This window comes from Pseudomonas chlororaphis (genome assembly GCF_001921865.1).
Classification (GTDB): domain Bacteria; phylum Pseudomonadota; class Gammaproteobacteria; order Pseudomonadales; family Pseudomonadaceae; genus Aquipseudomonas; species Aquipseudomonas chlororaphis_D.
This window is the reverse complement of sequence record NZ_MSCT01000004.1, coordinates 1-57,671: the sequence shown is the minus strand read 5'-3', so window position 1 is coordinate 57,671 and position 57,671 is coordinate 1. Positions and strand designations below refer to the sequence as shown.

At 64.3% G+C, this 57,671-nt stretch carries 46 protein-coding genes and 2 pseudogenes (1 of these 48 running past the window's edge); 25 read left to right on the top strand and 23 right to left on the bottom strand.

Features of this window, described 5'->3' with window-relative positions; all coding sequences use genetic code 11:
- On the top strand, positions 1 to 54 hold the 3' portion of the coding sequence (locus tag BTN82_RS02200; protein ID WP_075117552.1) for a toluene tolerance protein. It extends 552 nt beyond the left edge of the window; only the last 54 of its 606 coding nucleotides appear in the window; its start codon lies beyond the left edge, outside the window; it ends in the stop codon at positions 52 to 54.
- Here the strand turns inward: BTN82_RS02200 and BTN82_RS02195 are convergent.
- The 15 genes from BTN82_RS02195 to glnE all read right to left on the bottom strand — a co-directional run bounded on the left by BTN82_RS02195 (position 40) and on the right by glnE (position 18,524).
- Complete coding sequence (locus tag BTN82_RS02195; RefSeq protein ID WP_075117551.1) at positions 40 to 1,143, bottom strand: glycosyltransferase; 1,104 nt, start codon at positions 1,141 to 1,143, stop codon at positions 40 to 42. The two genes, BTN82_RS02200 and BTN82_RS02195, sit on opposite strands and share 15 nt — an antisense overlap.
- A 45-nt stretch (positions 1,144 to 1,188) precedes the next feature.
- Positions 1,189 to 1,953, bottom strand: a complete 765-nt coding sequence (locus BTN82_RS02190) for a hypothetical protein (protein ID WP_075117550.1) — start codon at positions 1,951 to 1,953, stop codon at positions 1,189 to 1,191.
- A gap of 54 nt (positions 1,954 to 2,007) precedes the next feature.
- On the bottom strand, positions 2,008 to 2,964 hold the full coding sequence (locus BTN82_RS02185) for a glycosyltransferase (protein WP_075117549.1): 957 nt from the start codon (positions 2,962 to 2,964) through the stop codon (positions 2,008 to 2,010).
- Positions 2,965 to 3,048: 84 nt separating this feature from the next.
- Positions 3,049 to 4,452, bottom strand: a complete 1,404-nt coding sequence (locus BTN82_RS02180) for a PIG-L deacetylase family protein (RefSeq protein ID WP_075117548.1) — start codon at positions 4,450 to 4,452, stop codon at positions 3,049 to 3,051.
- Positions 4,449 to 5,345 carry an antimicrobial resistance protein Mig-14 gene (locus tag BTN82_RS02175; RefSeq protein WP_075117547.1) on the bottom strand — a complete coding sequence of 299 codons (897 nt, stop codon included), beginning with the start codon at positions 5,343 to 5,345 and terminating at the stop codon, positions 4,449 to 4,451. Before BTN82_RS02175 ends, BTN82_RS02180 begins: the two co-directional genes overlap by 4 nt.
- Positions 5,345 to 6,475 carry a glycosyltransferase gene (locus BTN82_RS02170; RefSeq protein ID WP_075117546.1) on the bottom strand — a complete coding sequence of 377 codons (1,131 nt, stop codon included), beginning with the start codon at positions 6,473 to 6,475 and terminating at the stop codon, positions 5,345 to 5,347. The genes BTN82_RS02175 and BTN82_RS02170 overlap by 1 nt, the downstream gene beginning before the upstream one ends.
- Positions 6,459 to 8,216: a carbamoyltransferase gene (locus BTN82_RS02165; RefSeq protein WP_075117545.1), complete on the bottom strand. Its 1,758-nt coding sequence runs from the start codon at positions 8,214 to 8,216 to the stop codon at positions 6,459 to 6,461. Before BTN82_RS02165 ends, BTN82_RS02170 begins: the two co-directional genes overlap by 17 nt.
- Before the next feature lie 280 nt (positions 8,217 to 8,496).
- A complete protein-coding gene (locus BTN82_RS02160) occupies positions 8,497 to 9,951 on the bottom strand; it encodes a lipopolysaccharide kinase InaA family protein (RefSeq protein WP_075117544.1) in 1,455 nt (484 codons plus the stop codon).
- Entirely contained in the window at positions 9,951 to 10,703 is a 753-nt protein-coding gene (locus BTN82_RS02155) for a lipopolysaccharide kinase InaA family protein (protein ID WP_075117543.1), read from the bottom strand. The genes BTN82_RS02160 and BTN82_RS02155 overlap by 1 nt, the downstream gene beginning before the upstream one ends.
- Positions 10,700 to 11,434, bottom strand: a complete 735-nt coding sequence (locus BTN82_RS02150; RefSeq protein ID WP_075117542.1) for a lipopolysaccharide kinase InaA family protein — start codon at positions 11,432 to 11,434, stop codon at positions 10,700 to 10,702. Before BTN82_RS02150 ends, BTN82_RS02155 begins: the two co-directional genes overlap by 4 nt.
- A complete protein-coding gene (gene rfaP / locus BTN82_RS02145; protein ID WP_075117541.1) occupies positions 11,434 to 12,240 on the bottom strand; it encodes a lipopolysaccharide core heptose(I) kinase RfaP in 807 nt (268 codons plus the stop codon). Before rfaP ends, BTN82_RS02150 begins: the two co-directional genes overlap by 1 nt.
- Positions 12,240 to 13,361 (bottom strand): glycosyltransferase family 4 protein, encoded by a 1,122-nt coding sequence (locus BTN82_RS02140; protein ID WP_075117540.1) that lies wholly within the window; start codon positions 13,359 to 13,361, stop codon positions 12,240 to 12,242. Before BTN82_RS02140 ends, rfaP begins: the two co-directional genes overlap by 1 nt.
- The gene (gene waaC, locus BTN82_RS02135; protein ID WP_075117539.1) at positions 13,361 to 14,422 is read right to left on the bottom strand and encodes a lipopolysaccharide heptosyltransferase I; all 1,062 of its coding nucleotides are present in this window, start codon (positions 14,420 to 14,422) and stop codon (positions 13,361 to 13,363) included. The genes BTN82_RS02140 and waaC overlap by 1 nt, the downstream gene beginning before the upstream one ends.
- Entirely contained in the window at positions 14,423 to 15,457 is a 1,035-nt protein-coding gene (gene waaF / locus BTN82_RS02130) for a lipopolysaccharide heptosyltransferase II (protein ID WP_075117538.1), read from the bottom strand.
- 127 nt (positions 15,458 to 15,584) lie between these two features.
- On the bottom strand, positions 15,585 to 18,524 hold the full coding sequence (gene glnE, locus BTN82_RS02125; RefSeq protein ID WP_075117537.1) for a bifunctional [glutamate--ammonia ligase]-adenylyl-L-tyrosine phosphorylase/[glutamate--ammonia-ligase] adenylyltransferase: 2,940 nt from the start codon (positions 18,522 to 18,524) through the stop codon (positions 15,585 to 15,587).
- 381 nt (positions 18,525 to 18,905) lie between these two features.
- Between glnE and aceE the strand changes: the two genes are divergently transcribed.
- From aceE to msrA, 4 genes are all read left to right on the top strand, one after another.
- Complete coding sequence (gene aceE, locus BTN82_RS02120; protein ID WP_075117536.1) at positions 18,906 to 21,551, top strand: pyruvate dehydrogenase (acetyl-transferring), homodimeric type; 2,646 nt, start codon at positions 18,906 to 18,908, stop codon at positions 21,549 to 21,551.
- Positions 21,552 to 21,562: 11 nt separating this feature from the next.
- Positions 21,563 to 23,515 carry a dihydrolipoyllysine-residue acetyltransferase gene (gene aceF / locus BTN82_RS02115; RefSeq protein ID WP_075117535.1) on the top strand — a complete coding sequence of 651 codons (1,953 nt, stop codon included), beginning with the start codon at positions 21,563 to 21,565 and terminating at the stop codon, positions 23,513 to 23,515.
- 309 nt (positions 23,516 to 23,824) lie between these two features.
- Positions 23,825 to 26,518, top strand: coding sequence for a putative bifunctional diguanylate cyclase/phosphodiesterase (locus tag BTN82_RS02110; RefSeq protein WP_075117534.1), 2,694 nt, complete (start codon positions 23,825 to 23,827; stop codon positions 26,516 to 26,518).
- Positions 26,519 to 26,592: 74 nt separating this feature from the next.
- Entirely contained in the window at positions 26,593 to 27,243 is a 651-nt protein-coding gene (gene msrA / locus BTN82_RS02105; protein ID WP_075117533.1) for a peptide-methionine (S)-S-oxide reductase MsrA, read from the top strand.
- 79 nt (positions 27,244 to 27,322) lie between these two features.
- On the opposite strand, the gene BTN82_RS02100 is transcribed toward msrA, so the two are convergent.
- Both BTN82_RS02100 and putP read right to left on the bottom strand, forming a co-directional pair.
- On the bottom strand, positions 27,323 to 28,159 hold the full coding sequence (locus tag BTN82_RS02100; RefSeq protein ID WP_075117532.1) for a 23S rRNA (adenine(2030)-N(6))-methyltransferase RlmJ: 837 nt from the start codon (positions 28,157 to 28,159) through the stop codon (positions 27,323 to 27,325).
- 160 nt (positions 28,160 to 28,319) lie between these two features.
- Positions 28,320 to 29,804, bottom strand: coding sequence for a sodium/proline symporter PutP (gene putP, locus BTN82_RS02095; RefSeq protein WP_075117531.1), 1,485 nt, complete (start codon positions 29,802 to 29,804; stop codon positions 28,320 to 28,322).
- A gap of 461 nt (positions 29,805 to 30,265) precedes the next feature.
- On the opposite strand from putP, the gene putA reads away from it, so the two are divergent.
- The gene (gene putA, locus BTN82_RS02090; RefSeq protein ID WP_075117530.1) at positions 30,266 to 34,219 is read left to right on the top strand and encodes a trifunctional transcriptional regulator/proline dehydrogenase/L-glutamate gamma-semialdehyde dehydrogenase; all 3,954 of its coding nucleotides are present in this window, start codon (positions 30,266 to 30,268) and stop codon (positions 34,217 to 34,219) included.
- 269 nt (positions 34,220 to 34,488) lie between these two features.
- Positions 34,489 to 36,291 (top strand): acyl-CoA dehydrogenase, encoded by a 1,803-nt coding sequence (locus BTN82_RS02085; protein WP_075117529.1) that lies wholly within the window; start codon positions 34,489 to 34,491, stop codon positions 36,289 to 36,291.
- 104 nt (positions 36,292 to 36,395) lie between these two features.
- Here BTN82_RS02085 and BTN82_RS02080 read toward each other — a convergent pair whose 3' ends face one another.
- Positions 36,396 to 36,698: a cell division protein ZapA gene (locus tag BTN82_RS02080; RefSeq protein ID WP_075117528.1), complete on the bottom strand. Its 303-nt coding sequence runs from the start codon at positions 36,696 to 36,698 to the stop codon at positions 36,396 to 36,398.
- Positions 36,695 to 36,925 (bottom strand): hypothetical protein, encoded by a 231-nt coding sequence (locus BTN82_RS02075; protein ID WP_075117527.1) that lies wholly within the window; start codon positions 36,923 to 36,925, stop codon positions 36,695 to 36,697. The genes BTN82_RS02080 and BTN82_RS02075 overlap by 4 nt, the downstream gene beginning before the upstream one ends.
- Positions 36,926 to 37,205: 280 nt before the next feature.
- On the opposite strand from BTN82_RS02075, the pseudogene BTN82_RS31765 reads away from it, so the two are divergent.
- From BTN82_RS31765 to selO, 5 genes and pseudogenes are all read left to right on the top strand, one after another.
- Positions 37,206 to 37,976: pseudogene (locus BTN82_RS31765) on the top strand (MCP four helix bundle domain-containing protein); the annotation flags it as partial.
- Positions 37,959 to 38,831 (top strand): methyl-accepting chemotaxis protein, encoded by an 873-nt coding sequence (locus tag BTN82_RS31760; protein WP_410002780.1) that lies wholly within the window; start codon positions 37,959 to 37,961, stop codon positions 38,829 to 38,831. The pseudogene BTN82_RS31765 and the gene BTN82_RS31760, both read left to right, overlap by 18 nt.
- 197 nt (positions 38,832 to 39,028) lie before the next feature.
- The gene (locus tag BTN82_RS02065; protein ID WP_075117525.1) at positions 39,029 to 40,771 is read left to right on the top strand and encodes a potassium/proton antiporter; all 1,743 of its coding nucleotides are present in this window, start codon (positions 39,029 to 39,031) and stop codon (positions 40,769 to 40,771) included.
- Positions 40,772 to 40,806: 35 nt separating this feature from the next.
- Complete coding sequence (gene mscK, locus BTN82_RS02060; protein ID WP_075117524.1) at positions 40,807 to 44,157, top strand: mechanosensitive channel MscK; 3,351 nt, start codon at positions 40,807 to 40,809, stop codon at positions 44,155 to 44,157.
- Positions 44,158 to 44,205: 48 nt separating this feature from the next.
- Complete coding sequence (selO, locus tag BTN82_RS02055; protein WP_075117523.1) at positions 44,206 to 45,669, top strand: protein adenylyltransferase SelO; 1,464 nt, start codon at positions 44,206 to 44,208, stop codon at positions 45,667 to 45,669.
- Positions 45,670 to 45,673: 4 nt separating this feature from the next.
- Here selO and BTN82_RS02050 read toward each other — a convergent pair whose 3' ends face one another.
- Together BTN82_RS02050 and BTN82_RS02045 are read right to left on the bottom strand one after the other, a co-directional pair.
- The gene (locus BTN82_RS02050) at positions 45,674 to 46,075 is read right to left on the bottom strand and encodes a type II toxin-antitoxin system HigA family antitoxin (protein ID WP_075117522.1); all 402 of its coding nucleotides are present in this window, start codon (positions 46,073 to 46,075) and stop codon (positions 45,674 to 45,676) included.
- Positions 46,072 to 46,368 (bottom strand): type II toxin-antitoxin system HigB family toxin, encoded by a 297-nt coding sequence (locus BTN82_RS02045; RefSeq protein ID WP_075117521.1) that lies wholly within the window; start codon positions 46,366 to 46,368, stop codon positions 46,072 to 46,074. The genes BTN82_RS02050 and BTN82_RS02045 overlap by 4 nt, the downstream gene beginning before the upstream one ends.
- Before the next feature lie 225 nt (positions 46,369 to 46,593).
- Here BTN82_RS02045 and trxC point away from each other — a divergent pair, with 225 nt between their 5' ends.
- Complete coding sequence (gene trxC, locus BTN82_RS02040) at positions 46,594 to 47,028, top strand: thioredoxin TrxC (RefSeq protein ID WP_075117520.1); 435 nt, start codon at positions 46,594 to 46,596, stop codon at positions 47,026 to 47,028.
- Between the two features lie 108 nt (positions 47,029 to 47,136).
- Here trxC and BTN82_RS02035 read toward each other — a convergent pair whose 3' ends face one another.
- Together BTN82_RS02035 and BTN82_RS30830 are read right to left on the bottom strand one after the other, a co-directional pair.
- A complete protein-coding gene (locus BTN82_RS02035; RefSeq protein ID WP_075117519.1) occupies positions 47,137 to 47,907 on the bottom strand; it encodes a ParA family protein in 771 nt (256 codons plus the stop codon).
- A 1-nt stretch (position 47,908) separates the two neighbouring features.
- Positions 47,909 to 48,232: a hypothetical protein gene (locus tag BTN82_RS30830; RefSeq protein ID WP_148169441.1), complete on the bottom strand. Its 324-nt coding sequence runs from the start codon at positions 48,230 to 48,232 to the stop codon at positions 47,909 to 47,911.
- Here BTN82_RS30830 and BTN82_RS02030 point away from each other — a divergent pair.
- From BTN82_RS02030 to BTN82_RS01975, 12 genes and pseudogenes are all read left to right on the top strand, one after another.
- Entirely contained in the window at positions 48,221 to 48,952 is a 732-nt protein-coding gene (locus BTN82_RS02030) for a beta-ketoacyl synthase chain length factor (RefSeq protein ID WP_075117518.1), read from the top strand. The genes BTN82_RS30830 and BTN82_RS02030 overlap by 12 nt on opposite strands.
- Positions 48,928 to 49,743 (top strand): lysophospholipid acyltransferase family protein, encoded by an 816-nt coding sequence (locus tag BTN82_RS02025; RefSeq protein ID WP_075117517.1) that lies wholly within the window; start codon positions 48,928 to 48,930, stop codon positions 49,741 to 49,743. Before BTN82_RS02030 ends, BTN82_RS02025 begins: the two co-directional genes overlap by 25 nt.
- Entirely contained in the window at positions 49,718 to 49,978 is a 261-nt protein-coding gene (locus BTN82_RS02020; RefSeq protein ID WP_075117516.1) for a phosphopantetheine-binding protein, read from the top strand. Before BTN82_RS02025 ends, BTN82_RS02020 begins: the two co-directional genes overlap by 26 nt.
- A 9-nt stretch (positions 49,979 to 49,987) precedes the next feature.
- Entirely contained in the window at positions 49,988 to 50,242 is a 255-nt protein-coding gene (locus tag BTN82_RS02015; protein ID WP_007926835.1) for an acyl carrier protein, read from the top strand.
- The gene (locus BTN82_RS02010; RefSeq protein ID WP_075117515.1) at positions 50,239 to 50,784 is read left to right on the top strand and encodes a hypothetical protein; all 546 of its coding nucleotides are present in this window, start codon (positions 50,239 to 50,241) and stop codon (positions 50,782 to 50,784) included. Before BTN82_RS02015 ends, BTN82_RS02010 begins: the two co-directional genes overlap by 4 nt.
- Complete coding sequence (locus BTN82_RS02005; RefSeq protein ID WP_075117514.1) at positions 50,781 to 52,460, top strand: acyl-CoA synthetase family protein; 1,680 nt, start codon at positions 50,781 to 50,783, stop codon at positions 52,458 to 52,460. The genes BTN82_RS02010 and BTN82_RS02005 overlap by 4 nt, the downstream gene beginning before the upstream one ends.
- A 110-nt stretch (positions 52,461 to 52,570) precedes the next feature.
- A complete protein-coding gene (locus BTN82_RS02000) occupies positions 52,571 to 53,305 on the top strand; it encodes a glycosyltransferase family 2 protein (RefSeq protein WP_075117513.1) in 735 nt (244 codons plus the stop codon).
- 2 nt (positions 53,306 to 53,307) lie between these two features.
- A complete protein-coding gene (locus tag BTN82_RS01995) occupies positions 53,308 to 54,246 on the top strand; it encodes a glycosyl transferase (protein WP_075117512.1) in 939 nt (312 codons plus the stop codon).
- Positions 54,227 to 55,771 carry a histidine ammonia-lyase gene (hutH, locus tag BTN82_RS01990; RefSeq protein WP_075117511.1) on the top strand — a complete coding sequence of 515 codons (1,545 nt, stop codon included), beginning with the start codon at positions 54,227 to 54,229 and terminating at the stop codon, positions 55,769 to 55,771. Before BTN82_RS01995 ends, hutH begins: the two co-directional genes overlap by 20 nt.
- Positions 55,764 to 56,189 carry an acyl-CoA thioesterase gene (locus tag BTN82_RS01985; protein ID WP_075117510.1) on the top strand — a complete coding sequence of 142 codons (426 nt, stop codon included), beginning with the start codon at positions 55,764 to 55,766 and terminating at the stop codon, positions 56,187 to 56,189. The genes hutH and BTN82_RS01985 overlap by 8 nt, the downstream gene beginning before the upstream one ends.
- The gene (locus BTN82_RS01980; RefSeq protein ID WP_075117509.1) at positions 56,186 to 56,878 is read left to right on the top strand and encodes an outer membrane lipoprotein carrier protein LolA; all 693 of its coding nucleotides are present in this window, start codon (positions 56,186 to 56,188) and stop codon (positions 56,876 to 56,878) included. Before BTN82_RS01985 ends, BTN82_RS01980 begins: the two co-directional genes overlap by 4 nt.
- A pseudogene (locus tag BTN82_RS01975) lies at positions 56,862 to 57,671 on the top strand (hypothetical protein); the annotation flags it as partial. The gene BTN82_RS01980 and the pseudogene BTN82_RS01975, both read left to right, overlap by 17 nt.

Genomic DNA, 57,671 nt, shown 5'->3' with positions numbered 1-57,671 from the left:
CTGAACGGTAGCTTTCCAATGCACGCCCTGGAGCAAGCCTTACTCCCGGCATGACAACAGGGCAGCGGCGGCCTGGCTGAAACGTTGCCAGGACAGGTCAGGGGCCAGCGCAACGTATTGATCCGCAGCGATGGTTTGCGCAGGCAAATCGAGGGCCTGAAGAATGGCTTCCCGCCAGGCGTCGATGTCATTCACCGGCGCATAACGCCCGGTATCGGCCAATTGCTCGCGGAATACCGGCAAATCGCTGGTCAACACCGGTACGCCAGACATCACTGCCTCTTGCAGGATCAGCCCCAGGCCTTCGTCCAGCGACGGGATGGCGACCCAGTCGAATGCCTTGTACAGCGTCGCGGCATGTTTCAGATGCCCGGGCAGCGAAACCTTGTCCCGTAGCCCCAACTGATCGATACGCGCCTCAAGCACCGTGCGATTCGAACCTTCGCCGATAATCACCAAGCGCATCTCCGGCCGGCTCGCCAACGCCTTGGCAAAGGCCTCCAGCAGGCAGGCAAACCCCTTATCGTCCACCAGGCGTCCGACCGCGCCCAATACCGGCGTATCGTCCGCGGGCAACCAGAGTTTCGCCCGGGCCTCGGCACGCGACAGCAGCCTGGCGTTGAACGCCCGCGGATCGAACGCACTGCGCAAGGCCGTCACCGGCATCTGCAAATCGTCTTCAAGGCAGGAAGCCAGGGTTTGCGATACCGCCGCGAGGGTCAGTTGCGAAGTAGAAAACTGACGGAACAGCCGTTGATCCTTGCGATGCAGCCGCGTGGAACCGTGGATCACCACCACCGCACGTATGTGCGGCAATGATTTGAGCACCGGCAGCAGGGTACGAGCCACCCCCAAGCCATCGAGCAGCAGCACCTGGGCGTCGCTTTCTTGCAGGGCCTTGCGAAAGCCGGCCCGCAACCAAGGCTTGAGCAAGCGCCAGAAGTGCTTGCCCTTCAGACGTGCCGACGACAGGTTCCACTCCCGGCACTCACCGACGTCGGCACCACATCCGGCGGACGTGCCTTGCAGCAGCCAGGTCTTGATCACAGTGCCTGGCTCGGACTGAGAGAGGATCTGCTGGTGCACTTTGTGAACGGAGGCAAACGCACTGCCTCCCGCCCACATGACGTTGAGAATGCTCATTGGGCACACAGCCCTTTCGCCGTATTCATGACAGTGAAACCGGTACTACCAATTGATAAACCAGCCAATACCGACTCCCAGCAGCAGGACTAAAACCAGCTTGATTTGCTCTCGACGACTGCGTCGGGCCTTGCGCTGACGCTCCACGGATGTTTCCACATGCAGGCCGAAGCCGGTATGCAGCACCGCGTCGCCTTCGAGGCTGACGGCCATCAGGTTCAGTTCAGCATAGCGTTTGGACAGCGCTTTCTCGCCGCCGTGCCCGGCATAGGGCGCGCACAAACGATATTGCTCCATACGCCGCAGCCCCGGGTTCAGGGAAAAGCTTTGCCATTCGGGCTTGTCGGAGATCAGCGGGTAGCACGGCACACCGCCGATCAGCTCGCGCGCCCCCAGATGGATGTACGGACTGTGGACGCGCAAGTCATGGGCATAACTGCGCAACCAGACCTGCAGGATGTCCGGACGCTGCTCGAGAATCGCTTTCGAGTCTTCGACAAAACCCGGGCGGTAGAACTCCCAGTCGTCTTCGCAGTGAAAGATATAGGGGGTCTTGACGTGCCCGTAGGCAAGATCGATAGACGCCAACTGCCCGAGCTTCGGGCGATTGACGAAGAACGTACAGTGGTCCTTCCAATGGACGGGCACAGCCGCGCGCACCCGCTCGTCGCCAGCATCTTCAGTGATGAAGACTTCGCGAATTGGAGCGCTGTTGAAGCGATCGAAACTCTCAAGCGTGAGCTTGAGCAGATCCAGACGGCCGCAACTGGTGACCACCAGGGTGATGTCACTCTCTTGGCTAAACTGCACTTGATTATCACCTGCAACAAAGTGCCATCACTATCAATGGGTTAGGGATAGCTGTCAAACACCAAGCTTTGAGCGAACGCGCTCGATAAAGCTCAAGGGCGCACGTGACCGCAATGCGGGCCGCATCTCGTCGACAATGCGCTGCCCGATACGGGCGAAGCTGAACTGGGAAACCGCCAGATCGCGCCCCTGCTGTGCGATGCCCTGCGCCAATGCCGGATCGGCGCGCAGCATGGCGAGTTTCTCCTGCAGTTGCGGGATGTTCTGATAAAAGACCACGTTGTGCATATCCTGCAAGCCCAGCGCGCGGTTTTCCGCCTCGCCCTGGTCGAATGCCAGCAAGACGCAACCACAGGCCATGGCCTCGAAATTCTTGATCATGTATTCGCCCATGCCGACGTCGGCACTGACGAAGAAACGGATGCGGTTGAGGGTCGCGCAATACTCTTCGCCCGACTTGGTGCGGGTCACCACCAGCGGCTCGACCTGGCCCAGCTCGTCGAGTAGCGCCTTGCGCCCGCTGTACGCCACGCTGTTGGTACTGCCGACGAACGCCAGCTCGATATCCCGCTCGCGGCCCTGGTCCTGGAGCAGGGTCTGGTCGTAGCCCTTGGGCACGAAGATCGCGTCGAAGCCTTCCTCGCGCAGGCGCTCGCTGACCATGAACCCCGAACTGATCACCCGCGCCCACGGCAGGCGGCGGTAATGCGCGCTGAACTTGCCGGTGTACTTGCAGGGGATGTAGTTCTGGTAGGCGTCGTGCTCAAGGATCACCAGATTGGGAATGCTGCGGATGAAGCTCGCCTGGCGGATTTCCTGCTTGAAGCGCAGGAAGAACACGATGCGGTCGTAGCGCGTCACATCCACCTCGCGGCGAAAATAGCCGCGCAGGTTGCGTTGTTCGTCGCTGCTCAACCACCGCAGGTCGCATTCGCAATGGGCGGCAACGCCTTCGTACAGGCGGTCCAGAATGGCCCGCTGTTCTTTCTGCACCAGAAATAGAACCTTCATCATCTTCCTTGCAGCCGTGAGCAACCCGACAAAAGATCGAAACTACCCTGGCCGAGCGGCAAAAGGGTGTCATGCAATATCAATTTACAAACGCCAGAACAGCTCATGCCGACGTACCGCCTTGCGGAAAAATTCGTTCTCGCCATAAGGCGAACCGACGCGACCGGCCAGCACCCGCTGCAACGCCCGACGCAGGCGGCGCTTGAACGGCGCGCGCGGTTGCAGGTCGTGCATCATGCCCAGGGCCATTGCCTTGTCTCGCTGCTGCTCGAGCGACAGCGGCAAGCTGCAGGGCCTGAGCGCCTGTGCCGGGTCGAACACCGGCGGCAGGGCGATGCCCGCTCCCGAATCGCCCATCGGCCAGCGGTCGTTGTCGTGCAGATGGTTGGCATAGCCGAGCAAGGTGGTCGGCTGCCATTCCAGCCCCTGCAACGCCTCCAGGACCGCCTGGTTGGCGCAGATATGGTCCGGGTGCGGATCGAGGGTCGGGTGTGGCAGCACGATCACCTCAGGGCGCGCCTTGAGCAGCAGCGCCCGCAGGTCGGCCAGAAGGTTGTTCCAGGTCGGCGCGCCATCGGCATCCGCCGGCAAGGGGAAAGGGTTGAACTGGCGGAACAGGCGGATATCCGACAGTTCGGCCTCGCGGGACTCGATGGCCCGGCTCGGCGCCGCCTGCATGGCCGGCAGTTGCAGGCAGAAATACCCCAGCTGCACGCAGCGCTCTTGCGCGACCCCGGCCCAGCGCGGCACCGCGACGCTGTCCCAGGCCCGCAGCCGGCCTTTGATCCGCGCCGCCTCCGCAGCGTTCATGCCCATCTGCCGGTAATGCTCGGCCTCGATCTCGCCCGCGGTCAGCGTAACGATCCAGGCTTCGGCGGCCTGGCTATAGAGACCGAAAGCAGCCAGCTCGGCGTCGTCGGCGTGGGGCGCGATGACCATCACCCGCTGGCGGCGATAGTCCGGCTCGCGGAACACCGACAACAGCGGCTCGCCGTGCACCCGGCAGAAACGCCCGCGCAATTGCAGTTCGCCACCGGCCAGAGGCCGCGACAAGCCACTGAGATTGAGATAGCGCAGGCCGTTCACGCCGCGCTCGAAGGTCTGCCGGTCTTCCCCCGCCAAGGAAACCGAGGGGTCGAAAAAACGGCCCAGCCAGCTGCTTTTGACCTGTACCGCCAGGATCAGGGTTTCGTCCCCCGCGAGGTCGATCGCCTGATCCAGCACCAGGCGCTCCTTGTCCAGGTGGACCTTGGGCTGCTCGGTGCCGAACGGGAAGCTGTACTGGTAATCGTCCCGTGGCGAGTAGAACAGGTGATCGGCAAACCAGGCCTCATGGATCACCCAGGCCAGTACCGCCAGCAACAGCGGCAGCCACCAGGCCACCAAGACACCGACGGCGGCCAGCGCCAACAGACCGATCAGCAGGCCGAGGCGCTTCTGCCGGCGATGGCGTTTGAGCAACTGTTGCTTGCGGCTCGGCTGGCTCATACCCGGAACACCGGAACCGGGTTACACCAGCGATCTTTGTACTCACGATCAGCGCGACCGAAGGAGAAACGCAGCGGCTTGTCGACCGCCCGCGCCTGCTCCCAGGCGCTTTGCGTATTGAGGAAACTCAAGACGCTGCCGGGGCTGAACTCACGGGTTTCGGGGTCGACGCCACCGTTGATGTATTCGATACTGATCCACTCCGGCGCTTCAACCCGGTACACCAGTTGAATGGCGATGGGCGCATCGTTGAGGAAAATCACCGAACCGATCAGCAACTCACGCAGCAGCTCGACGACTTCGGCCATGCGCTCGGCACCGGTAGCGGCAAAGCCCCAACGGCGCTGGAACAGGTCGCAGTAGATAGTCGCCAGTTCCTGGCTGGAGAACTCGCCGACCGGGCGTACCACGCCGCCCGCCTCTTCCAGCAGGCGCAGCTCGCGGCGCTGGTTGTAGCGAAATTTCTTCGACAACTCTTCCGGCGTACGGGCCATGGCGAGCTGTTCGACCTGGGGCTTGAGGGTACTGAAACGCCCCTCGTTCAGCGCCGACAGGTAACGCCCGCGATGGCGCAGAGGAGCCTCGGCAGCAGGCGCGGCCGGCAGGATCAGCTCGGCGTTGCCCAGGTCGAACAGGCCTTTCTGGCCGCGGCGCTTGAGCACGTCCTTGGACAGCGCCAGGTCGCGCCCCCAGGTGGGAATCGCCGCTTGCAGCTCGCCGGCCTGCTCCCAGGCCAGGTAGCGCACCGGAATGCCCGCCAGGTTCGCCAGCCGCTCCACCACCAGCGGATGGGTGGCGACGCTGCCGCCAAAACGCTGCCAGGCGGAAGCATAAGTCGAGGCGTCGACAACCGACCAGCCACGCTCGCGCCAGCCTTGGAATCGATTGAGCATCAAGACCTCGCAGTCAGGTCGGTGACTTGCGGCAGACGCCAGAAAGCATCGCGGACGGCGCGGTCGGAGAAACGCTCGCGCAAGCGCTCGAACATCAGCTCAGCGCACAACAGGCGCTGGTTCTCGTCCATCCCGGCCAGGTGTTGCAGGCCCTGGGCCATATGCTCGGCATCGCCCAGCGGAAACAGGATGCCAACGCCCTCGACCACTTCCTTCGCCCCGCCGCAGGCCGTCGCCAACAGCGGCACGCCGGCGGCCATGGCCTCCAGCAGCACCATGCCGAACGGCTCATGGTCGGAGCTCAAGGCAAACGCGTCGAAGGCGCGGAAATAACGCCGGGCTTCAGCCACCTGGCCAAGGAACAGTACGCGGTCGGCAATGCCCAGCTCGCGTGAAAGGTCCTTGAGGTTCTGCTCCAGCCGCCCGCTGCCCAGAATCGCCAGCTGGCTTTCCCGGGGCAGCCCCGGCAACGCCGCGGCAAAGCCGCGCAGCAAGGTGGCCTGGTCCTTGTCCGGGTGCAGGCGCCCGACATTGCCGACGATCCAGGCAGAAGACGAAAGCCCCAGTTCCTGGCGAGCTTCGGCCCTTGGCAACTGGGTCGCCTGCAAGGCTTCGACATCGATCCGGTTGTACAGCGTCTGAATCCGCGCCGCCGGCCACTGCGGCAGGCAGGCGCGCATGTCGTCGCGTACCGCATCGGACACCCCGAGCAGGCTCAGGCGCTTGCGAAACAGATTGGCGAACAGCCGACGGCTGCCGCGGCGGTAATCGCCAAACGCGTGGTGTACGCCGATCACCGGCAACCCGGTGCCCAGCAACGCGATGTAGATCGGCTTGAACCGGTGAGCGATGCAGAAACTGAAATTGCGCGAGGCGACGATCTTGCGCAGGTCGCGGATCGCCCCCAGCTTCAGGCCACGAATGGCCTTGGAGCTGTACTCCATGAACAACACTTCGTCGGAGGCGCAGGCCGCGGCCACCTCGCTATCGGCGGCCCCGGTCAAAAAGACCGTGGTCACCCGATAACCGGTGCCCGCGAACAGGCTGGCGTACTGCCGCGCGCAGTCCAGGAACGGCCCGTCATAGCCGTGGCAGAACTGCAGCACATGGCGTTCAGCCGAGCGTGTCATAAGCGTTTGCGCCCTCTTTGACCACCAGGATGTCTTCCATGATCAGGTACTGCAGATCGGAGCCGAAGAACATGTTCAGGGCGTCGGTCGGCGAGCAGATCATCGGCTCGCCACGACGGTTGAGCGAGGTGTTCAGCGACACGCCGTTGCCGGTCAGATTTTCCAGGGCCTTCATCATGTCGTAGTAGCGCGGGTTGTATTCGCGCTTGAGCACCTGGGCCCGGGAGGTGCCGTCTTCGTGGACCACTTCCGGCACGCGGGTCTTCCACTCTTCGGCGACTTCGAAAGTGAAGGTCATGAACGGCGCCGGATGATCGATCTTGATCATCTGCGGCGCGACGGTGTCGAGCATCGACGGGCAGAAAGGCCTCCAGCGCTCGCGGAACTTGATCTGGTGGTTGATACGGTCGGCCACGCCGGCCACGCTCGGGCAACCGATGATCGAACGACCGCCCAGGGCGCGCGGACCGAACTCCATGCGGCCCTGGAACCAGGCCACCGGGTTGCCGTCGACCATGATCTTGGCGATCTGCTCCGGCATGTTGTCGAGCTTGCGCCAGGTCGGCTTGCTCTCGTGACGGGCGCACGCAGCGATCACGTCTTCGTTGCTGTAGGACGGGCCGAGGTAGACGTGTTCCATCTTCTCCACCGGCACGCCACGGGCGTGGGACACATAGGCCGCCGCGCCGACCGCGGTGCCGGCATCGCCGGACGCCGGTTGCACGAACAGTTCCTTGATGTCGTCGCGGGCGATGATCTTCTGGTTCAGCTTGACGTTCAGCGCACAGCCGCCGGCGAAGGCCAGCTTGCCGGTTTCCTTGAGCACGTCGCCCAGGTAGTGATCGATCATCTGCAACGCCAGCTTCTCGAACAGCGCCTGCATGCTCGCCGCGTAATGGATGTACGGCTCGTCGGCGATGTCGCCTTCGCGCTTCGGACCCAGCCACTCGATCAGTTTCGGCGAGAAGTAGAAACCCTTGCCCTTCTCTTTGTAGCGACGCAGGCCGATGACGTTGGCGTAGTCGGTGTTGATCACCAGTTCGCCGTTTTCAAAGCTGGCCAGACGCGAGAAATCGTATTTGCTGGCATCGCCATAAGGCGCCATGCCCATGACCTTGAACTCGCCGTCGAGCATTTCGAAACCGAGGAACTCGGTGATCGCGCCGTAGAGGCCGCCCAGGGAGTCCGGGTCGAAGAATTCCTTGATCTTGTGGATCTTGCCGTTTTCGCCGTAGCCGAAGAAGGTCGTGGCGTACTCGCCCTTGCCGTCGATCCCGAGGATCGCGGTTTTCTCCTTGAAGCCCGAGCAGTGGTAGGCGCTGGACGCGTGGGCCAGGTGGTGCTCGACCGGCTCGATCTTGATTTTCTTCGGATCGAAGCCCAATTGCTCCAGGCACCAGACGATCTTGTTGCGGTAGCGCTTGTAGCGACGGTTGCCCATCAGGATCGCGTCGAGCGCACGGTCCGGGGCGTACCAGTAACGCTTGGCGTAGTGCCAGCGGGCCTTGCCGAACAAGCTGATCGGGGCGAATGGAATCGCCACTACGTCAACGTCGGAAGGCTTGATGCCGGCCTGTTCCAGACAGAACTTCGCCGACTCGTAGGGCATGCGGTTCTTTGCATGTTTATCGCGTACGAAACGCTCTTCTTCGGCAGCCGCCACCAGCTTGCCGTCGATATACAGCGCGGCGGAAGGATCATGGCTAAGGGCGCCGGACAGGCCAAGAATCGTCAATGCCACAGGGGTCTAGCCTCGTTTAGTCTGCATACGGGCGCGATGCGCCTTGAAAATAATGTGTGCTCGCAAGGGGCGAGAAACAACGAAAGGGCGGGATTATAACGTAAAAGCCGGGGCAAGCCTCTAGCGGCAAGCGCCAGCCTCCAGGCGCTTCGTTACCTGTAGCCGCTGCCGCAGGCTGCGATAAGGCCCGAAGGGCCTTCCGAGGGTCTCAAAAGCAGCGCCTGCTGCGGAGTCGAGCGCAACCTGCGGCAGCGGCTACAGGTCGCAGGCTGCTTACGGGTCAGGCCGCGACAGGCTCGGCGGTTTTCGGCAGGCGCTGGTCGATCACCCGATACAGCGCGCTGTCCTGCGGCCAGTTGCGCATGAAGCGCGCGCGATCGCGGGCGTAGGCCGGGGCAAAGCTGCCGAGGCTGTGGTGCTGGCACATGGAGTCCAGATCGATCAGCGCCCAGCGGTCCTCCTGCCAGAACAGGTTGTGCCCCTTGAAGTCGCCATGGCTGATGCGCTCGCGGATCAACCCGGCGAACAACTGGTCCAGGGCCTTGAGCTCCGCCTCCGGCGCCGCGCCGCTGTCGATGTAGGGCGTGAAGCGCTCGATGATGTCCGGACCCGCCAGGTATTCGGTAATCAGGTAAGCCCGGCTGCGCAACCAGAGGAAACGCTTTTCCAGCAACGCCAGCGGCTTGGGCGTGGCGATGCCGAGGAACGCCAGGCGATTGCCTTCCTGCCACGAATGCCAGGCCCGGCTGGGGCGCCAGAAGCGCTTGAGCCAATGGGCGAAACCCTTGATGTTGTAGCGCTTGACCACCAGGGTTCGACCCTGCGCCTCGACCCGGCCGACGCTGGCGGCGCCACCGGTCTTGTACAGATGCCCCCGATCGAGCAGCGCATCGGCCTGCTCCAGCACCGGCAGCATCGCCGCCTCTTCTTCGCGGCGGATCGCCCGCAAGGCGAAAGGCCCACGCTGCACGCTGAACAGCGTGCACTCGCGACCGACCTTGTTGAGAAAGTCCTTCAGGCGCCAGCCGCGCACCTTGTCCACCTGTTTCTGCAAGGCTTCCAGCGGCAAGGCATGTTCGGCGTTGCTCAGCAGGTAATGCACCAGCAACTCTTCGGTGAAAGGCTCCAGGCTCTTGGGCAACTGGGCGAAAAACACCCCGAGATTCTCCAGCACCTTCTGCCGGGACAGCGGCTTGCCCGCCTCTTCCACGCAGATCCCGGCGCCGTCGATCAGGTACAGCTGGCCCGCATGGCGCAGCAGGTTGTCCAGGTGCAGGTCTTCCTGCCACAAGCCCTGGCCATGCAACTGGGCGATGGCCGCCAGCGCCTCGGCGAGTACCGCCTGCTGCTCATCGGCCAGCACCGGCAACGACTCCACCTGTTTCCAGGCATCGCCCAGGCTCTCGGAACCTTCGAGAAACTCGAACAGCAGCCAGCCGCCCTCGCCTTCCTGGAGACCGTCGGCCAGCAACCGCGGCGTGGTCAGGCCCTGCTGCTCCAACAAGCGCACGCCTTGCAGCTCGCGCTGGAAGTGCCGCGCCGCCTTGGCGCCCACCAGCAACTTGGCCAGTACCGGCCGGCCGCGCCAGACACCCGCGCCGACATAACGCTGCCCCGGCAGCACCCGCAACAGGCTGAGCAATTGCAGGGTGGCCGGGCCGGCGGCGTCGGCCAGTTCCAGGCTCAACGGCAGGCTTGGCGCACGGCCGGCCCGCTGGAGTTCGGACAGGCGCATCAGCGGGTCTCCTTATGGCTGCGACGCGCGCTCAGGCGGTCCAGCCAGGCATCGACCAGCGTGCTGTCCCGCGGCTGTTCAAGGTAAGTGGCGAGCAACGCCCGCACATCGTCCTCGCCCCAGGCCGGGGCGCGGCGCAACAGCGGCTCCAGGTCCTTGACCCGGTCGCGCTGGCCGAACAACAACGGACGGGTCTTTTCCAGGTCGATCAATTGCGCCTGGTAACCGTCGCCGGTGGCCCGCAGGAAAATATGCTTGGGATAGAAACAGCCATGCACCTGGCGCAGCCCGTGCAGTTGCCGCGCCAACAGGCCGCAGGCGCGCAGGATCGCCGCATGCTGGGCCTCGCTGAGCTGGCTCCACTGCTGCAGCAGCGAGTCCAGGTCGTTCCAGCCGTCCAGGGCCCGGGTCAGCAGGATCGCCCGGGTTTCCCCCGCCACCTTGCGCTCACCGAAGAACACCGCCTGCAAGGCCGGGATCCCCAACTGCCGGTAGCGACTGATATTGCGGAACTCACGGGCGAAGGTCGGCTCACCGAAAGGCCGGTGCAGGGTGCGCGTCAGGTAATTGCTCTGGCGCTTGAGGTAATAACCGTGGCCTTCCAGGTCGAGGCGATACACGCTGCTCCAACCCCCGCCCGCGGTGTTGGGTTCGTCCACCGCGTCGAGCTGCTTGGCCCACAGGGCGTCGAAGCTGGCGAGGCCGTGGCGCTCCAGCAGCGCACGGTCCTCGGCCGCCAGATAGTCAGTCATTCGCGTCCCTCGAAAAATCTCACCACATGCCGGATGCGCTGCTTGTCCGCGGCATTCAACCGGTTGCGCTGGCGGTACTGCAAATAGAAGCGCAGGCGCTGGGTAGCCGACAGATGATACTTGGCCACCTTGTCCAGGCACGCCAGGTCCTTGGTGATCCGGTACTTGAGCCAGAAACCGCGCCAGAAATCGCCGTTCGGGCAATCGATCAGGTACAGCCGGGCATCGTCGTCGATCAGCAGGTTGCGCCACTTCAGGTCGTTATGGGTGAAACGGTGGTCATGCATGATCCGCGTGCAGCGCGCCAGCTGTTGGCTGACCCGCTCGACCCAGGCCCGGTCGGCCAGCAACGGGTCGTTGCGCTCGGCCAGGATCGCCAGGTCCTCGGTGTGCGGCAGTTCGCGAGTGATCAGCGCCCCACGGTCGTAAGCCAGGCCGCGGCGCTCCAGCCCCCAGGCCACCACTTCTGCCGTGGGAATGCCCCACTTGGCGAAACGCTTGAGGTTCTGCCACTCGGATTTGACCCGCGGCTTGCCCAGGTAGCGCCGCAGGTTCTTGCCGGCGCCGGTGTAACGCTTGACGTAATAGTTGATGCCATTGCGTTCGACCCGGATGACTTCCGACAGCGGATCGCGGGTCAGGTGTTCACCCTCGAGGGCGAACACCGCCTCCAGGCTGCCGAAGTCCTGCGCCAGCTCCGAATACCCGGGCTCGAGGTTCCAACCCGCCATCAGAGCGCATCTCCGTATCGCTGTTTGCGTGCATAGAGTTTATTGGCCTTGCCCTCCAGCCAGGCCAGCAGGGTCGCCTCGTCGCGCAGGATCTGGCGCAGCGGCTGCTGGAAATAGCCCTTGAGGAAGCGCAATTTGTCGCGCCGCGTCAGGCCGATATCCAGGGCCGAGAAATACAGCGCCGCCAGGTCCTTGTCGCGCCAGCGCCGGGTGATGGCCGGGCGGGTCTGGGCGCGGTGCAGGTCGATCACCGAGAGCTTGAAGTCATCGGCCGTGACCGGTTTGTCGGTGTGCAGCAGGAAATGGCAGATGTAGCAGTCACGATGGTTGACCCCGGCGCGGTGCATCATCCCGGTCATCCGCGCCACTTCGGCGATCAGCGCGCGCTTGAGTGCGGGCTGCGGCGGCTGCTTGACCCAGTCGATGCTGAAGTCTTCAAGGCTGATGGTCGGCGCCAACTCTTCGGTGACGATGAACGAATGCTGGTTGGCCGGGTTGCTGCCCCGCTCGCCGTAAGCCACGGCGGTCATGGTCGGCACGCCGACTTCCTGCAGGCGCTGGATGGCCTGCCATTCCTGGCCCGCGCCGAGCACCGGCAGCTTGGCGGTGAGCAGGTTCTTGAAGATCTCGCCCCAGCCAATGCCACGGTGAATCTTTACGAAGAACCCTTCGCCGGCGACCTCCGTACGCAAGGTACGGCGGGCTTCCAGCTCCCGGTAGACCTGGCCGTCCAGACGCTCGACTTCGGCGAACGCATCGCCTCCGGCCCAGAGGGTCTTGAACGGTTCGGCAAGAATCAGCTTCATCAGTGTTGCTCCGCCAGAATCACATCCGCAGCGTGCTGCGGCATGCTATAGAGGTCGGCCGTCTCGGCGAACGCCAGGCCGTTTCGGCTCCAGGTCGCGCGTGCAGCGTCGTCGGTCAACATGGTGTTCAGATACTGATTGAGCTGTCCCTGCTCCAGTGGTTCGTCCAGCACCAGGCCGCTGTCGGCCTCGGCGATGTAATGGGCATAACCGCAGACCGCGCTGACCAGCACCGGCAAGCCGGCGACCAGCGCTTCCAACAGCACGGTGCCGGTGTTTTCGTTGTACGCCGGGTGAATCAACAGGTCGGCGCCCAACAGGAAACGCGGGATATCGCTGCGCCCCTTGAGGAACTGCACGTTCTCGCCCAGGCCCAATGCCGCGCTCTGCAATTGGAATACTTTGGGGTCGTCCTGGCCAATTACAAATAGCCGGGTGCGTTTGCGCAACTCCGGCGGCAACGCGGCCACCGCCTTGAGGCTGCGATCCACACCCTTGGTCTTGAAGCCCGAACCGATCTGCACCAGCAGCAAGTCGTCGTCCTTCAGGGCGAACTCGCGGCGGAACTCGGCGCGGATCTCGGCGGCGTTGGGCGGCGCGCGACGGTCCTGGGCGATCCCCGGCGGCAACAGATGGAAGCGCTCCACCGGGGTGTCGTAATGCTTGATGAACAGCGGCTGCTGGACCTCGGAAATCATCAACACCTGGGTCTTCGCGTCGCGGGCGAACACCGCCCGCTCATACTCGGCGAAGTGCCGGTAGCGGCCCCAGCGGCGGTACAGCGAATGGCGCAGGTTCTGCGCCTTGTCCTCGAAGCAGCCGTCGGCGGCGTAGTACACGTCCAGCCCGGGCATCTTGTTGAAACCGATCAGGCGGTCCACCGGACGCTTGGCCAGGTCGGCCTCCATCCAGGCGCTGAGCTTCTCGTTACGGTGATGGTTGAAGAACGCCTTGACCGGCGCCACCAGCACCTCGAAGCCCGGCGGCACGTCGCCTTCCCAGATCAACGTGTAGACACGGATCTGATGCCCGCGCTGCTGGCACTCCAGGGCAATACGCATGAAGTCCCGTTGCAGGCCGCCGAACGGGAAGTATTTATAAAGTACAAAAGCCAATTGCATCAGCGCAGCTCCTCAGCCAGTAACAACCTGCTCAGCCGGCTGGCGACACGTTCAGGGTTCAGGCGCGTGAAGCACAGCGGCCACTCGCGTTTCAGGTCAAACCGCCGCTGATCTTCGGCAGTCGGTTGATAGGTGCATTTTTTCTGCAGGCACGGGGCGCAGGGGAAATCGCTGCCCACATGGATCTGCACCTTGCCGTAGGCACCGGTCAGGCCCGGGTTGGTCGGGCCGAACAGGGAAATGGTCGGCACGTCCAGCGCCGCGGCGAGATGCCCCAGCCCGGTATCCACGGCGACACAGGCCTGGGCTTGCGCCAGCACCTTGGCGACGCCCGCCAGGTTCAACTTGGGCAGCACCGTGGCGTTGCCCAGGCCTTTGGCGATACGTTCGGCGCGGGCCTTTTCCGCCGGGTTGCCCCAGGGTAGCCGGACGTCGACGCCCAGTTGCCCCATGCGCTCAGCCAGCTCGCGCCAGTAGGCTTCCGGCCAGTGCTTGGTGTCCCAGGTGGTGCCGTGCAGAAACAGTACGAACGGCTTGGGCCGCGGCAACTCGATCAGCTTTTCGACGCTCAGGCCGTAATCGCCCAGGCCCTGGGGCAGGTCGTAGCCCAGCGCCACGGCGAAAAGCTGGCGCACCCGCTCCACCGCATGCTGGCCACGGGCAACGGCCAGGCGCCGCGAATAGAAATGCGCCGCCAGCGGCTCACGCGCCGACTGCTTGTCCAGGCCGGCCACCGGCGCCTTGACGTAGCGCGTCAGCCAGGCGCTTTTCAGCAAGCCCTGGGCGTCGATCACCAGGTCATATTGAGTCGCGCGCACGCTCTGCTTGAAGCGCCGCCACTCGCCGCTCTTGATGGTTTGCCAGATATCCTTGCGCCAGCGCCGGATCGCCACCGGAATCACTTTGTCGACGACCGGGTGCCAGGTCGGGATCTCCGCGAAACCTTCCTCGACCACCCAGTCGAACTTGATCCCCGGGATCGCCCGCGCCGCGTCGGTCAACGCCGGCAGCGCATGGATCACATCGCCCAGGGAAGAGGTCTTGATCAACAGTACCCGCACTTACCGGACCTCGACCGCGGTGCCCTGCAACCGCTGCAAGGCTTCGCCCACCGAGTCGGGCAGCAACTGGCGCAGGCAGTTGTAGTGGCCGAAACGGCAGGTACGGTCGAAGCACGGACTGCACTCGAGGCCCAGGCGCACCACTTCGACCTTGTCGGCCAGCGGCGGGGTGAAGCCCGGCGACGTCGAGCCGTACACCGCCACCAGCGGGCGATTCAGCGCCGCCGCCACGTGCATCAGCCCGGAGTCGTTGGACACCACCGAGTCGGCGCAGGCCAGCAAGTCGATGGCCTCGGCCAGGGAGGTGCCGCCGCAGAGGTTCACCGACTCCTCGCGCAGCCCTGGAATCAGCCGGGCGCGAATGTCTTCGCCGACCACGTGATCGTTCTTCGAGCCGAACAGCCAGACCTGCCAGCCTTCGCGAATCTTCAGTTCGGCGACCTTGGCGTAATGCTCGGACGGCCAGCGCTTGGCCTCGCCGAACTCGGCCCCCGGGCACAGCGCCAGCACCGGCCGATCCAGCGTCAGGTCGAACTTGGCCAGGGCGGCGTCGCGGCTCTGCGGGTCGATCCGCAGGTCCGGGCGCGGATAGGGCTTGGGCAGTTCGGCGCCTGGCTCGTAGGCCAGCGCCATGAAGCGCTCGATCATCAACGGATAACGCTCCTTGTCGAGCGTACGCACGTCGTTGAGCAGGCCGTAGCGGAACTCGCCGCGCCAGCCGGTACGTTTCGGGATACCGGCAAAGAACGGCACCAGCGCCGATTTCAGCGAATTGGGCAACAGGATGGCCTGGTCGTACTGGCCGACCAGGGATTTGCCGATGCGCCGGCGGGTCGCCAGCTCCAGCACGCCGTGGCCGAGCGGAAAGCTCAAGGCCTGGCGCACCTGCGGCATGCGCTCCAGGATCGGCCGGCTCCACTCGGGGGCCAGCACGTCGATCTCGCATTGAGGATGGCGCTGTTTCAGACACTGGAAGAGTGTCTGCGCCATCACCATGTCACCGACCCAACTGGGCCCAACGATCAGAATATTCATGTGGTTTCCAAAAACGAACCGGGGAGGCTTACGCCTCCCCGCCTCGAGAATCCAGCCCTGCGGCATTCACCGCCAGCTCATTGTGGACGAGCCGCGCACGGCTCGTCGGGTACATTTTGTGACAACGCTAGCTTAGCCCCAGCTCGCGCCATATCCGCAATACCTCCCGTCGCTCGCTGGCGAACTGGTCGCCGGCAATCACCCCGGCCTCGTTCTGCAAGGCCTGGCGGTGAGCCGCGGAGCGATAGGCCTTGTAGACCTCGCGCAGCAGACTGGCGTCGGTGGCGGGCATCAGCCCGACGTCCTCAAGACCTTCCAGAATGCGGATATTGTCGGTGTAGCGCAGCAATGACGGGTGCTCTTGCGACCACGCCAGGGCCGCGTATTGCACCATAAATTCGATGTCGACGATACCTCCGGCGTCCTGCTTGAGATCGAACGGCGCCGAGGCCTCGAAGGCATTTGCCGCGGTTCCGGCCGCGGTCGCCCTGGTCCCCAGGTTGTCGCGCATCTTGGCCCGCATCTCGCTGACCTCCTGCTGCAGCTTGGGTAAATCGCGGGCCTTGCCCAGCACCGCCGCGCGCACTTTCTCGAACGCCTGGCCGACATCCTGGCTGCCCACCAGCACCCGTGCGCGCACCAGCGCCTGATGCTCCCAGGTCCAGGCTTCGTTCTCCTGATAACGGGCGAACGCCCCCAGCGAACTCACCAGCAATCCCGATGCCCCGGACGGTCGCAGGCGCATGTCCACTTCGTACAGCTGGCCGGAGTTGGTCTGGGTGGTCAGCAGGTGAATAATCCGCTGGCCCAGGCGAGTGAAGAACTGCGCGCCGTCGATCGGTTTCGGCCCGTCGGTTTCCGCCTGTGGGTCGCCGTCGTGGATGAACACCAGGTCCAGGTCGGAACCATGCCCGAGCTCCAGGCCGCCGACTTTCCCATAACCGACAATAATGAAGCCGGGATCGCACACCGTACCGTCGCTGCGCTGCGGCGCGCCGTACTTGGCCACAGTCTGGCGCCAGGCCAGGGCCAGCACTTGTTCGAGGATCGCCTCGGCCAGCCAGGTCAGGTAATCGCTGACTTTCATCAACGGCAGGCTGCCGGCGATTTCCGAAGCCGCCACCCGCAGGCGGTGCGCCAGCTTGAAGTGGCGCAACGCTTCCATCTGCTGCTCCAGATCGTCCTCGGGGATGCGAGTCAGGCGTTCGCGCAATTCGGCGGCCAGCTCCGGCGCCAACGGCGGCTTGAACAACCGGCCTTCGTTGAGCAATTCGTCGAGCAGCAGCGGGAAGCGGGTGATCTGTTCGGCGATCCACGGGCTGGCCGCGCACAGGGTCAACAAGCGCCGCAGGGCCCCGGGGTTCTCGGTGAGCAGCACCAGATAGGCCGAGCGCCGCGCGACCGCTTCCACCAACGGCAACACGCGCTCCAGCACCAGGTCCGGGTTGGCATGCTCCACCGTCTGGGCCAGCAGGCGTGGAATAAAGGCATCGAGACGCTCGCGCCCCAGACGCTGCATGGCCCGCAATTGCGGGCTGCCACGCAGGCCGGCCAGCGCCCTGAGCGCCTTGGGCGCGTCGTTGAAACCGCCTTCCTGCAACTGCCGGCAGGCGGCCTCTTCGTCCTGGGCTTCCTCCCACAGCGGCAGCCATTCGCCGCCGACCACCACTTCGCACTCGCTGCCTTCGTCTTCGTCCGGGTCGGCGATCACCTGGCGGAAATGCCATTCCACCCGACCGCGCCAATACATCAATTGCTCGTGGAACGCCGCCCAGTCGGCAAACCCCAGCATGAAGGCGATGCGCGCCTGATCCTGCGGGTTGTCGGGGAGCATCTGCGTCTGCCGGTCGGCAATCGCCTGGATCGCATGCTCGGTGTAACGCAGGAATTCGTAGCCTTCGCGCAATTCGGCGATCACCGCCGGCGGCAGGTAACCCTGCCCTTCCAGGGTAGTCAGCACCTTTAATAGAGGCCGCTGTTGCAGGCTCAGGTCGCGCCCGCCGTGAATCAGCTGGAAGGCCTGGGCGATGAACTCGACTTCGCGAATCCCGCCGGAACCCAGTTTGATATTGTCGGCCATGCCCTTGCGTCGCACTTCCTGCTGGATCAGTTGCTTCATGGTGCGCAGCGCTTCGATCGCCGAGAAGTCCAGGTAACGCCGATAGACAAAAGGCCGCAGCATGTCGAGCAACTGCGTACCGGCCACCTGGTCGCCCGCCACCACCCGTGCCTTGATCATCGCGTAGCGCTCCCAGTCGCGCCCCTGATCCTGGTAGTACTGCTCCAGCGCATTGAAGCTGAGCACCAGGGCGCCCGCCGAGCCGTAGGGCCGCAGGCGCATGTCGACGCGAAACACGAAACCGTCAACGGTCATCGGGTCCAGCGCCTTGATCAGGCGCTGCCCCAGGCGGATGAAGAACTCCTGGTTGTCCAACGCGCGTTTCACCCCGACCGTCTCCCCGCCTTCGGGGTAGGCGAAGATCAGGTCGATGTCGGACGACAGGTTGAGTTCGACCGCGCCCAGCTTGCCCATGCCGAGAATGACCATTTGCTGCGGCTCGCCGCTGCGCCGCCCGGTGGGAACGCCGAACTGCTCGCAGTGGCGCTGGTACAGCCATCGATAGGCCTGGTCGATGCAGGCGTCGGCCATGTCCGAGAGGTCGCGGCAGGTCTGCACCAGATCCGCCTGGCGCGTCAGGTCGCGCCAGATGATCCGTACCTGATGACGGTTGCGCTGGCGCCGCAAGATCCGCCCCAGTTCGTCTTCGCTGGCCGCCTGCTGCACCGCGGCGGCGATCTGCGCACACAGCTCGCCCGCGCCGAAGCTGCGGTCGAGTTCGTCCTCGCGCACCAGCTCCAGCAACATCAAAGGGTCACGCAGGCTCTGTTCAATGAAAAAGTCGCTGGCGGCGCTGACCCGGGCGAACCCGGCCCAGCGCTCGGCGGTCCAGGCGCCCAGTCCGTGATCGTCCTCCAGGGCCGCCACCGCGCTACGGAACGACTGCTCCGAACGGCTGACAAAAGGCAGGAGAATCGCTGGGACTTCGGCAAGCGCGGGCAGGCTCATGGGCTATCCTTGATCGGCGTAGAAAGAGGCGGTCGGGGCAAATACTGCGGGCGTGGCCCTTGAAGGACTGTCGAACAAAAGTTAGAAATAGCTGAAATTTTTATTATTTTGGCAGCCAGCATCAAGTTCTTACTCATTGGTGTTGGAAATCGACCAACAGTAACGATTATTCTCACAACGCAGCGGGAGGCCACAAGCCAATCTTCTGTAGTTTTACTACTCGTCTATACATCCGAAAGGCTGAAATGGCCGACGATTTGTAGTAAAACTACACGCCGCCGTATCAACCCCCGGCAATCCAAGAATTTTATCGTCTGCCCACAAGGCCAGTCGCAAACTCAGGCAACCGATTCTGGAAGCCTTTCCGCCCTGGAGCAAGCCATGCAAGACCTCGATCCCGTCGAAACCCAGGAATGGCTGGACGCCCTGGAATCGGTTCTCGACAAAGAAGGCGAAGACCGTGCTCACTACCTGATGACCCGTATGGGCGAACTCGCGACCCGCAGCGGCTCGCAACTGCCCTACGCCATCACCACGCCTTACCGCAACACGATCCCCGTCACCCACGAAGCACGCATGCCTGGCGACCTGTTCATGGAACGCCGCATTCGCTCGTTGGTACGCTGGAACGCGATGGCCATGGTAATGCGTACGAACCTGAAAGATTCTGACCTGGGCGGTCACATCTCCAGCTTCGCTTCCAGCGCGACCCTGTATGACATCGGCTTCAACTACTTCTTCCAGGCCCCGACCGACGAACACGGCGGCGACCTGATCTACTTCCAGGGCCACACCTCGCCAGGCGTCTACGCCCGCGCCTTCATGGAAGGCCGCATCAGCGAAGACCAGATGAACAACTTCCGCCAGGAAGTCGATGGCACTGGCCTGTCGTCCTACCCGCACCCTTGGCTGATGCCCGATTTCTGGCAGTTCCCGACGGTGTCCATGGGCCTTGGCCCGATCCAGGCGATCTACCAGGCACGCTTCATGAAGTACCTGGAAGCCCGTGGCTTCATCCCGGAAGGCAAGCAGAAAGTCTGGTGTTTCCTGGGCGACGGCGAGTGCGACGAGCCGGAATCCCTGGGTGCGATCTCCCTGGCCGGCCGCGAGAAGCTGGACAACCTGATCTTCGTCATCAACTGCAACCTGCAGCGCCTCGACGGCCCGGTTCGCGGCAACGGCAAGATCATCCAGGAACTCGAAGGCGTGTTCCGCGGCGCCCAATGGAACGTGACCAAAGTCATCTGGGGCCGTTTCTGGGACCCGCTGCTGGCGAAAGACGTCGACGGCATCCTGCAACGCCGCATGGACGAAGTCATCGACGGCGAGTACCAGAACTACAAGGCCAAAGACGGCGCGTTCGTTCGCGAACACTTCTTCAACACGCCTGAACTCAAGGCGATGGTTGCCGATCTGTCCGACGACGAAATCTGGAAGCTCAACCGCGGCGGCCACGACCCGTACAAGGTCTATGCGGCCTACCACGAAGCGGTCAACCACAAAGAACAGCCGACCGTGATCCTGGCCAAGACCATCAAGGGTTATGGCACCGGCGCCGGCGAAGCGAAAAACACCGCGCACAACACCAAGAAAGTCGATGTCGACAGCCTGAAGTCGTTCCGCGATCGTTTCGACATCCCGGTCAAGGACGAAGAACTGGAAAACCTGCCGTTCTTCAAGCCTGAAGCCAACAGCGCCGAAGCCCGCTACCTGAGCGAGCGGCGTGCCGCGTTGGGCGGTTTCGTGCCGCAGCGCCGCGCCCAGAGCTTCAGCGTTCCGACCCCGTCGCTGGATACCCTCAAGGCTATCCTGGACGGCTCGGGCGACCGTGAAATCTCCACCACCATGGCCTTCGTGCGGATCCTCGCGCAGCTGGTCAAGGACAAGGAAATCGGCCCGCGCATCGTCCCGATCATCCCGGACGAAGCCCGTACCTTCGGTATGGAGGGCATGTTCCGCCAGTTGGGCATCTACTCGTCCGTCGGCCAGCTCTACGAGCCAGTCGATAAAGACCAGGTGATGTTCTACAAGGAAGACAAGAAGGGCCAGATCCTCGAAGAAGGCATCAACGAAGCGGGCGCCATGAGCTCCTTCATCGCCGCCGGCACTTCGTACTCCAGCCACAACCAGCCGATGCTGCCGTTCTACATCTTCTACTCGATGTTCGGCTTCCAGCGTATCGGCGACCTGGCCTGGGCCGCTGGCGACAGCCGCACCCGCGGCTTCCTGATCGGCGGTACCGCCGGCCGTACCACCCTCAACGGTGAAGGCCTGCAGCACGAAGACGGCCACAGCCACATCCTGGCCGCTACCATCCCGAACTGCCGCACCTTCGATCCAACCTACGGCTACGAGCTGGCGGTGATCATCCAGGACGGCATGAAGAAGATGACCGAAGAGCAACAGGACGTCTTCTACTACATCACCGTGATGAACGAGTCCTACCAGCAGCCAGCCATGCCGGCCGGCGCCGAGGAAGGCATCGTCAAGGGCATGTACCTGCTCGAGGAAGACACCCGCGAAGCGGCGCACCACGTACAGCTGATGGGCTCCGGCACCATCCTGCGCGAAGTCCGTGAAGCGGCGAAGATCCTGCGCGACGAATTCAACGTGGCGGCAGACGTATGGAGCGTGACCAGCTTCAACGAACTGCGCCGCGACGGCCTGGCAGTCGAGCGCAGCAACCGCCTGCACCCGGGCCAGAAGCCTAAGCTGAGCTACGTCGAAGAGTGCCTGAGCGGCCGTAAAGGTCCGGTCATCGCCTCTACCGACTACATGAAGCTGTTCGCCGAACAGATTCGTCAGTGGGTCCCGTCCAAGGAATTCAAAGTCCTGGGCACCGACGGTTTCGGCCGCAGTGACAGCCGCAAGAAGCTGCGTCACTTCTTCGAAGTCGACCGTCATTTCGTGGTGTTGGCAGCCCTGGAAGCCTTGGCTGACCGTGGTGACATCGAACCTAAGGTCGTGGCCGAAGCCATCACCAAGTTCGGTATCAACCCGGAAAAACGCAACCCACTGGACTGCTGAGGAGATTTTTTGTGAGCGAACTCATTCGCGTACCTGACATCGGCAGCGGTGAAGGTGAAGTAATCGAGCTGTTTGTGAAGGTCGGCGACCGTATCGAAGCCGACCAGAGCATCCTGACGCTGGAGTCGGACAAGGCCAGCATGGAAGTTCCGGCCCCCAAGGCCGGCATCATCAAGAGCCTGAAAGTGAAGCTGGGCGATCGCCTGAAAGAAGGCGACGAGCTGCTGGAACTGGAAGTCGAGGGTGCCGCTGCCGCGGCCCCGGCTGCTGCTCCTGCCGCAAAAGCTGAAGCCAAACCGGCTGCTGCTCCTGCTGCAGCGCCAGCCGCAGCCGCAGCCCCTGCTGCCGCTTCGGTTCAGCAAGTGCACGTGCCGGACATCGGTTCGTCGGGCAAGGCGCAGATCATCGAGATCCAGGTCAAGGTCGGCGACAAGGTCGAGGCTGATCAATCGCTGATCACCCTGGAATCCGACAAGGCAAGCATGGAAATCCCGTCGCCTGCCGCTGGCGTGGTCAAGGCCATCAGCGTCAAGCTCAACGACGAAGTCGGCACCGGCGACCTGATCCTGGACCTGGAAGTGGCGGGTGCTGCCGCTCCTGCTGCTGCCGCGCCAGCCCAGGCTGCTGCTCCGGCCGCTGCCGCTGCGCCTGCTCCTGCAGCAGCCCCGGCCGCTCCAGTGGCTGACAGTGTTCAGGACATCCACGTTCCGGACATCGGTTCGGCCGGCAAGGCCAAGATCATCGAAGTGCTGGTCAAGGCTGGCGACAGCGTTGAAGCCGACCAGTCGCTGATCACCCTGGAATCCGACAAGGCCAGCATGGAAATCCCATCGCCGGCCGCCGGCGTGGTGGAAAGCGTTTCGATCAAGCTGGACGACGAAGTCGGCACCGGCGACCTGATCCTCAAGCTGAAGGTCAAAGGCGCCGCTCCAGCAGCCGCTCCAGCGCCCGCCGCAGCCCCGGCTGCCGCCGCCAAGCCTGAAGCCGCACCGGCCGCCGCCGCGCCAGTCGCAGCACCTGCCGCAGCCCCGGCCCCAGCGGGCGCGAAAGTTCACGCCGGCCCTGCCGTGCGTCAACTGGCGCGCGAGTTCGGCGTCGAGCTGAGCGCGGTGAGCCCGAGTGGTCCGCACGGTCGCATCCTGAAGGAAGACGTACAGGTTTACGTCAAGGCCATGATGCAGAAAGCCAAGGAAGCCCCGGCAGCAGCGGCCGGCGCAACCGGCGGCGCAGGCATCCCGCCGATTCCGGTGGTGGACTTCAGCCGCTTCGGCGAGACCGAAGAAGTGCCGATGACCCGCCTGATGCAGGCTGGCGCATCGAACCTGCATCGCAGCTGGCTGAACGTGCCTCACGTCACCCAGTTCGATTCGGCCGACATCACCGAGCTGGAAGCCTTCCGGATCGCTCAGAAAGCCGTGGCGGAAAAGGCCGGCGTCAAGCTGACCATCCTGCCGCTGCTGCTGAAATCCTGCGCGCACCTGCTCAAGGAACTGCCGGACTTCAACAGCTCGCTGGCGCCTAGCGGCAAAGCGATCATCCGCAAGAAGTACGTGAACATCGGCTTCGCGGTCGACACCCCGGACGGCCTGCTGGTACCGGTGATCAAGAACGTCGATCAGAAGAGCCTGCTGCAACTGGCTGCCGAAGCCGCTTCCCTGGCCGAGAAAGCCCGGACCAAGAAGCTCTCGGCCGACGACATGCAGGGCGCCTGCTTCACCATTTCCAGCCTCGGGCACATTGGCGGCACCGGTTTCACGCCGATCGTCAATGCACCGGAAGTGGCGATCCTCGGCGTTTCCAAGGCAACCATCCAGCCCGTCTGGGACGGCAAAGCCTTCCAGCCGAAACTGATGCTGCCGCTGTCGCTGTCCTACGATCACCGAGTGATCAATGGCGCCGCTGCCGCACGCTTCACCAAGCGTCTGAGCGATCTGCTGGCGGATATCCGCACCATTCTGCTGTAACTCGCCGGCCGGCTCCCTGGTCATCAGGGAGCCGGTCGCCGCACCTTTTCGAGCGCCACGCTCGTACCTCAACCCCGCCAATTTGGCGGGGCTTTTTTTAGCGAAAAATGGCCCCGACCCACCGCTAACGCCCGGCAAAATACCGGCAACTATTAGTTTTCAGAAATCCGCCGCGCTGCCGATAGATTCTTATAGCACTTAGCCTTCATCTCACTTGTCAGCCAGTGCCGCATGATGCAACCTTGCCGCAGGCAACAGTAAAGAGGGCGCGAGCCCGGCGCGATCTGCATTTACCAAGCGAGTTTCCCCATGAAAAGCCAACCCGATGCCGCCAGCCGTATGGTGGCCGAGGTAGTGACGCAGTTGCCCGTGCCCTCGCGGCTCGGCATGCTGCGTTTCGAACGGCTGAATGAAGCTAGCTGGGCCCTGCTGTTTCTCGATCCCAACTGCGAACGTCAGTTCGGCCTGCCTGCCGTCGAGCTCTGCGCCCTGGTCGGCTCGCCCTACGCCAGCCTGATGGAACCGGAAGCCCGCTATCAGTTGCACGATACGATCCAGCAGCAACTGACCCACGGTCCGCATTACCTGATCCGCTACACCTTGCACACCGCCAAGGGCCCGCTCAGCCTGCTGGAGCTCGGCGAAGCCTACAAACAGCACAATCGACATCTGCTGCGCGGCTACTTCCTGGTCGTCGACGGCCTGTTCGAAAACGATCCGCAGCTCCCCGCGCTCGACCTGGAAACCCAGAACAGCCGCCTGCAGATTGCCCTGGAACTCAACCAGCGTGCCCAGCAGGAACAACTCCAGCACCTCGAACGGGTGCGCGCCCAGCAAGACCTCATCCTGCTCCTGGCCCGCCAGCGCTACAGCACCAACAACCCCCTGCTGGAAGCCGCCGAGCTGATCACTCGCAGCGCCTGCGATATCTACGAAATCGACTACGCCAGCATTTGGAACCTCGAAGGCCAGCTGCTGGTGCCCATCTGCGCCTACCACCGCGACCTGCAGCAATACCTGCTGCCGGAAGCGATCGACGCCAGCGATTTCCCCGACTACCTCGAAGCCCTGCACACCAGCCGCGCCATCGACGCGCACAACGCCATGCGCGACCCGCGCACCCGGGAAATGGCCGAGAGCCTGCGCCCACGCAATATCAACGCGATGCTCGACGCCAGCATCCGTATCGACGGCCAGGTGGTCGGCGTGCTGTGCCTGGAACAAGTGGGCACCACCCGCGCCTGGCAATCCGACGAGATCGCCTTTGCCGGCGAGCTGGCAGACCAGTTCGCCCAGGTCATCAACAACCACAACCGGCGCACCGCCACCAGCGCCCTGCACCTGTTCCAGCGGGCGGTCGAGCAGAGCGCCAACGCCTTTCTGCTGGTCAACTGCGACGGCGTGGTGGAGTACGTCAACCCGAGCTTCACCGCGATCACCCAGTACAGCACCGAAGAAGTCCACGGCCATCGGCTGGCGGAACTGCCGGCCCTGGAAAACCTCAGCGAATTGCTATTCGACGCGCCCTCCAGCCTGGCCAAGAGCAACAGCTGGCAGGGCGAGTTCAAGAGCCGACGCAAGAACCTGGAGCCGTACTGGGGCCAGCTGTCGATCTCCAAGGTCTACGGCGACAACCGCGAACTGACCCACTACATCGGCATCTACGAAGACATCACCCAGACCAAGCTCGCCCAGCAACGCATCGAGCGCCTGGCCTACACCGACAACCTGACCAACCTGGGCAACCGCCCGGCGTTCATCCGCAACCTCGACGAGCGCTTCGCCCGCGACAGCGACAGCCCCATCAGCCTGCTGCTGGTGGACATCGACAATTTCAAGCGGATCAACGACAGCCTCGGCCACCAGACCGGCGACAAGCTGCTGATCAGCCTGGCCCGGCGCCTGCGCAACAGCCTGAGCCCGAGCGGCAGCCTGGCGCGCTTCGCCAGCAACGAGTTCGCCGTGCTGCTGGACGACACCGATCTGGAGGCCGGCCAACAGATCGCCAGCCAGTTGCTGATGACCCTCGACAAGCCGATGTTCGTCGACAACCAGTTGATCAGCGTCACCGGCTCCGTGGGCCTGGCCAGCGCGCCGTTGCACGGGCGCGACCCGCAGACCCTGATGCGCAACGCCGGCCTGGCGCTGCACAAGGCCAAGGCCAACGGCAAACACCAGGTCCAGGTGTTCACCGAGGCCCTGAACGCCGAGGCCAGCTACAAGCTGTTCGTGGAAAACAACCTGCGCCGCGCCCTGACCCAGAACGAGCTGGAGGTGTTCTACCAGCCCAAGCTGTGCCTGCGTAGCGGGCGCCTGCTGGGCATGGAAGCGCTGCTGCGCTGGAACCATCCGGAAAAGGGCATGATCCGCCCCGACCAGTTCATCAGCGTCGCCGAAGAGACCGGCCTGATCATCCCGATCGGCAAATGGATCGCGCGCCAGGCCTGCCGCATGAGCAAGCGCTTGACCGCCGCCGGCCTGGGCAACTTGCAAGTGGCGATCAACCTGTCGCCCAAGCAGTTTTCCGACCCGGACCTGGTGGCGTCCATCTCCACCATCCTCAAGGAAGAACAACTGCACGCCTCGCTGCTGGAGCTGGAGCTGACCGAAGGCCTGCTGCTGGAAGCCACCGAAGACACCCACCAGCAACTCGACCAGCTGAAAAAGCTCGGCCTGACCCTGGCCATGGACGACTTCGGTACCGGCTATTCGTCGCTCAGTTACTTGAAGAAATTCCCGATCGACATCATCAAGATCGATCGCAGCTTCATCCATGAAATCCCCGCCAACCAGGACGACATGGAAATCACCTCGGCGGTGATCGCCATGGCCCATAACCTGAAGATCCAGGTGGTCGCCGAAGGTATCGAAACCGCGGAGCAGCTGTCTTTCCTGCGCCGCCACCGCTGCGATGTCGGCCAGGGCTACCTGTTCGACCGGCCGATCCCCGGCTCGGATCTGATCGACAAGCTCAAACGCTATCCCCGCGGCCCAATCGCCTGACAGCGCTGTAACACTCGGGCAAACTGCAGGTCTATCTCCTTACTGAATCCCCAACCTGACTGAGAGGACTGATCATGGTTCTGCGCTCGGAAATTCTGGTGAACAAAAACGTGCTACCGACCAAAGAACAAGCTCTGCCTGGCCGCGAAACCCCGATGGCCCTGCCTGAAAGGCACTTTGTCTTCGAAGAAACCCCGCTGCTGGGCCCATTCTTCCAGGACGTCGACTTCGCGATCTTCGGCCTGGGCTGCTTCTGGGGCGCCGAACGTCGCTTCTGGCAGCGCGAGGGCGTGGTCAGCACCGTGGTCGGTTACGCCGGTGGCTTCACGCCGAACCCGACGTATGAAGAGGTCTGCTCGGGGCTGACCGGCCACACCGAAGTGGTGCTGGTGGTGTATGACAAGGCCAAGGTCAGCTACAAAGAACTGCTGGCAATGTTCTGGGAACTGCACAACCCGACCCAGGGCATGCGCCAGGGTAACGACATCGGCACCCAGTACCGCTCGGTGATCTACGCCACCACCCCGGAGCAACTGGACGCGGCCCTGAAAAGCAAAGCGACCTATCAGGCCGAGCTGTCGAAGGCCGGCCTGGGCGAAATCAGCACTGAAATCGAACAGGCGCCGACCGTGTATTTCGCCGAGGCGTACCACCAGCAATACCTGGCGAAGAACCCCGAAGGCTATTGCGGGATCGGCGGCACGGGCGTGACCTGTCCGATTTGAAAACAGCTGCAAGCCTCTAGCTGCAAGCTGCAAGCGATCCCGCTTCAGCTTGCGGCTTGTAGCTTGCAGCTCGCCACTGCTATTCGGCGATCAGCCAGTCCATCTGCCAGCCGCCCTGGGTCTGCCCCAGTTTCTGCGACAGCCACGGCAGCAGCTCGCGCAACTCTTCCTCCAGGCCCCACGGCGGGTTGGCGATCGCCAGGCCCGAGCCGTTCAGGCTGTTCGGCGTGTCCAACGGATGCACCAGCAACTCCACGCGCAGCAGCTTCGGCGCGCCGGTGCCGGCCAGGTCCTGATAGAAACGGCGCAGCGCGCGCTGGTCCTTCACCGGGTACCAGATGGCCGCCACGGTCTGGCGCATGCGGCCGATGGCTTCCTTGAGCGATGCGGCGCAACGCTGCATCTCGTCGAGCTGCTCGAACGGCGGGTCGATCAACATCACCGCGCGCTTCTCGGCCACCGGCAGCAGCGCCCGCGCCACATGCCAGCCCTCGCCCAGGTGCACCGCCACCCGGCGGTCGCCCTTCATGTTGTCCTTGAGCAGCACGCCGTCTTCAGGGTGCTTTTCGTTGAGCAGCACCCGGTCCTGGGAGCGGGTCAGGCGCCTCGCCAGCTCGGGCGAACCGGGGTAGTAACGCAGTTCGCCGTCGGGGTTCATCTTGTGCAGCACCGCCATGTAGTCGGCGGTCAACGCCGGCAGGTCCTGCTCGCCCCACAGGCGCGCGATGCCTTCCAGGTACTCGCCGGTACGGTTGGCCTGATCGCCCTGAAGGTCGTACAGGCCGATGCCGGCATGGCTGTCGAGGTAGGCGAACGGCTGCTCCTTGCGCGACATCAGGGCGATGAGGCGGGTCAGGGTCAGGTGTTTGAAGACGTCGGCGTGGTTACCGGCGTGGAAGGCGTGACGATAGTTCATGGTTGCTCCTGCGCAGGGGGCGAAGTTTACCCTGTGCCATCGCCCGCGTCAGGTCGCGCCGGGCACATGCCTGGCCGGCACCCGCCCACAAAAAAGCCCGCATCCCAGGGAATGCGGGCTTTTATCGTCACGGCGGGGTCGCCGCGTCAGCGACTGCCGATCAGTGGTTGAGCTTGTAGTCTTGCTCGGCCGCTTCGAAACGCTGGACCATGCCGGCGCTCGGCGCGCTCATCTTGCTCACCAGCACGATGGCCACGCTGGCGAAGATAAAGCCCGGGATGATTTCGTACAGGCCCAGCAGATTGAAGTGCTTCCACAGCACCACGGTCAGGGCGCCGACGATGATCCCGGCCAGCGCGCCGTCGCGGGTCATGCCTTTCCACAGTACCGAGATCAGCACCACAGGGCCGAAGGCCGCGCCAAAACCGGCCCAGGCGTAGCTGACCAGGCCCAGTACGCGGTTTTCCGGGTTGGCGGCCATGGCGATGGCGACCAGGGCCACCACCAGCACCATGGCGCGACCGATCCACACCAGCTCCAGCTGGGAGGCGTTCTTGCGCAGGAAGGCTTTATAGAAGTCTTCGGTCAGGGCACTGGAGCACACCAGCAGTTGGCAGCTCAGGGTGCTCATGACCGCCGCCAGGATGGCCGACAGCAGCACACCGGCGATCCACGGGTTGAACAGCAACTTGGCCAGTTCGATGAACACACGCTCGTGGTTCTCGGTCACGGGACCGGCGACTTCCGGGTGCGCCGAGAAGTAAGCGATGCCGAAGAAGCCCACCGCCACGGTGCCGCCCAGGCACAGGATCATCCAGGTCATGGAGATGCGACGGGCGTTGGCGATCGACTTGACCGAATCCGCGGCCATGAAACGCGCCAGGATGTGCGGCTGGCCGAAGTAGCCCAGGCCCCAGCCCATCAGCGAAATGATGCCGATGAAGGTGGTGTTCTTGAGCATGTCGAAGTTGCTCGGGTCCTGCGCTTCGATAGCCAGGAAGGTGGTGTCGACGCCACCGGTGGCCAGCAGCACGATGATCGGCGTCAGCAGCAGGGCGAAGATCATCAGCGTGGCTTGCACGGTGTCGGTCCAGCTCACCGCCAGGAAACCGCCGACGAAGGTGTAGGCGATGGTCGCCGCGGCGCCGGCCCACAGCGCGGTCTCGTAGGACATGCCGAAGGTGCTTTCGAACAGACGGGCACCAGCGACGATGCCGGAAGCGCAGTAAATGGTGAAGAACACCAGGATCACGATCGCGGAGATGATCCGCAGCAGCCCGCTCTTGTCCTCGAAGCGGCTGGAGAAATAGTCCGGCAGCGTCAATGCATCGCCGTTGTGTTCGGTTTGTACTCGCAGGCGACCGGCGACGAACAGCCAGTTCAGGTAGGCACCGACGATCAGGCCGATGGCGATCCAGCTCTCGGACAGGCCGGACATGTAGATGGCGCCCGGCAGGCCCATCAACAACCAGCCGCTCATGTCGGAAGCGCCGGCGGAAAGCGCGGTCACCACGCTACCGAGGCTGCGGCCGCCCAGGATGTAGTCGGAAAGGTTGTTGGTCGAGCGATAGGCCATGAAGCCGATCAGCACCATAGCTGCGATGTAGATCACGAACGTGATCAAGGTTGGATTGCTTGCACTCATTGAGTTACGCCCTGGCTTTGTTTTTATGTAGCGGCGGTCAGTACCACCGCTCTGCAAACGCTTACGTTTGAAAGACGACTCGGTACTCCGCGCATTTATGACTGATGTTTCCCCAGGAAAGCCATCAGCCGATGAACCGGCTCGAGAACCGGTTGCACCTTGGGCGCGAATGCTATTCAACAACTCAAAGAAGGTGCAACCTGTTTTGTGCGAATAAGTTGCACCTAGTCTGTTTTTCCGGCGAACGCGGCTTTTTTGCTCCTTTTGGGAGCAAAAAACCGCAGCGCCAGAATTAAAAGCACCAAGCAGAGGCGCTGCCAGACAACCGGAATTTAATTCCTGATGAGCTGCCTATTATTCCGATAAAAAACCGGTTGCACCCGGTTGCACCTCTTTCGGCGCGCGGCTAATCTTGCCGCCAGCTGATGCCACGCGACCGTGGCAAACATGAGGATAAAAATATGGCTACCACCACCCTTGGGGTCAAACTCGACGACCCGACCCGCGAACGCCTGAAGGCCGCCGCAACCTCGATCGATCGCACGCCGCACTGGCTGATCAAGCAGGCAATTTTCAATTACCTGGAAAAACTCGAGGGTGGTGCAACCCTGACCGAGCTGAGCGGTGCGACCCGCGCCGACAGCGACGACGCCGGCGAAGTGCAGACCGACCACGCCCACCAGTGCTTCCTCGAATTCGCCGAAAGCATCCTGCCGCAATCGGTACTGCGCGCCTCCATCACCGCCGCCTACCGCCGTCCGGAACCGGAAGTGGTGCCGATGCTGCTGGAGCAGGCACGCCTGCCAGCCGCCATGGCCGAAGCCACCAACAAGCTGGCCGCCGGTATCGCCGAGAAGCTGCGCAACCAGAAGAGCGCCGGCGGCCGCGCCGGTATCGTCCAGGGCCTGCTGCAGGAGTTCTCCCTGTCGTCCCAGGAAGGCGTGGCGCTGATGTGCCTGGCCGAAGCGCTGCTGCGCATCCCGGACAAAGGCACTCGCGACGCACTGATCCGCGACAAGATCAGCACCGGCAACTGGCAGCCGCACCTGGGCAACAGCCCGTCACTGTTCGTCAACGCCGCCACCTGGGGCCTGCTGCTCACCGGCAAGCTGGTGTCGACCCACAACGAAGCCGGCCTGACCTCGTCCCTGAGCCGCATCATCGGCAAGAGCGGCGAGCCGATGATCCGCAAGGGCGTCGACATGGCCATGCGCCTGATGGGCGAGCAGTTCGTCACCGGCGAAACCATCGCCGAAGCCCTGGCCAACGCCAGCAAGTTCGAAGCCAAGGGCTTCCGCTACTCCTACGACATGCTCGGCGAAGCGGCGCTGACCGAGCACGACGCGCAGAAATACCTGGCGTCCTACGAGCAGGCCATCCACTCGATCGGCAAGGCCTCCCACGGCCGCGGCATCTATGAAGGCCCGGGCATCTCGATCAAGCTCTCGGCCCTGCACCCGCGCTACAGCCGCGCCCAGTACGAACGCGTGATGGACGAGCTGTACCCGCGCCTGCTGTCGCTGACCCTGCTGGCCAAGCAATACGACATCGGCCTGAACATCGACGCCGAGGAAGCCGACCGCCTGGAGCTGTCCCTGGACCTGCTCGAGCGCCTGTGCTTCGAGCCGCAGCTGACCGGCTGGAACGGCATCGGCTTCGTGATCCAGGCCTACCAGAAGCGTTGCCCGTATGTGATCGACTACGTGATCGACCTGGCGCGCCGCAGCCGTCACCGCCTGATGATCCGCCTGGTGAAAGGCGCCTACTGGGACAGCGAAATCAAGCGCGCCCAGGTCGAGGGCCTGGAAGGCTATCCGGTCTACACCCGCAAGGTGTACACCGACGTGTCCTACATTGCCTGCGCCCGCAAACTGCTGTCGGTGCCGGAAGTCATCTACCCGCAGTTCGCCACCCACAACGCCCACACCCTGTCGGCCATCTACCACATCGCCGGTCAGAACTATTACCCGGGCCAGTACGAGTTCCAGTGCCTGCACGGCATGGGCGAACCGCTGTACGAACAGGTTGTAGGCAAGGTCGCCGAAGGCAAGTTGAACCGTCCGTGCCGCGTCTACGCGCCGGTCGGCACCCACGAAACCCTGCTGGCCTACCTGGTTCGCCGCCTGCTGGAAAACGGCGCCAACACCTCGTTCGTCAACCGCATCGCCGACCAGTCGATCTCCATCCAGGAACTGGTGGCCGACCCGGTCAGCCAGATCGAGCAGATGGCCACCCTGGAAGGCGGCTTCGGCCTGCCGCACCCGCGCATTCCATTGCCGCGCGATTTGTACGGCAGCGAGCGCGCCAACTCCGCCGGCATCGACATGGCCAACGAACACCGCCTGGCGTCGTTGTCCTGCGCACTGCTGGCCACCGCCCACAACAACTGGAAAGCCGCGCCGATGCTCGGCTGTGCTTCCAGCAGCGAGACCCCGGCCCCCGTGCTGAACCCGTCCGACCATCGCGATGTGGTCGGCCACGTGCAAGAGGCCACGGTCGAAGATGTCGACAATGCCATCCAGTGCGCGCTGAACGCCGCGCCGATCTGGCAGGCCACGCCGCCGGCCGAGCGCGCCGCGATCCTCGAACGCGCCGCCGACCTGATGGAAGGCGAGATCCAGCCGCTGATGGGCCTGCTGGCCCGCGAAGCCGGCAAGACCTTCGCCAACGCCATCGCCGAGGTGCGCGAGGCCGTGGACTTCCTGCGCTACTACGCTGTGCAGGCGCGCAACGATTTCAGCAACGACGCCCACCGCCCGCTGGGCCCGGTGGTCTGCATCAGCCCGTGGAACTTCCCGCTGGCGATCTTCAGCGGCCAGGTCGCCGCCGCGTTGGCCGCCGGTAACCCGGTACTGGCCAAGCCGGCCGAACAGACGCCGCTGGTGGCCGCGCAAGCCGTGCGCCTGATGCTCGAGGCCGGCATCCCCGAAGGCGTGCTGCAACTGCTGCCGGGCCGCGGCGAAACCGTCGGCGCGCGCCTGGTCGGCGACGATCGGGTCAAGGGCGTGATGTTCACCGGCTCCACCGAAGTCGCGCGCCTGCTGCAACGCAACGTCGCCGGCCGCCTGGATGCCCAGGGCCGGCCGATCCCGCTGATCGCCGAAACCGGCGGCCAGAACGCGATGATCGTCGACTCCTCGGCGCTCACCGAACAAGTGGTGATCGACGTCGTGTCCTCGGCCTTCGACAGCGCCGGCCAGCGCTGCTCGGCCCTGCGCGTGCTGTGCCTGCAAGAAGATTCCGCCGACCGCGTGATCGAAATGCTCAAGGGCGCCATGGCCGAAAGCCGCCTGGGCAACCCGGAGCGCCTGTCGGTGGACATCGGCCCGGTGATCGACGCCGAGGCCAAGGCCGGCATCGAGAAACATATCCAGGCCATGCGCGACAAAGGCCGCAACGTGTATCAGGTGGCGATCGCCGACGGCGAGGAAATCAAGCGCGGCACCTTCGTCATGCCGACCCTGATCGAGCTGGAAAGCTTCGACGAGCTGCAACGCGAAATCTTCGGTCCGGTGCTGCACGTGGTGCGCTACAAGCGCAAGGACATCGACCAGCTGATCGCGCAGATCAACGCCTCCGGCTATGGCCTGACCCTGGGCGTGCACACCCGCATCGACGAGACCATCGCCAAGGTGATCGACAACGTCAACGCCGGTAACGTCTACGTCAACCGCAACATCGTCGGCGCCGTGGTCGGCGTGCAGCCGTTCGGCGGCGAAGGCCTGTCGGGCACCGGCCCGAAAGCCGGCGGCCCGCTGTACCTGTACCGCCTGCTGTCGACCCGTCCGAGCGATGCCATCGAGCAGTCCTTCGCCCGTGGCGACGCGCTGAACGCCCCGGACGTGCGCCTGCGCGACGCAATGAGCAAGCCGCTCGGCGCCCTGCGAGCCTGGGCCGAGAGCAACAAGCTGACGGACCTCGGCGCCCTGTGCAGCCAGTTCGCCGCGCAATCGCAGAGCGGTGTCAGCCGCGTACTGGCCGGCCCGACCGGCGAGCGCAACAGCTACACCATCCTGCCGCGCGAACACGTGCTGTGCCTGGCGGAAGTCGAAGGCGACCTGCTGGCCCAGTTGGCGGCCGTGCTGGCCGTCGGCGGTTCGGCGGTATGGCCGGAAGGCGAGCCGGGCAAGACGCTGTATGCCCGCCTGCCGAAAGACGTACAGGCGCGCATCCAGCGTGTGGCCGACTGGACCAAGGACGAGGTGGTGTTCGACGCTGTCCTGCACCACGGCGACTCCGACCAGCTGCGCGCGGTCTGCCAGCAAGTGGCCAAGCGCGCCGGCGCCATCGTCGGCGTGCACGGCCTGTCGCAAGGCGAAACCGCGATTGCCCTGGAGCGCCTGGTGATCGAGCGCGCCTTGAGCGTCAACACCGCGGCGGCCGGCGGCAACGCCAGCCTGATGACCATCGGCTAAGCCGGCGGTAGCGGTACACGAAGGGCGCCCTCATCGGCGCCCTTTTTCATGCCGCCCCATTTCTGCGCCTGATAAATCGCCATCGCGGGCAAGCCTCGCTCCTACAGGATTACGCGATACCTGTAGGAGCGAGGCTTGCCCGCGAAGCGTTGTGACTGACACACCTCTGCCCCTCGTTTGGCGCCTTTATCACCGCAATCAATCTTGCTATTCAGCTTTTATTCACCCGCCTAGACTCGCTGCATTCCCGATAAAACAGGTAGGCCGCCATGTCCGAGACGCTGCTCAGTTCCCGCAATCTGGCTTTCGAGCTGTATGAAGTCCTCGATGCCGAAGGCCTGACCCAGCGCGAGCGGTTCGCCGAGCACAACCGCGAAACCTTCGACGCCGCCCTCGGCACCGCGCGCAGCATCGCCGAGAAGTTCTTCGCCCCGCACAACCGCAAGGGCGACGAAAACGAACCGCGTTACGAAGACGGCCAGGCGATCCTGATTCCGGAAGTCAAACCCGCGGTCGACGCCTTTCTCGAAGCCGGTTTTCTCAATGCCGCGCGCAGCTTCGAGGCCGGCGGCATGCAACTGCCGACGCTGTTGTCCCAAGCCTGCTTCGCCCACTTCCAGGCGGCCAACGCGGCGTCCACCTCGTACCCGTTCCTGACCATGGGCGCGGCCAACCTGATCGAAAGCTTCGGCACCGACGAGCAGAAGCAGCGCTTCCTGCAACCGATGATCGACGGGCGCTTCTTCGGCACCATGGCCCTGACCGAACCCCATGCCGGCTCGTCGCTGTCGGATATCCGCACCCGCGCTGAACCCGCGGCGGACGGCACCTACCGGCTCAAGGGCAACAAGATCTTCATCTCCGGCGGCGACCACCCGCTGTCGGAGAACATCGTGCACATGGTGCTGGCCAAGCTGCCGGACGCGCCGGCCGGGGTGAAAGGCATCTCGCTGTTCATCGTGCCCAAGTTCCTGGTCAACGACGACGGCAGCCTGGGTAAACGCAACGATGTGCTGCTGGCCGGTCTGTTCCACAAGATGGGCTGGCGCGGCACCACCTCCACGGCGCTGAACTTCGGCGATAACGGGGAGTGCGTGGGTTATCTGGTAGGCAAGCCGCACCATGGCCTGAGCTATATGTTCCAGATGATGAACGAGGCGCGGATCGGCGTCGGCATGGGCGCGGTGATGCTCGGGTATGCCGGCTACCTGTACTCCCTGGAATACGCCCGCGAACGCCCGCAGGGCCGCCTACCGGACAGCAAGGACCCGAGCACCGCGCCGGTATCGATCGTCCAGCATGCCGACGTCAGGCGCATGCTGTTGACCCAGAAGGCCTATGTCGAAGGCGCTTTCGACCTCGGCCTGTATGCCGCGCGACTGTTCGACGACACCACCACCCTGGCCAGCGAAGATGCGCGCAAGCAGGCCCACGAACTGCTGGACCTGCTGACCCCCATCGTCAAATCCTGGCCATCGGAGTTCTGCCTGAAGGCCAACGAGCTGGCGATCCAGATTCTCGGCGGCCACGGCTACACCCGCGAATACCCGGTGGAACAGTATTACCGCGACAACCGCCTGAACCCGATCCACGAAGGCACCCACGGCATCCAGTCGCTGGACCTGCTGGGGCGCAAGCTGGCGCAGAACGGCGGCGCCGGCCTCAAGCAACTGATCCGCCTGATCGCCGACACCAGCGAACGGGCCCGGGCCCACGACGTGCTGAGCGCCCTGCGCCAACCGCTGGAAACACTGGTGGCGCGCCTGCAAGGCGTGACCCTCGGCCTGCTCGCCGACCTGGCCCAGGGCAAGGTCAACAGCAGCCTGGCCAACTCGGCGCTGTACCTGAAAGCCTTCGGTCATGCGGTGATCGGCTGGCGCTGGCTGGAGCAGGCGATCCGCGCCCAGGAAGGCCTGGCCCGGGGTAATGCGGCGGACGAGGGGTTCTACAAGGGCAAGCTGCAGGCGGCGCGGTACTTCCTGACCTGGGAAGTGCCGGCCTGCCACCACGAACTGGCCTTGCTGGAAGCGCGGGACGATACCTGCCTGGGCATGCAGGACGCGTGGTTCTGAAGCCCTGAAACCGCATCGCGAGCAGGCTCGCTCCTACAAGAAGCAAGCCTGCTCGCGATAACGACTCCCCTGATACAACCGCGCTACGACTGCGCTTAACCCGGTCAGTTCTGGCTGATCGTCTTGGAGATCACCTCGACCGTGGCGCTGACTTGCTCTTGGTAACGGTCGAGTTCCTGCTTGTGGCGCTTTTGCATTTCCAGCTGCTGGGAACACAGGTTCATCGCCGCCAGTACCAGCAGGCGGTCGCCAATCAGCGTCGGGTATTTCTTCTTGGTCTCGGCCAGGGTGGCCTTCAACATCAACGCAGCATCCAGCAGGGTTTGCTCTTCCCCGGCCGGCGCCTTGATCGAGTAGTCCTCGCCGAGAATCGAGACGACCTTGACTCCGTCGACACCCTGCCTCATGCGCCGACAGGACCTGCGCTGACGCGCTCGACCAGGGCCTGGATACGGGCCGCCGTGGCACCTTGCTTCTCTTCCTGTTCCATCAGGCTCAGTTGCAGGCTTTCGTTCTCATCCTTGGCCTGGGCCAGTTCTGCCTTCAGGGTTTCGTTCGTGCCCGACAATTCCTGGTTCTGTTGCACCAGGTCACCGACAAGCTGTTCCAACTGGCTTAGGGATGCTTCCAACATTTTGATTTTCCGAGCGTTTTTCAAAGGGCGCGTACGATAAAGAAAAGTCACCCCGGATACCAGGCTTATCCCGGCGCAACGCCTTGATATGCCTGGCGGGCGACCTTGCCTGCGAGCTTTAAAGACTGCCATTCGCCTTTCTGGTTCCTGACACTTCGTCGTTCATCAGAACTTTCTGAAACTCGCGCCCCTGCTTCAAGAATCCATTTCTGCGCGCGATAGGTCAGGGGAGCCTATCAACCACCGCGGCAGGGATTGCGCACACTTGAGGTAGACCCCCATGTCTCTTCGCAACATGAACATCGCGCCGAGGGCGTTTCTCGGCTTTGCCTTCATCGGCGGCCTGATGTTGTGCCTGGGTATATTCGCCCTGAACCAGATGAGCAAGATTCGCGCGGCGACCACCACCATCACCACCGACAACATGCCCAGCATCCAGAGCATCGACGAGTTCACGCAGCAGATGCTGCGGCTACAAGTGCTGTCCTATCGCCTGGTGGTCAACCGCGGCCCCGAGGTGCAGGCCAAGACCCGCGAATCGCTCGAACAGGGCAACCAGGCGGTGGAAAAGACCCGCGAAACCTATGAAAAACTGGTCAGCAGCCCGGAGGAAAGCGAAGCCTACGAGCACTTCCTCAAGCTGCTGGGCGAGTACCGCCAGCTTGAAGAGCGGGTCAAGGACCTGTCGCGCAACAACCACCTCGACGAGTTGCAGCAGATGCTCAACAACGAGCTGATGAGCAACTCGCGCGAGATCAACAAGGTGCTGAACCTGCTGGTCCAGATCAACAGCCAGCGCTCCCAGGAGGCCAACCAGCAAGCCGCCGAGGAATACACGTCGGCGTTCAATCTGGTGGTCGTCCTGCTGGTGCTGTCCACCACTCTGACCGTGGCGTTCGCCTGGCTGCTGACCCGCAGCATTACCCGGCCCATCGCCAATGCCCTGCATGCCGCGGAATACATCGCCGAAGGCGACCTCACCCAGGCCATCGAAGTCGCCGGGCGCGACGAACCCGGGCGCCTGCTCCAGGCCATGGCGACCATGCAGGAAAAACTGCGCCAGACCCTGCTGCATATTTCCGGCTCCGCCAGCCAGCTGGCCTCGGCCGCGGAACAGTTGAACAGCGTCACCGACGAAGGCGCCCACGGCCTGACCCAGCAGAACAACGAAATCGAACAGGCGGCCACCGCGGTCAACGAAATGACCTGCGCCGTCGAGGAAGTCGCGCGCAACGCCGTAAGCACCGCCGAGGCCTCGAGCGATGCCACGCAATCGGCCGGCGAAGGCCGCAACCTGGTACTCGAAACCGTCAACGCCATAGAGTTCATGAGCAGCGAAGTACAGAGCTCGGCCAACATGATCAGCGAACTGGCCGAAGAGTCGCGGGACATCGGCAAAGTGCTGGACGTGATCCGCGGCCTGGCCGACCAGACCAACCTGCTGGCCTTGAACGCCGCGATAGAAGCAGCCAGGGCCGGCGACGCCGGACGCGGGTTCGCGGTGGTGGCCGACGAGGTACGCGCCCTGGCCCACCGCACCCAACAGTCCACCAGCGAAATCGAACGCATGATCGGCAGCATCCAGAGCGGCACCGAACACGCGGTCGAGTCGATGCGCACCAGCACCGAGCGCGCCGGCTCGACCCTGAGCATCGCCCGTGGCGCCGGCGAAGCCCTGGACACCATCAACACCGCGGTCAACGAAATCAACGAGCGCAACCTGGTCATCGCCAGCGCCGCCGAAGAGCAGGCCCTGGTGGCCCGCGAAGTCGACCGCAACCTGGTGAACATCCGCGACCTGTCGGTGCAATCGGCCACCGGCGCCAACCAGACCAGCGATGCCGCCCACGAACTGTCGCGCCTGGCCGTGGACCTGAACGGCATGGTGGCGCGATTCGCCCTGTAACACCCCGCTCACCGTCGCCTGCGCCGGCCACCACGGAGCCATATGGATTCCGTCGGCGGCCGGCGACGTTTTTTTGCCGCCTGCAAACAGGCGCAAAAAGCTCTTTGACAGCATCGTATTTCAACAGGTTAGAATCGCTGGCACGCAGACTGCATGGTCAGTCTGTGCCCGCCTTTTACGCTTCTGGAGTACTGCCTTTGAATGCGACGACCATCAACAGCCTGTTCTTGATCGGCGCGTTGCTGGTAGGTGCGAGCATTCTGGTGAGTTCACTTTCGTCCCGCCTGGGCATCCCGATCCTGGTGATCATCCTGGCCGTGGGCATGGCGGCCGGCGTCGACGGCGGCGGCATCATCTTCAACAACTATCCGACCGCCTACCTGGTGGGCAACCTCGCGCTCGCGGTGATCCTCCTCGACGGCGGCCTGCGCACCCGGGTCTCGAGTTTCCGCGTGGCCTTGTGGCCCGCCCTGTCGCTGGCCACGGTCGGCGTGCTGATCACCACCGGCCTGACCGGCATGGTGGCTGCCTGGCTGTTCGACCTGAACCTGATCCAGGGCCTGCTGATCGGCGCCATCGTCGGATCCACCGATGCCGCGGCGGTGTTTTCGCTGCTGGGCGGCAAGGGCCTGAACGAACGGGTCACCGCCAGCCTGGAGATCGAATCCGGCAGCAACGACCCGATGGCGGTGTTCCTCACCGTGACCCTGATCGACATGCTCGCCAGCGGCCAGACCGGCCTGCACTGGAGCCTGCTGGGGCACCTGGTGCGCGAGTTCGGCATCGGCGGCCTGATCGGCCTCGGCGGCGGCTGGCTGATGCTGCAACTGGTGAACCGCATCAACCTGGCCACCGGCCTGTACCCGATCCTGGTGATCGCCGGCGGCCTGTTGATCTTCGCCCTGACCAACGCCCTGCACGGCAGCGGCTTCCTCGCGGTCTACCTGTGCGGCCTGGTGATCGGCAACCGCCCGGTGCGCAGCCGCCACGGCATCCTGCATATGCTCGACGGCATGGCCTGGCTGGCGCAGATCGGCATGTTCCTGGTGCTGGGCCTCCTGGTCACGCCCCACGACCTGCTGCCCATCGCCCTGCCGGCGCTGGGCCTGGCGCTGTGGATGATTCTGTTTGCCCGGCCGCTGTCGGTGATGGTCGGCCTGCTGCCGTTCAAGGCCTTCCACGGCCGCGAGAAAGCCTTTATTTCCTGGGTCGGCCTGCGCGGCGCGGTGCCGATCATTCTCGCGGTGTTCCCGTTGATGGCCGGGCTGCCCGAGGCCCAGCTGTATTTCAACCTGGCCTTCTTCATCGTGCTGGTGTCGCTGTTGGTGCAAGGCACCAGCCTGCCGTGGATCGCCAAGCTGCTGAAGGTCACGGTACCGCCGGAGCCGGCGCCGATTTCCCGGGCCGCCCTGGAGGTGCACGTCACCAGCGAGTGGGAGCTGTTCGTCTACCGCCTCGGCGCGGAGAAATGGTGCATCGGCGCGGCGCTGCGCGAGCTGAAAATGCCCGAAGGCACGCGTATCGCTGCTCTGTTTCGCGGTCAGCAATTACTCCATCCGTCGGGTAGTACGGTGCTGGAAGTCGATGATTTGCTGTGCGTAATCGGCCATGAACACAACCTTTCCGCCCTCGGCAAACTGTTCAGCCAGGCCCCGCAACGGGGCCTGGATCTGCGCTTCTTCGGCGACTTCGTACTGGAGGGCGACGCCCAGCTGGGCGCGGTTTCAGCCCTGTACGGGCTCCAGCTCGAAGGGGTCGATCCGCAGATGCCGCTCGGCCGTTTCATCACCCAGAAAGTCGGGGGCGCGCCAGTGGTCGGCGACCAGGTGGAATGGAACGCGACCATTTGGACAGTTGCCGTGATGGACGGGAACAAGATCAGCAAAGTGGGCGTCAGATTCCCCGAAGGAAGTCGCCCGGGCCCCGGGCTCTTCCTCTAAACTGCCTTTTTTCTCATCCTGCTCGACCGGTCTCTATGCCAACCCTGCGTACCCTTATCGCCACTGCCCTGCTGGGCTTGAGTCTTTCTGTCGGCCCACTGCAAGCGGCCGAACCGCCCAGCGCCGAGTCCGTCCAGCAGAGCCTGGATAAAATAGCCGAGCGCAAATTGCCGGAGGCCGATCAGAAGGCCCTGCAAGCGGTGCTGCAACAGACCCTCACGCAGCTGTCGAACCAGCAGGATTACCAGCAGCGCCTGAGCGATCTCAAGCAACAGCTCAACGGCGCACCGCGCCAGACCAGCGAAAACCAGCGCGAACTGGCCCGCCTGAAAGCCACCAAGGTGGTGCCGGTGGCCCAGCGCTACGCCAGCCTGCCGGTGTCGCAGCTCGAACAGTTGCTGACCGAACGCACCACCCAGCAGGGCGAGCTGCAAAAGGCCCTGGCCGAGGCCAACAGCCTGACCATTACCGCGCAGACCCGGCCCGAGCGCGCCCAGGCCGAGATCAGCAGCAGCCAGACCCGCACCCAGCAGATCAACACGATCCTCAAGATCGGCAAGGACGCCGGCAAGCCGATCACCGCCGACCAGCGCAACCAGCTCAATGCCGAACTCGCGGCCATCAATGCGCTGATCCCGCTGCGCCGCCAGGAGCTGGCCGGCAACAACCAGTTGCAGGACCTGGGCAACAGCCAGCACGACCTGCTGATGGAAAAGACCGCGCGCCTGGAACAGGAAATCCAGGACCTGCAGACCCTGATCAACCAGAAGCGCCTGGCCCAGTCCCAGGAAACCGTCACCCAGCAATCGATCGAAGCGCAGAAAGCCGGTAGTAGCAGCCTGCTGGCCACCGAGAGCGCGGCCAACCTGAAGCTCTCCGACTACCTGCTCAAAAGCACCGACCGCCTCAACGAGCTGACCCAGCAGAACCTGCAGACCAAGCAGCAACTCGACAGCGTGACCCAGAGCGACGCCACCCTGGACGAGCAGATCAACGTGCTCAAGGGCAGCCTGTTGCTGTCGAAGATCCTCTACAAGCAGAAGCAGGCGCTACCGCACTTGCGGCTCGACCGCGACCTGGCCGACCAGATCGCCGACATCCGCCTGTACCAGTTCGAGATCAACCAGCAACGCGAGCTGATCAGCAGCCCCAGCAGCTATGTCGAAAACCTGCTGGCCACCCAACCGTCCGAGCAGGTCACGCCGCAGTTGCGCAAGACCCTGCTGGACCTGGCCATCACCCGCGCCGACCTGCTGGAGCGCCTGAGCCGCGAACTGAGCGCGCTGCTTAACGAATCCATCACCTTGCAGCTCAACCAGAAGCAACTGCTGAGCACTTCGCAGAGCCTGCGCGCGACCCTCGACGAGCAGATGTTCTGGATTCCCAGCAACAAGCCGCTGGACCTCGAATGGCTGCAAGCGGTGCCGCTGCGCATGGAAAAACAGGTCGTCACCCTGCCCTGGTCGTCCAGCTTGAGCGAACTGGCTGACGGCCTGACCCAACGGCCGCTGCTGTTCCTGCCCCTGCTGTTGCTGATCGCCGCCCTGCTGTGGCGGCGCAAGCACCTGTACCGACGCCTGAACAAGGTTCACCAGGACATCGGCCACTTCAAGCGCGACAGCCAGTGGCACACGCCGCAGGCGATCCTGATCAACATCCTGCTGGCGATGCCGGTCGCCCTGGGCCTGGCGCTCTGCGGCCTGGCCTTGCAGATCGACGCCCGCGGGCAGAACGCCAACCTTGGCGCGGCGCTGGTGCAGATGGCCCAGGCCTGGCTGGTGTTCTACACCGCCTATCGGACCCTGGCCCCCGGCGGCGTGGCCGAACTGCATTTCCGCTGGGAAAAACCCCAGGTCGAGTTCCTCCAGGGCTGGGTCCGACGCCTCGGGCTGGTGGTCATGGCGCTGGTCGCCGTGGTCGCCGTGGCCGAGCATCAACCGGCGGCGCTGGCCGACGACGTGCTCGGCATCGGCGTGGTGCTGACCTGCTACGCGCTGATGGCCTGGTTGCTCAGCCGCCTGCTGCTGAGCAGCCCGACCCATCAGAATGCCTCGCTGTTCCGCAAGGCGGTGGCGGTGCTGTTCACCGTGCTGCCGATCGCCTTGTTCGTCGCGGTGTGCTTCGGCTACTACTACACCGCGCTGAAACTCAGCGACCGCCTGATCAACACTCTGTACCTGCTGATGCTCTGGCTGGTGATCGAAGCCACCTTCGTCCGCGGCCTGGCCGTGGCCGCGCGGCGCCTGGCCTACCAGCGGGCTCTGAGCAAACGCCAGGCCGCCCGGGAATCCGGAGACGGCGAGGCGGTGGTCGAAGAACCGACCATGGACATCGAGAAGGTCAACGAACAGTCCCTGCGCCTGATCCGCCTGGCCCTGCTCGGCGGTTTCATCGCCGCGCTGTACTGGGCCTGGTCGGACCTGATCAGCGTCTTCTCCTACCTGGACAACGTCACCCTCTACGAATACACCAGCGGCACCGGCGCCAACATGAGCATGGTGCCCATCAGCATCGGCGACATGCTCGGCGCGCTGATCATCGTCGGCATCACCTTCGCCCTGGCGCGCAACTTGCCCGGCCTGCTGGAAGTGCTGGTGCTGTCCAAGCTGAACCTGGCCCAGGGCAGCGCCTACGCGACCACCACGCTGCTGTCCTATGTGATCGCCGGCGTCGGTTTCGTCTCGACCCTGTCGACCCTCGGCGTCAGCTGGGACAAGTTGCAATGGCTGGTGGCGGCGCTGTCGGTGGGCCTGGGTTTCGGCATGCAGGCGATCTTCGCCAACTTCATCTCTGGCATCATCATCCTGTTCGAGCGCCCGGTCCGGATCGGCGACACCATCACCATCGGCAACCTGTCGGGCACGGTGAGCAAGATCCGCATCCGCGCCACCACCATCACCGACTTCGACCGCAAGGACATCATTGTCCCGAACCAGACCTTCATTACCGGGCAACTGATCAACTGGTCGCTGACCGACACCATCACCCGGGTGACCCTCAAGCTCGGCGTCGACTACGGCTCGGACCTGGACCTGGTCAAGGAACTGCTGCTCAAGGCGGCCCGCGAGAACCCGCGGGTACTGAAAGAACCCGAGCCTCATGTGTACTTCCTCAACTTCGGCGAAAGCACCCTCGACCACGAACTGCGCATGCACGTGCGCGAACTGGGCGACCGCAACCCAGTGATCGACGAGGTCAACCGCTTCATCAACCGCGAGTTCAAGAAGCAGCACATCAACATCTCGTTCCGCCAGATGGAGGTCTACCTGAAGAACCTCCACGGCCAGGAATACAAGCTGGTGCCGATCGAAGCGGAGGCCAAGACCGTCGTCGCGACGGCCGACGGCAAAGCGCTGCCGGAACCGCCGCCCGCCAAGCTCGACTAAGGCCGCTATCCCTAGCAGAATGCTCGGACATTTTGCTGGAGATGGCCGTTGAAAGCCCTCGACGAACTGAGCTTCGACAATCGCTTCGCCCGCCTGGGCGACGCGTTCTCAACCCATGTGCTGCCCGAGCCGATCGACCGTCCGCGCCTGGTGGTGGCCAGCCCGGCCGCCATGGCGCTGCTGGACCTGGACCCGCACGTCGCCGAAAGCCCGGTATTCGCCGAACTGTTCGGCGGGCACAAGTTGTGGGCCGAAGCGGAACCGCGGGCCATGGTCTATTCCGGGCACCAGTTCGGCTCCTACAACCCGCAATTGGGCGACGGCCGCGGGCTGCTGCTGGGCGAGGTGTACAACGCCGCCGGCGAGCACTGGGACCTGCACCTCAAGGGCGCCGGCCAGACGCCCTACTCGCGCATGGGCGATGGCCGCGCCGTGCTGCGTTCGTCGATCCGCGAATTCCTCGCCTCCGAGGCGCTGCACGCCCTGGGCATTCCCACCACCCGGGCGCTGTGCGTGATCGGCTCCGACACCCCGGTCTGGCGCGAAAAACAGGAGCGCGCGGCCATGCTGCTGCGCATGGCGCCCAGCCATATCCGCTTCGGCCACTTCGAGTACTTCTATTACACCAAGCGCCCCGAGCAGCAGAAGCAACTGGGCGAGCATGTGCTGGCCCTGCATTTTCCCGAGTGCCTGGAGCAGCCGGAACCCTACCTGGCGATGTTCCGCGAAATCGTCGAGCGCAACGCCGAACTGATCGCCAAATGGCAGGCCTACGGTTTCTGCCATGGGGTGATGAACACCGACAACATGTCGATCCTGGGCATCACCTTCGACTTCGGGCCGTTCGCCTTCCTCGACGACTTCGACGCGAACTTCATCTGCAACCATTCCGACGACCAGGGCCGCTACTCGTTCAGCAATCAGGTGCCGATCGGCCAGTGGAACCTCAGCGCCCTGGCCCAGGCGCTGACGCCGTTCATCAGCGTCGATGCCCTGCGCGAAACCCTCGGCCTGTTCCTGCCGCTGTTCCAGGCCCATTACCTGGACCTGATGCGCCGCCGCCTCGGCCTGACCACCGCCGAAGACGAAGACCAGCAACTGCTGGAGCGCCTGCTGCAACTGATGCAGGGCAGCGGCGTGGACTACAGCCTGTTCTTCCGCCGCCTGGGCGACGAGCCGGCGGAGCTGGCCGTGGCCCGCCTGCGCGACGACTTCGTCGACCGGCAGGGTTTCGACGGCTGGGCCGAACGCTACCTGGCCCGCGTCGCCCGCGAGCCGGACCTCGACCAGGAACGGCGGCGCGCCCGCATGCATGCGGTCAACCCGCTGTACGTCCTGCGCAATTACCTGGCGCAGAAAGCCATCGATGCCGCCGAACAAGGGGACTACTCCGAGGTGCGCCGCCTGCATGCGGTGCTGAGCCAACCGTTCGAGCAGCAACCCGGCATGGACAGCTACGCCGAGCGCCCGCCGGAATGGGGCAAGCATCTGGAAATCAGCTGTTCTTCCTGAGCCTTCAGATAAAGGTTTCCACCGAGACGCCAAAGCGCTCGGCCAGCCAGCGGATCTGCCGCAGGTTGAGCTGGCGCTTGCCGCTCAGGACCTCCGAGACCACCGACTGCGCGCCGACGCCGGGCAGGTCGCTCTGGGTCAGGCCGTGTTCGCGCATCATGTAGCGCAGTACATCCACGCCACTGGCAACCGGCATCGGGCGATGCTCAAGATCGTAGGCTTCGATCCAGTCGCCGATGATGTCCACCAGACTGTTGAGTGGGTGGGCTTCGTCTTCCCCGGTCAGATCCAATAACTCGTCAAGGGCCTCGACCAACTGGTCGTAGTCAGCCTCGGTTTTCGGTTTACGCAGCAACGGCGCAACGAACTCCCAGTGTTCGGCCACTTGCTTGATCAACGCACTCATCCTCGATCCTCCTTCCACTTGCCCCGGTCATATTCTCGATGGTCCAGCACATGGCGGATAAAGAGCTTTTGCGTGGCGTAACGGACCAACGCAATCACCCGTATCTTATTGCCGCCGATATCGAACACATGGAACGGTCCGACCTTGTCCACTGCTGGAAACATTGCCCTCATGGCAGAAAAATCCGCCAGCCGATTGCGCTTGAGCGCGCGATACCAGTCATCCAGTGCCTTGGCCGAGTGTGGCCATTTTTCCTTAGCATCCCAAATTCGTTTAGCCGTGATTACACGCATGCAAAGTCCCTATCGCATACTGCTATGGCAGCCTAGAGGGTGAAGCAACTTATCGCAAGTTGCTATAGATGCATCCAGACCAATGGGCCTGAGGCATCGCCTCTCATCAGCCTAGAACCGAGCAGGCGATGACTGCGCAAAGATGTATGAGCGTATGCGACAGCTTGATAAACCGGCCCACAGACTCCAGATCGAAGCCATCGACCCCTTATCCAGGAGCCCCTCATGCCCGCCCCACTGCTGATCCCCTGCCCCCATTGCAACGGCTTGAACCGCATCCCCGCCGAGCGTCTGGGCGATGCGCCCAAATGCGGGCGCTGCAAGGGCCAGGTGCTGTTGAGCCAGCCCTTCGAGCTGAAACAGGGCGACTACGCCAGCCAGATCAAAGGCGACCTGCCGCTATTGGTGGATGTCTGGGCGGATTGGTGCGGGCCGTGCAAATCCTTCGCGCCGGTCTTCGAGCAGGCCGCCGCGCAACTGGCGGGCAAGTGCCGCCTGGCCAAGCTCGACAGCGAGGCCAATCAGCAACTGTCGGCGCAGTTGGGGATTCGTTCGATTCCCAGCCTGATCCTGTTCAAGAACGGCCGGGAAGTGGCACGCCAGAGTGGCGCCTTCCCGTTACCGCAGTTGATGAGCTGGTTGCGCAGCCAGGGCATCTGAGGGTCATTGCAGAATCGCCTGGACGTGTAGGAGCGAGGCTTACCCGCGATAAAGGCCTGACAGCCAACACCGCTGCCAGGTGTCAGGCCATCATCGCGACAAGCAGGGTCAGGCGCTTTCCAGCAGATTGTGCAAATCGACGAACTGCTGGGTCAGCTTGTGCCGGGGGTCGAGGTGGATCAGCGGCAGGCTGGCCTGGTGGGACTCGCGCATCCGCACCGAACTGGCCAGGTACACCGGCAAGACCGGCAGGCCTTCGGCGATCAGTTCGTCGAGCATCTGCTGGGGCAGGCTGGCGCGGGCCTGGAACTGGTTGACCACGATGCCTTCGACCTGCAAGTCCTCATTGTGGTCGTCCTTCAGCTCTTCGATCTCCGCCAGCAGGCCATACAGCGCCTGCCGGGAAAAGCTGTCGCAGTCAAAGGGAATCAACACGCGATCGGCGGCGATCAACGCCGAAACCGCATAGAAGTTCAAGGCCGGCGGCGTATCCAGGTAGATCCGATCGTAGTCTTCGGCCAACTCATCCAGCAGTTTGCGCAGCTTGTTGATCTTGTGTTTCGCCTCAAGCTTGGGCTGCAGGTCCGCCAGTTCCGCGGTGGCCGTTACCACATGCAGGTTATCGAACGGCGTTTCGTAGATATCGACCTGGTTTTTCTTCGAGAACGGTCCGGAAGACAAGGTCTGCTTGAAAAAATCGGCGATCCCCATCGGGATATCGCTGCCGGTCAGCCCGGTGAGGTATTGAGTGGAGTTGGCCTGGGCGTCCAGGTCCACCAGCAGGGTGCGATACCCTTCGCTGGCGCTCACGGCCGCCAGATTGCAGGCGATGCTGGATTTGCCGACCCCGCCCTTCTGATTGAACACCACGCGCCGCATGTCAGAACCTCCCTGCATCAAAGATCACCGAGTGTAGTAGTGAGTAGCGCTGCTTCGCTACCTTGCCAGCCACAGACTGACGAGTCAGGGCCGCGGGCTGGAAAAACAGCTCGGGGCCGCTGGCGTTTTCCGTGGTTTCGGTCTGCTCCGGCAAATAATGGCCAAGAGACATCTTTATGCTGTCGAATTTGCCATTTTCACTGGGTAAAACGTAACCAATGTTTGCTACAAGCCAGACACACCGGGATAATGCGCGCCACTCGGCTGTAGCTCCCTGCACGCCTGACACGTCAAGGAAGCCCGCAGGGGCGGGATGAATCTTCAAGTGATCAACTTCAACATCGCCCAATGGCGCGCGTGGGCCCCTGGGCTCGAAAGCGTGGACGATTGGCAGGCCTGGAGCCGACAGCCGGTCGTGCTTGAGAGCAGCGATGCGGCCCCCGACGTGTCGTTTCTCCCGGCCATGCAGCGCCGGCGCCTCAGCCGCCTGGCCCGCATGGCGTTCAGCGTCGGCTGGCCCCTGGCCGAAGGCCTGGAACAGCTACCGTTGGTCTTTATTTCCCGCCATGGCGAAACGCCGCGGACCCTGGACATTCTCAGCGACCTGGCGGCCGAACAGCCGCTGTCGCCGACCCAGTTCAGCCTTTCGGTGCACAACGCAGTGATCGGCCTGTGGTCGATCATGCGCGGCGAAACCAGCGAAATGACCGCCCTCGCCGCCGCTCGCGACGGCCTCGAACACGGCCTGCTAGAGGCCGCGGCCCTGCTTGCCGAAGGCGCGCCGGCGGTGCTGCTGGTGATCGCCGAAGAGCAGCCCCCCGCCGCCTATGCCCGCTGGATCGACGACGTTCCGTTTCCCTATGCGCTGGGCCTGCTGTTGACTCCGGGCACGCAGTGGCAACTGAGCCTCGGTACGGCTACCGGGGAAATACCGCCAGCCGACTGGCCCCATGCCTTGAATCTCTTGCGTACCCTGCTCGGCGAGCAGACTTTTTGCCAACATGCCTGGAAGAACCGTGTATGGAACTGGCAACGCAACCGGTAACCGCGAAACCTCGCGACGCCTATTACTGGCGCCTGGTCGCCACGGCGCTGAGCTTCGCCCTGTTCGGCCTCGGCGGCCTGTGCCTGCGCCTGGCGGTGTTCCCCCTGCTCGCCTGCCTGCCCGGCGACGCCGAAGCCCATCGCCAGCGCGCGCGCCGAACCATCAGCCGGCTGTTCTGGCTGTTCATCCGGTTCATGGCCCGCAGCGGCGTGCTGACCTATGAAGTCCAGGGCGCGGACCGGCTCGGCCGCCCCGGACAGATGATCATCGCCAACCATCCGTCGCTGATCGACGTGGTGTTCCTTATCGGCCTGGTGCGCAACGCCAACTGCGTGGTCAAGCAGAGCCTGTGGCAGAACCCCTTTACCCGCGGCCCAGTCCGCGAAGCCGAATACATCAGCAACGACGGCAGCATGGACATGCTCGACGCCGCTGGCGAAGCCCTGCGCGGCGGCCAGACCCTGGTGATTTTCCCCGAAGGCACCCGCACCCAGCCAGGCGAGGCGCCGGCCTTTCATCGGGGGGGCGCGGCAATTGCCCTGCGGGGTGCGAGAATCATCACCCCGGTGGTCATCAAGGTCAGCCCGACCACCCTGACCAAGGCCGAGCCCTGGTATCGCATCCCTTTGCGCCGCGTGCACTTCAGTTTCCGCGTCGGCGCCGATATAGACCCGAACGTCTTTGCCGACCAGGGCCCCGCCCCCCAGGCCTCGCGCAAGCTCAACGATTATTTGCATCATTACTTCATTAAGGAGCTCGCCGAAGATGAGCGATCTGCACCAGGAAATTAAAATGTTGATCATCGACGCCCTCGGCCTCGAAGACATCAGCGTGCACGACATCGGCGACGAGCAGACGCTCTTCGGTGAGGGCCTGGGCCTGGATTCGGTCGACGCCCTGGAACTGGGCCTGGCGATCCAGAAACGCTACGGCATCAAGATCGACGCCGACGCCAAGGACACCCGCAACCACTTCTCCAACGTGGCGAGCCTCGCGGCGTTCGTCACTGCAAAACAGGCAGCTTGAGACCGGACCATGCAAACTCGTGACGACATCTTCAACACCCTGCGTGATGCCCTGGTGGAACTCTTCGAACTGGAACCGGAACGCGTGAGCCTGGAATCCAACCTGTATCAGGACCTGGAAATCGACAGCATCGACGCCGTCGACCTGATCGACCACATCAAGCGCAAGACCGGCAAGAAAATCGCCGCCGAGGAATTCAAGTCGGTGCGGACCGTCAACGACGTGGTCGAGGCGGTCTATCGTCTGGTCCAGCCGGCCGCATGAGCCGTCTGGTCGGCCTTGGCCTGCTGCTGGCGGGCCTGTTGTATCCCTTCGCGGTGTATTTCGGCATGGAGCATTTCGCTCCATGGCAGTTCGGCCTGTTGCTCGGCGGCCTGTGGCTGGCCCGGGCGCTGACCGGCGAGCGGCGGCCCGGCAGCCTGTGGATGGCGCTCGCCGCCCTGCTTTTCTGCCTGCTGCTGGCGCTGTTCGACAGCCCGGCGTTGCTGCGCTGGTACCCGGTGTTGATCAGCGGCTTCATGCTCGCGCTGTTCGGCCTGAGCCTGAAATACGGCCCGCCGGTGGCCGAACGCCTGGCCCGCTTGAGCGAGCCGGAGCTGCCGGAAAAAGCGATTCGCTATACCCGCCAGGTGACCGTCGCCTGGAGTGTGTTTTTCCTCTGTAACGGATTGCTCGCCGCCGCCCTGACCCTGTGGGCGCCGCTGAGCTGGTGGACGTTGTACAACGGCCTGATCGCCTACGGGCTGATGGGTTTGCTGTTTGCCATTGAATGGCTGTTACGACAACGCGTACGAGGCCGCGCATGAATTGGATAAAACTTGAGCAACTGTTGCTCAAGTCGTTGCCGGAACGGGCCGTCGCGCTCGACCCGGCACTCGATCACAGCACCCTGCAACGCCAGGCCCTGAGCCTGGCCGCGGGCTTGCGGGCCCAGGGCGTACAGCGCCTGGCCCTGCACCTGGAAGACGCCGCCGAGCTGGCCGTCGCCCTGCTCGGCGCCTGGCGCGCCGGGGTCGAGGTGCTGTTGCCCGCCGACCTGCAACCGCAGACCCGGCAACGCTGGTCGACCCAGGTCGATCTATGGCTGACCGACCAACCCGGCGACGCCTGCCTGGGCGACTTCGAGCAGCCGCCGTTGCCCGCCGCCGCGCTCGACCTCGACGCCTGCCGCCTGAGCCTGTGCACCTCCGGCTCCAGCGGCGAACCCAAGCGCATCGACAAATCCCTGCGCCAGTTGGCCAACGAAGTCGAGGCCCTGGAGCAGCTGTGGGGCGAAGGCCTGGGCCAGGCCTGCATCATTGGCAGCGTCGCCACCCAACATATCTACGGCCTGCTGTTCCGCGTGCTCTGGCCGCTCTGCGCCAGGCGCGCGTTCGTGCGGCGCCAATTGCCGTTTCCGGAAGACCTGCAACGCGCCAGCCGCCAACAGCCGGCTTTCGCCTGGGTCGCCAGCCCGGCGTTGCTCAAACGCATGGGCGACAACCTCGACTGGCCGGCCCTCGGCCCGGTACGCCGGGTGTTTTCCTCCGGCGGCGCCCTGCCCGCCGAAGCCGCGCAACTGTTACGGCAGCGCCTGCAGCAGTGGCCGACGGAAATCCTCGGCAGTTCGGAAACCGGCGGCATCGCCTGGCGCCAGGGCGACAGCCTGTGGCAGGCCTTTGCCGGGGTCGAGCTGAGCCAGGACCGTGACGGCGCCTTGCTGATCGCCTCGCCCTACCTGCCGGCCGGGCATGTCGAACACACCGCCGATGCCGTGCGCATCGCCGCCGACGGGCGCTTCGAGCTGCTCGGACGCCTGGACCGGATCGTCAAGCTGGAAGAAAAACGCATTTCCCTGCCCATGCTCGAACAGGCCCTGGCCGAACATGCCTGGGTCGCCGAAGCACGCCTGGGCGTAGTCCGGGAAAACCGCGCCTCCCTCGGCGCGCTGCTGGTCCTTAGCGAGCAAGGCCTGCACGCCTTGCGCAACCAGGGCCGCCGGGCACTGACGCAAACCCTGCGCCAGCACCTGAGCCAGCATTGCGAAACCCTGGCCCTGCCCCGTCGCTGGCGCCTGCTGCGGCAGTTGCCGCTGAACAATCAGGGCAAGCTGCCCCAGGCCGAGGTCGACGCCCTGCTGCTGGCCCCGCGTCCGCAGGCGCCGGAAGTGTTGGAGCAGCTCGAAACCGAGGGCGAGTGGAGCCTGCAACTGGCGATCCCGCCGGACCTGGCCTATTTCAGCGGCCACTTCCCCCAGGCCCCGGTGTTGCCGGGGGTGGTGCAGGTGGACTGGGCCCTGGCGCTGGGCCAGCAGTTGCTCGCCTTGCCGGGGCGTTTTGCCGGCATGGAAGTGCTGAAGTTCCAGCAACTGGTGCGGCCGGGCGATCAGGTGCAATTGCACCTGCGCTTCGATGCCGAGCGCGGCAAGTTGTACTTCGCCTATCGCAACGCCACCGCCGCCTGCTCCAGCGGCCGCATTCTGCTGGAGAACGCCTGTGGATAAGTTGTTGGCCCTCGGCGAGCGCTGCGCGCTCGATCGCGAGCAAGCTTGCTCCTACAAGGGCCTGCGCAAATCCTGTAGGAGCGAGCTTGCTCGCGATAAGGCCACCACCGATGCATAACCCCTGCGCGGTCATCCCGGTCTACAACCACGAAACCGCCGTGCCGGCGGTGGTCGACGCGCTGCTCGCCAGCGGCCTGCCCTGCGTGCTGGTGGACGACGCCAGCAGCCCGGCCTGCGCCGCCGTGCTGGAGCACCTGGCCGAGCGCGAGCAGGTGTTCCTGGTCAAGCTCGCAGTCAACCAGGGCAAGGGCGGCGCGGTCATGGCCGGGCTGCGCGAAGCGGCACGCCTGGGCTTCAGCCACGCCCTGCAAGTGGACGCCGACGGCCAGCACGACCTGCGCGACGTCGAAGCCTTCATCGACCACTCGCGGACCCATCCCGACGCCCTGATCTGTGGTTACCCGCAGTACGACGCCAGCGTGCCCAAGGGCCGCCTGTACGCGCGCTACCTGACCCACGTCTGGGTCTGGATCAACAGCCTGTCGCTACAGATCCCCGATTCCATGTGCGGTTTTCGCGTCTACCCGCTGCCGCCGACCCTGGCCCTGATCGACTCGGTGAAACTCGGCAAGCGCATGGACTTCGACCCGGAAATCCTCGTGCGCCTGGCCTGGCGCAACCAGCCGATGCGCTGGCTACCGACCCAGGTCCACTACCCGCAGGACGGCCTGTCGCACTTTCGCCTGTTCCATGACAACGCGCTGATTTCCGGCATGCACACCAGGCTGTTCTTCGGCATGTTGCTGCGCGCGCCGCTGATCCTCTGGCGACGGTGGCAGGCATGACAATGCAACAAGACCAACAGCACTGGGCCGAACACCAGGAGCGCGGCAGCTTCTGGCTGATGAAGCTCACCGCCTTCGGCGTGCGCGTGCTCGGGCGCCGAGTGCTGAGCCCGGTGCTGTACGTCATCGTGTTCTACTTCTTCCTGTTCGGCCGCAGTGCCCGCGCCAGCGCCTGGCTGTACCAGCAGCGCCTGGCGCAATGGAGCGGCAAGGCCGAACTGCGCCCCAGCCACTGGCGGGTGTTCGGCCAGTTCATGGCGTTCGCCGACGCGCTGTTGGACAAGCTCGACGTGTGGAACGGCAAGCTGCGCCTGGAACAGATCGAGATAGTCGACCCGGCCCTGCTGCGCGACCAGTTGCGCGGCGCCCGCGGGCAGATGCTGGTGGGCGCCCACCTGGGCAACCTCGAAGTCTGCCGGGCCCTGGCCGAGCTGGGCGAGAAGGTCACCATGAACGTGCTGGTGCACACCAAGCACGCCGAACGCTTCAACCGTCTGCTGGGCGAGGCCGGGGCCAGCAACCTGCGGCTGATCCAGGTCAGCGAGCTGGACCCGGCGATCATGCTGCAACTCAGCCAGCGCCTGGACCGCGGCGAATGGCTGGCGATTGCCGGCGACCGCGTGCCGCTGCACGGCGGGCGCAACGTGCGGGTGGATTTCCTCGGCCACCCGGCACCGTTCCCCCAGGGCCCGTGGCTGCTGGCGGGGCTGCTGAAATGCCCGGTCAACCTGCTGCTGTGCCTGAAGCGCGACGGCCGCTACCGCGTGATCCTCGAACCCTTTGCCGAAGCCGTGGCGTGGAAGCGCAGCGACCGCGAGCAGGTGATCGCCCAGTGGACCGCCCGCTACGCCGAACGCCTGGGCCAGTACTGCCTCGAAGCGCCCCAACAATGGTTCAACTTTTACCCTTTCTGGAAGACCGATGACGACGCATCCGCTTGAGCCGGTAACCTTCGGCGAACTCCCTTTGCGCATCGAAGACGTGCTGGCCCTGGCCAACCGTCGGGCGCCGAGCCAATTGCAGGGCGACCGCGCCTTCCGCGAGCGCATCGCCAAGGGCGCGCAGTTCCTCGACTCGTTGCTGGACAAGGAAGGCGTGATCTACGGCGTGACCACCGGCTACGGCGACTCCTGCGTGGTCGCGGTGCCGCTGCAGCACGTCGAGGCACTGCCGCGGCATCTGTACACCTTCCACGGCTGCGGCCTGGGCCAGTTGCTGGACGCGCAAGCCACCCGCGCGGTGCTGGCGGCGCGCTTGCAGTCGCTGTGCCACGGCGTCTCCGGGGTGCGCGTGGAGCTGCTGGAACGCCTGCAAGCGTTCCTCGACCACGACATCCTGCCGTTGATTCCCGAGGAGGGCTCGGTGGGCGCCAGCGGCGACCTGACACCGCTGTCTTACGTGGCCGCGACCCTGTCCGGCGAGCGTGACGTCATGTTCCGCGGCGAGCGCCGCGGCGCGGCCGAGGTCCACCGCGAACTGGGCTGGGAGCCGCTGGTGCTACGCCCGAAAGAAGCCCTGGCGCTGATGAACGGCACCGCGGTGATGACCGGCCTGGCCTGCCTGGCTTTCGCCCGCGCCGACTACCTGCTGCAACTGGCCACGCGCATCACCGCGCTGAACGTGGTCGCCCTGCAAGGCAACCCGGAGCACTTCGACGAGCGCCTGTTCGCCGCCAAGCCGCACCCGGGGCAGATGCAGGTCGCCGCCTGGCTGCGCCAGGACCTGGCCATCGACGCCCCGACCGCGCCGCTGCACCGTTTGCAGGACCGCTACTCGCTGCGCTGCGCGCCCCATGTGCTGGGCGTGCTGGCCGACAGCCTGGGCTGGCTGCGCGGCTTTATCGAGACCGAGCTGAACAGCGCCAACGACAACCCGATCATCGACGCCGAAGCCGAACGCGTGCTGCACGGCGGGCACTTCTACGGCGGGCATATCGCCTTCGCCATGGACAGCCTGAAGAACCTGGTGGCCAACGTCGCCGACCTGCTGGACCGCCAGCTCGCGCTGCTGGTGGACGAGCGCTACAACCACGGCCTGCCGAGCAACCTGTCGGGCGCCCCGGCGGACCGCGCCATGCTCAACCACGGCTTCAAGGCGGTGCAGATCGGCGCCAGCGCCTGGACCGCCGAAGCGCTGAAAAACACCATGCCCGCCAGCGTGTTCTCGCGCTCCACCGAATGCCACAACCAGGACAAGGTGAGCATGGGCACCATCGCCGCCCGCGATGCGCTGCGCACCCTGGAGCTGACCGAGCAGGTCGCCGCCGCGACCCTGCTGGCCGCCCAGCAAGGCGTCTGGCTGCGCGGCCAGGCCGACGCGGCGCGGCCGTTGCCGCCAGCCCTGGCCGCCATGCACGCCGAACTGGCCAAGGACTTCGCCCCGGTGATCGAGGACCGCGCCCTGGAAGGCGAGCTGCGCCTGTGCCTGCAACGTATCTCCGCACAACACTGGAGGCTGCATGCGTAGCCGGGGCGTGCTGCACGCGGACACCGAGATCCAGGTGCCGTTTTTCGACGTCGACACCATGCATGTGGTCTGGCACGGGCACTACGTGAAGTACCTGGAAGTGGCCCGCTGCGCCCTGCTCGACAAGCTCGGCCACAACTACAACCAGATGCTCGAGTCCGGCTACGCCTGGCCGGTGATCGACCTGCAACTGCGCTACGTGCGCGGCGCGGTGTTCGGCCAGAAGCTCAACGTCCGCGCAAGCCTGGTGGAGTGGGAAAACCGCCTGAAGATCAACTACCTGATCAGCGACCTGGAAAGCGGCGAACGCCTGACCCGCGCCTGCTCGGTGCAGGTGGCGGTAGAGATCGCCAGCCGCGAGATGCAGCTGGCTTCGCCCAAGGTGTTTGTGGATGCCGTCGAGAGATCACTGCCATGACGCGTCCGCTTCCTGTAGGAGCGAGCTTGCTCGCGAAAATCGCCAACCTTTACGCAGGTCACCTGACACCCCGCGGCGCCCTGCGGTTTTTCGCGAGCAAGCTCGCTCCTACAGTGTTCGCGCTGCTGGCTACTTCTGGCCTGGCCCAGGCCTTCGACCTGCAACAGCTCAGCGAGCAACTGGCCAAACCCGAGGTGATCCACGGCGGCTTCGTCCAGGAAAAACGCCTGCGCGCCCTGCCCCAGCCGCTGACCAGCAAGGGCCGTTTCGTCCTGGCGAAAAACCACGGCCTGCTGTGGCTGCTGAAAACCCCGCTGCAACAGGACTACCGCATCAGCGCCCAAGGCATCGCCCGGCGCGACGCCAGCAGCTGGCAAATGCTGCCGAACAAGAGCGCCGGGGCGCAGCAGAACCGCTTGTTCCTCGCCGTGCTGCAAGGCGACAGCAGCGGCCTGCAACGCGACTTTGAGCTGGCCCTGAGCGGCGATGCGCAGCACTGGAAACTGACCCTGACCCCGCGCTCGCTGCTGCTCAAGCAGGTGTTCGACCAGATCAACATCGACGGCGGCGAACTGGTACAGCGTATCGAGCTGCTGGAAACCCAGGGCGACAGCACCGTACTGACTATGCACGACAGTGTCAGCAACCTGCCTTTGAGCGATGCGGAGCAGCATGATTTTGCCGAGTGAACGCGGCTGGCCGCGCCTGTTCCTGCTCCTGCTGGTGGCCGTACTGGCCCTGGCCGGCTGGCAATGGCGCCACGGCGCGCCGCTGTCGGCCAACCTCATGGAGCTGGTACCGGGCACCGCCCCCGATGCCCTGGAGCTCAAGGCCGAACAGCGCATGCAAGAACCGCTGAACCGCGAAATGCTGGTGCTGGTGGGCCACGCCGAGCGCGAGCAGGCCATCGCCATGGCCCGCCAATTGGGCGAGCAGTGGCAAGCCAGCGGGCTGTTCGAGAAGGTCCAGTGGAACCTGCAAGCCGACCTGCCGGCGTTGCGGGCGCAATTGCTGCAAGGGCGCCTGGCGATGCTTTCCGCCGCCGACCGCCAGCAGCTGGTCGAACAACCCGCGGCGTTTATCCAGCAGCGCGTCCAGGCACTGTTCGACCCCTTCGGCGGTTTCAGCCTGGTGCCGAGCCAGGACGACTGGCTGGGCCTGACCGGCCGCATCCAGAACAGCCAGCCGCAACGCGGCGCGGTGCAACTGGACGTCGGTAGCGGCGCGCTGATCGCCGAGGCCGACGGCAAGAGCTGGGTGCTGCTGCGCGCGCTCACCACCGGCAACGCCTTCGACATGAACCTGCCGCTGCAGGTCGCCGAACTGCTGAAAAACAGCCGCGAACAGGCCGCCCGGGCCGACGTCCAGTTGCTGGCGGCCAGCGGCCTGCTCTACGCCGCCAACGGCCAGCAGCAGGCGACCCGCGAGATCACCTGGGTCGGCGGCGGCGCCACCGCCGGCATTCTCCTGCTGCTGTTGCTG

Excerpts from the sequence above, each read along its gene's own strand:
- BTN82_RS02195 (WP_075117551.1), bottom strand. The coding sequence starts at position 1,143 with ATGAGCATTCTCAACGTCATGTGGGCGGGAGGCAGTGCGTTTGCCTCC.
- BTN82_RS02185 (WP_075117549.1), bottom strand. The coding sequence starts at position 2,964 with ATGAAGGTTCTATTTCTGGTGCAGAAAGAACAGCGGGCCATTCTGGAC.
- BTN82_RS02180 (WP_075117548.1), bottom strand. The coding sequence starts at position 4,452 with ATGAGCCAGCCGAGCCGCAAGCAACAGTTGCTCAAACGCCATCGCCGG.
- BTN82_RS02175 (WP_075117547.1), bottom strand. The coding sequence starts at position 5,345 with ATGCTCAATCGATTCCAAGGCTGGCGCGAGCGTGGCTGGTCGGTTGTC.
- BTN82_RS02170 (WP_075117546.1), bottom strand. The coding sequence starts at position 6,475 with ATGACACGCTCGGCTGAACGCCATGTGCTGCAGTTCTGCCACGGCTAT.
- BTN82_RS02160 (WP_075117544.1), bottom strand. The coding sequence starts at position 9,951 with ATGCGCCTGTCCGAACTCCAGCGGGCCGGCCGTGCGCCAAGCCTGCCG.
- BTN82_RS02155 (WP_075117543.1), bottom strand. The coding sequence starts at position 10,703 with ATGACTGACTATCTGGCGGCCGAGGACCGTGCGCTGCTGGAGCGCCAC.
- BTN82_RS02150 (WP_075117542.1), bottom strand. The coding sequence starts at position 11,434 with ATGGCGGGTTGGAACCTCGAGCCCGGGTATTCGGAGCTGGCGCAGGAC.
- rfaP (WP_075117541.1), bottom strand. The coding sequence starts at position 12,240 with ATGAAGCTGATTCTTGCCGAACCGTTCAAGACCCTCTGGGCCGGAGGC.
- BTN82_RS02140 (WP_075117540.1), bottom strand. The coding sequence starts at position 13,361 with ATGCAATTGGCTTTTGTACTTTATAAATACTTCCCGTTCGGCGGCCTG.
- waaF (WP_075117538.1), bottom strand. The coding sequence starts at position 15,457 with ATGAATATTCTGATCGTTGGGCCCAGTTGGGTCGGTGACATGGTGATG.
- glnE (WP_075117537.1), bottom strand. The coding sequence starts at position 18,524 with ATGAGCCTGCCCGCGCTTGCCGAAGTCCCAGCGATTCTCCTGCCTTTT.
- aceE (WP_075117536.1), top strand. The coding sequence starts at position 18,906 with ATGCAAGACCTCGATCCCGTCGAAACCCAGGAATGGCTGGACGCCCTG.
- BTN82_RS02110 (WP_075117534.1), top strand. The coding sequence starts at position 23,825 with ATGAAAAGCCAACCCGATGCCGCCAGCCGTATGGTGGCCGAGGTAGTG.
- msrA (WP_075117533.1), top strand. The coding sequence starts at position 26,593 with ATGGTTCTGCGCTCGGAAATTCTGGTGAACAAAAACGTGCTACCGACC.
- BTN82_RS02100 (WP_075117532.1), bottom strand. The coding sequence starts at position 28,159 with ATGAACTATCGTCACGCCTTCCACGCCGGTAACCACGCCGACGTCTTC.
- putP (WP_075117531.1), bottom strand. The coding sequence starts at position 29,804 with ATGAGTGCAAGCAATCCAACCTTGATCACGTTCGTGATCTACATCGCA.
- putA (WP_075117530.1), top strand. The coding sequence starts at position 30,266 with ATGGCTACCACCACCCTTGGGGTCAAACTCGACGACCCGACCCGCGAA.
- BTN82_RS02085 (WP_075117529.1), top strand. The coding sequence starts at position 34,489 with ATGTCCGAGACGCTGCTCAGTTCCCGCAATCTGGCTTTCGAGCTGTAT.
- BTN82_RS02080 (WP_075117528.1), bottom strand. The coding sequence starts at position 36,698 with ATGAGGCAGGGTGTCGACGGAGTCAAGGTCGTCTCGATTCTCGGCGAG.
- BTN82_RS02075 (WP_075117527.1), bottom strand. The coding sequence starts at position 36,925 with ATGTTGGAAGCATCCCTAAGCCAGTTGGAACAGCTTGTCGGTGACCTG.
- BTN82_RS31760 (WP_410002780.1), top strand. The coding sequence starts at position 37,959 with ATGGCGACCATGCAGGAAAAACTGCGCCAGACCCTGCTGCATATTTCC.
- mscK (WP_075117524.1), top strand. The coding sequence starts at position 40,807 with ATGCCAACCCTGCGTACCCTTATCGCCACTGCCCTGCTGGGCTTGAGT.
- BTN82_RS02050 (WP_075117522.1), bottom strand. The coding sequence starts at position 46,075 with ATGAGTGCGTTGATCAAGCAAGTGGCCGAACACTGGGAGTTCGTTGCG.
- BTN82_RS02045 (WP_075117521.1), bottom strand. The coding sequence starts at position 46,368 with ATGCGTGTAATCACGGCTAAACGAATTTGGGATGCTAAGGAAAAATGG.
- trxC (WP_075117520.1), top strand. The coding sequence starts at position 46,594 with ATGCCCGCCCCACTGCTGATCCCCTGCCCCCATTGCAACGGCTTGAAC.
- BTN82_RS02035 (WP_075117519.1), bottom strand. The coding sequence starts at position 47,907 with ATGCGGCGCGTGGTGTTCAATCAGAAGGGCGGGGTCGGCAAATCCAGC.
- BTN82_RS02030 (WP_075117518.1), top strand. The coding sequence starts at position 48,221 with ATGAATCTTCAAGTGATCAACTTCAACATCGCCCAATGGCGCGCGTGG.
- BTN82_RS02025 (WP_075117517.1), top strand. The coding sequence starts at position 48,928 with ATGGAACTGGCAACGCAACCGGTAACCGCGAAACCTCGCGACGCCTAT.
- BTN82_RS02020 (WP_075117516.1), top strand. The coding sequence starts at position 49,718 with ATGAGCGATCTGCACCAGGAAATTAAAATGTTGATCATCGACGCCCTC.
- BTN82_RS02015 (WP_007926835.1), top strand. The coding sequence starts at position 49,988 with ATGCAAACTCGTGACGACATCTTCAACACCCTGCGTGATGCCCTGGTG.
- BTN82_RS02010 (WP_075117515.1), top strand. The coding sequence starts at position 50,239 with ATGAGCCGTCTGGTCGGCCTTGGCCTGCTGCTGGCGGGCCTGTTGTAT.
- BTN82_RS02005 (WP_075117514.1), top strand. The coding sequence starts at position 50,781 with ATGAATTGGATAAAACTTGAGCAACTGTTGCTCAAGTCGTTGCCGGAA.
- BTN82_RS02000 (WP_075117513.1), top strand. The coding sequence starts at position 52,571 with ATGCATAACCCCTGCGCGGTCATCCCGGTCTACAACCACGAAACCGCC.
- BTN82_RS01995 (WP_075117512.1), top strand. The coding sequence starts at position 53,308 with ATGCAACAAGACCAACAGCACTGGGCCGAACACCAGGAGCGCGGCAGC.
- hutH (WP_075117511.1), top strand. The coding sequence starts at position 54,227 with ATGACGACGCATCCGCTTGAGCCGGTAACCTTCGGCGAACTCCCTTTG.
- BTN82_RS01985 (WP_075117510.1), top strand. The coding sequence starts at position 55,764 with ATGCGTAGCCGGGGCGTGCTGCACGCGGACACCGAGATCCAGGTGCCG.
- BTN82_RS01980 (WP_075117509.1), top strand. The coding sequence starts at position 56,186 with ATGACGCGTCCGCTTCCTGTAGGAGCGAGCTTGCTCGCGAAAATCGCC.